44 protein-coding genes, 1 pseudogene and 2 other annotated features (2 of these 47 running past the window's edge) are annotated in these 57,671 nt (G+C 29.0%); of the genes and pseudogenes, 11 read left to right on the forward strand and 34 right to left on the reverse strand.

Going from position 1 to position 57,671, the window contains the following annotated elements:
- On the reverse strand, positions 1-214 hold the 5' end (the start) of the coding sequence (locus tag JJC01_16730; protein ID UDN57795.1) for an endonuclease MutS2. The gene continues 2,165 nt to the left of window position 1, outside the view; only the first 214 of its 2,379 coding nucleotides appear in the window; the start codon lies at positions 212-214; its stop codon lies off the left edge, out of view.
- Positions 215-536: 322 nt separating this feature from the next.
- Between JJC01_16730 and JJC01_16735 the strand changes: the two genes are divergently transcribed.
- Entirely contained in the window at positions 537-1,988 is a 1,452-nt protein-coding gene (locus tag JJC01_16735; protein ID UDN57796.1) for an aminoacyl-histidine dipeptidase, read from the forward strand.
- 316 nt (positions 1,989-2,304) lie between these two features.
- On the opposite strand, the gene JJC01_16740 is transcribed toward JJC01_16735, so the two are convergent.
- From JJC01_16740 to JJC01_16795, 12 genes are all read right to left on the reverse strand, one after another.
- Positions 2,305-4,773 carry a transporter substrate-binding domain-containing protein gene (locus JJC01_16740; protein UDN57797.1) on the reverse strand — a complete coding sequence of 823 codons (2,469 nt, stop codon included), beginning with the start codon at positions 4,771-4,773 and terminating at the stop codon, positions 2,305-2,307.
- 238 nt (positions 4,774-5,011) lie between these two features.
- Positions 5,012-5,833: a nitroreductase family protein gene (locus JJC01_16745; protein UDN57798.1), complete on the reverse strand. Its 822-nt coding sequence runs from the start codon at positions 5,831-5,833 to the stop codon at positions 5,012-5,014.
- 104 nt (positions 5,834-5,937) lie between these two features.
- Entirely contained in the window at positions 5,938-6,414 is a 477-nt protein-coding gene (locus JJC01_16750; protein UDN57799.1) for an 8-oxo-dGTP diphosphatase, read from the reverse strand.
- 211 nt (positions 6,415-6,625) lie between these two features.
- Positions 6,626-7,204, reverse strand: coding sequence for an HD domain-containing protein (locus JJC01_16755; protein ID UDN57800.1), 579 nt, complete (start codon positions 7,202-7,204; stop codon positions 6,626-6,628).
- Positions 7,205-7,307: 103 nt separating this feature from the next.
- Positions 7,308-9,833, reverse strand: a complete 2,526-nt coding sequence (locus tag JJC01_16760) for a U32 family peptidase (GenBank protein ID UDN57801.1) — start codon at positions 9,831-9,833, stop codon at positions 7,308-7,310.
- Positions 9,834-9,958: 125 nt separating this feature from the next.
- Entirely contained in the window at positions 9,959-10,642 is a 684-nt protein-coding gene (locus JJC01_16765) for a DUF1275 domain-containing protein (protein UDN57802.1), read from the reverse strand.
- 203 nt (positions 10,643-10,845) lie between these two features.
- Entirely contained in the window at positions 10,846-11,436 is a 591-nt protein-coding gene (zapA, locus tag JJC01_16770; GenBank protein ID UDN57803.1) for a cell division protein ZapA, read from the reverse strand.
- 23 nt (positions 11,437-11,459) lie between these two features.
- The gene (locus JJC01_16775; GenBank protein ID UDN57804.1) at positions 11,460-13,853 is read right to left on the reverse strand and encodes a phenylalanine--tRNA ligase subunit beta; all 2,394 of its coding nucleotides are present in this window, start codon (positions 13,851-13,853) and stop codon (positions 11,460-11,462) included.
- Positions 13,854-13,869: 16 nt separating this feature from the next.
- Positions 13,870-14,889 (reverse strand): phenylalanine--tRNA ligase subunit alpha, encoded by a 1,020-nt coding sequence (gene pheS, locus JJC01_16780; GenBank protein ID UDN57805.1) that lies wholly within the window; start codon positions 14,887-14,889, stop codon positions 13,870-13,872.
- A 49-nt stretch (positions 14,890-14,938) separates the two neighbouring features.
- Positions 14,939-15,173: a binding site (T-box leader), on the reverse strand.
- Between the two features lie 198 nt (positions 15,174-15,371).
- Positions 15,372-16,169 (reverse strand): RNA methyltransferase, encoded by a 798-nt coding sequence (locus tag JJC01_16785; protein ID UDN57806.1) that lies wholly within the window; start codon positions 16,167-16,169, stop codon positions 15,372-15,374.
- 199 nt (positions 16,170-16,368) lie between these two features.
- A complete protein-coding gene (locus tag JJC01_16790) occupies positions 16,369-17,040 on the reverse strand; it encodes a TrkA family potassium uptake protein (GenBank protein UDN57807.1) in 672 nt (223 codons plus the stop codon).
- Between the two features lie 216 nt (positions 17,041-17,256).
- Entirely contained in the window at positions 17,257-18,633 is a 1,377-nt protein-coding gene (locus JJC01_16795) for a Trk family potassium uptake protein (GenBank protein ID UDN57808.1), read from the reverse strand.
- A gap of 427 nt (positions 18,634-19,060) precedes the next feature.
- On the opposite strand from JJC01_16795, the gene JJC01_16800 reads away from it, so the two are divergent.
- A complete protein-coding gene (locus JJC01_16800; protein ID UDN57809.1) occupies positions 19,061-20,803 on the forward strand; it encodes a peptidase M3 in 1,743 nt (580 codons plus the stop codon).
- 261 nt (positions 20,804-21,064) lie between these two features.
- On the opposite strand, the pseudogene JJC01_16805 reads toward JJC01_16800, so the two are convergent.
- Positions 21,065-21,334 (reverse strand): annotated as a pseudogene (locus JJC01_16805) (TetR/AcrR family transcriptional regulator).
- Between the two features lie 160 nt (positions 21,335-21,494).
- Here JJC01_16805 and JJC01_16810 point away from each other — a divergent pair.
- On the forward strand, positions 21,495-22,322 hold the full coding sequence (locus JJC01_16810; GenBank protein ID UDN57810.1) for a MerR family transcriptional regulator: 828 nt from the start codon (positions 21,495-21,497) through the stop codon (positions 22,320-22,322).
- 366 nt (positions 22,323-22,688) lie between these two features.
- Here the strand turns inward: JJC01_16810 and JJC01_16815 are convergent, their stop codons facing one another.
- Positions 22,689-23,252: a GNAT family N-acetyltransferase gene (locus tag JJC01_16815; GenBank protein ID UDN57811.1), complete on the reverse strand. Its 564-nt coding sequence runs from the start codon at positions 23,250-23,252 to the stop codon at positions 22,689-22,691.
- A gap of 51 nt (positions 23,253-23,303) precedes the next feature.
- A complete protein-coding gene (locus JJC01_16820) occupies positions 23,304-24,197 on the reverse strand; it encodes a LysR family transcriptional regulator (protein ID UDN57812.1) in 894 nt (297 codons plus the stop codon).
- Between the two features lie 168 nt (positions 24,198-24,365).
- Between JJC01_16820 and JJC01_16825 the strand changes: the two genes are divergently transcribed.
- From JJC01_16825 to JJC01_16840, 4 genes are all read left to right on the forward strand, one after another.
- Positions 24,366-25,538, forward strand: coding sequence for an iron-containing alcohol dehydrogenase (locus tag JJC01_16825; protein ID UDN57813.1), 1,173 nt, complete (start codon positions 24,366-24,368; stop codon positions 25,536-25,538).
- Positions 25,539-25,562: 24 nt separating this feature from the next.
- On the forward strand, positions 25,563-26,135 hold the full coding sequence (locus JJC01_16830) for a sugar O-acetyltransferase (GenBank protein UDN60199.1): 573 nt from the start codon (positions 25,563-25,565) through the stop codon (positions 26,133-26,135).
- Positions 26,136-26,139: 4 nt separating this feature from the next.
- A complete protein-coding gene (locus tag JJC01_16835) occupies positions 26,140-26,688 on the forward strand; it encodes a flavodoxin family protein (protein UDN57814.1) in 549 nt (182 codons plus the stop codon).
- 211 nt (positions 26,689-26,899) lie between these two features.
- Positions 26,900-27,253 (forward strand): hypothetical protein, encoded by a 354-nt coding sequence (locus tag JJC01_16840; GenBank protein ID UDN60200.1) that lies wholly within the window; start codon positions 26,900-26,902, stop codon positions 27,251-27,253.
- A gap of 61 nt (positions 27,254-27,314) precedes the next feature.
- On the opposite strand, the gene JJC01_16845 is transcribed toward JJC01_16840, so the two are convergent.
- The 8 genes from JJC01_16845 to JJC01_16880 form a co-directional block, all read right to left on the reverse strand.
- Positions 27,315-28,400 carry a diguanylate cyclase gene (locus tag JJC01_16845; GenBank protein ID UDN57815.1) on the reverse strand — a complete coding sequence of 362 codons (1,086 nt, stop codon included), beginning with the start codon at positions 28,398-28,400 and terminating at the stop codon, positions 27,315-27,317.
- Positions 28,401-29,056: 656 nt separating this feature from the next.
- The gene (locus JJC01_16850; GenBank protein UDN57816.1) at positions 29,057-30,946 is read right to left on the reverse strand and encodes a metallophosphoesterase; all 1,890 of its coding nucleotides are present in this window, start codon (positions 30,944-30,946) and stop codon (positions 29,057-29,059) included.
- Between the two features lie 184 nt (positions 30,947-31,130).
- Positions 31,131-33,077 carry a metallophosphoesterase gene (locus JJC01_16855; protein ID UDN57817.1) on the reverse strand — a complete coding sequence of 649 codons (1,947 nt, stop codon included), beginning with the start codon at positions 33,075-33,077 and terminating at the stop codon, positions 31,131-31,133.
- 576 nt (positions 33,078-33,653) lie between these two features.
- Positions 33,654-34,571 (reverse strand): exopolyphosphatase, encoded by a 918-nt coding sequence (locus JJC01_16860; GenBank protein ID UDN57818.1) that lies wholly within the window; start codon positions 34,569-34,571, stop codon positions 33,654-33,656.
- A gap of 557 nt (positions 34,572-35,128) precedes the next feature.
- Positions 35,129-35,665: a helix-turn-helix domain-containing protein gene (locus tag JJC01_16865; protein UDN57819.1), complete on the reverse strand. Its 537-nt coding sequence runs from the start codon at positions 35,663-35,665 to the stop codon at positions 35,129-35,131.
- A 163-nt stretch (positions 35,666-35,828) separates the two neighbouring features.
- Positions 35,829-36,185 carry a 50S ribosomal protein L20 gene (rplT, locus tag JJC01_16870; GenBank protein ID UDN57820.1) on the reverse strand — a complete coding sequence of 119 codons (357 nt, stop codon included), beginning with the start codon at positions 36,183-36,185 and terminating at the stop codon, positions 35,829-35,831.
- A gap of 60 nt (positions 36,186-36,245) precedes the next feature.
- On the reverse strand, positions 36,246-36,440 hold the full coding sequence (gene rpmI / locus JJC01_16875) for a 50S ribosomal protein L35 (GenBank protein UDN57821.1): 195 nt from the start codon (positions 36,438-36,440) through the stop codon (positions 36,246-36,248).
- A 27-nt stretch (positions 36,441-36,467) separates the two neighbouring features.
- On the reverse strand, positions 36,468-36,977 hold the full coding sequence (locus JJC01_16880) for a translation initiation factor IF-3 (GenBank protein ID UDN60201.1): 510 nt from the start codon (positions 36,975-36,977) through the stop codon (positions 36,468-36,470).
- 28 nt (positions 36,978-37,005) lie between these two features.
- Positions 37,006-37,148 (reverse strand) — a sequence feature (ribosomal protein L20 leader region).
- 558 nt (positions 37,149-37,706) lie between these two features.
- Here JJC01_16880 and JJC01_16885 point away from each other — a divergent pair.
- On the forward strand, positions 37,707-39,110 hold the full coding sequence (locus JJC01_16885) for an AAA family ATPase (protein UDN57822.1): 1,404 nt from the start codon (positions 37,707-37,709) through the stop codon (positions 39,108-39,110).
- Between the two features lie 524 nt (positions 39,111-39,634).
- On the forward strand, positions 39,635-42,961 hold the full coding sequence (locus JJC01_16890) for a cell wall-binding repeat-containing protein (GenBank protein UDN57823.1): 3,327 nt from the start codon (positions 39,635-39,637) through the stop codon (positions 42,959-42,961).
- 140 nt (positions 42,962-43,101) lie between these two features.
- Here the strand turns inward: JJC01_16890 and JJC01_16895 are convergent, their stop codons facing one another.
- From JJC01_16895 to JJC01_16920, 6 genes are all read right to left on the reverse strand, one after another.
- Positions 43,102-44,124 (reverse strand): LacI family DNA-binding transcriptional regulator, encoded by a 1,023-nt coding sequence (locus JJC01_16895; GenBank protein UDN57824.1) that lies wholly within the window; start codon positions 44,122-44,124, stop codon positions 43,102-43,104.
- A gap of 96 nt (positions 44,125-44,220) precedes the next feature.
- The gene (locus tag JJC01_16900; protein ID UDN57825.1) at positions 44,221-45,819 is read right to left on the reverse strand and encodes a sodium:solute symporter; all 1,599 of its coding nucleotides are present in this window, start codon (positions 45,817-45,819) and stop codon (positions 44,221-44,223) included.
- 40 nt (positions 45,820-45,859) lie between these two features.
- Positions 45,860-47,125 carry an MFS transporter gene (locus JJC01_16905; GenBank protein UDN60202.1) on the reverse strand — a complete coding sequence of 422 codons (1,266 nt, stop codon included), beginning with the start codon at positions 47,123-47,125 and terminating at the stop codon, positions 45,860-45,862.
- 146 nt (positions 47,126-47,271) lie between these two features.
- The gene (locus JJC01_16910; protein ID UDN60203.1) at positions 47,272-48,363 is read right to left on the reverse strand and encodes an ester cyclase; all 1,092 of its coding nucleotides are present in this window, start codon (positions 48,361-48,363) and stop codon (positions 47,272-47,274) included.
- A gap of 257 nt (positions 48,364-48,620) precedes the next feature.
- Complete coding sequence (locus tag JJC01_16915; GenBank protein ID UDN57826.1) at positions 48,621-49,628, reverse strand: nuclear transport factor 2 family protein; 1,008 nt, start codon at positions 49,626-49,628, stop codon at positions 48,621-48,623.
- 414 nt (positions 49,629-50,042) lie between these two features.
- Positions 50,043-50,657, reverse strand: coding sequence for a hypothetical protein (locus JJC01_16920; protein UDN57827.1), 615 nt, complete (start codon positions 50,655-50,657; stop codon positions 50,043-50,045).
- 300 nt (positions 50,658-50,957) lie between these two features.
- On the opposite strand from JJC01_16920, the gene JJC01_16925 reads away from it, so the two are divergent.
- Together JJC01_16925 and JJC01_16930 are read left to right on the forward strand one after the other, a co-directional pair.
- A complete protein-coding gene (locus JJC01_16925; GenBank protein ID UDN57828.1) occupies positions 50,958-51,455 on the forward strand; it encodes an RNA polymerase sigma factor in 498 nt (165 codons plus the stop codon).
- Positions 51,433-52,212, forward strand: a complete 780-nt coding sequence (locus JJC01_16930; protein UDN57829.1) for a hypothetical protein — start codon at positions 51,433-51,435, stop codon at positions 52,210-52,212. Before JJC01_16925 ends, JJC01_16930 begins: the two co-directional genes overlap by 23 nt.
- Before the next feature lie 397 nt (positions 52,213-52,609).
- Here the strand turns inward: JJC01_16930 and JJC01_16935 are convergent, their stop codons facing one another.
- From JJC01_16935 to JJC01_16950, 4 genes are all read right to left on the reverse strand, one after another.
- A complete protein-coding gene (locus JJC01_16935; protein UDN57830.1) occupies positions 52,610-54,853 on the reverse strand; it encodes a UvrD-helicase domain-containing protein in 2,244 nt (747 codons plus the stop codon).
- 130 nt (positions 54,854-54,983) lie between these two features.
- A complete protein-coding gene (locus JJC01_16940) occupies positions 54,984-55,793 on the reverse strand; it encodes a winged helix-turn-helix transcriptional regulator (protein ID UDN57831.1) in 810 nt (269 codons plus the stop codon).
- 226 nt (positions 55,794-56,019) lie between these two features.
- Positions 56,020-56,706: a DUF2461 domain-containing protein gene (locus JJC01_16945; GenBank protein ID UDN57832.1), complete on the reverse strand. Its 687-nt coding sequence runs from the start codon at positions 56,704-56,706 to the stop codon at positions 56,020-56,022.
- Positions 56,707-56,904: 198 nt separating this feature from the next.
- Positions 56,905-57,671, reverse strand: partial view of an RNA polymerase sigma factor gene (locus tag JJC01_16950; protein ID UDN57833.1) — the 3' portion only. Its footprint extends 100 nt past the window's final position; 767 of the gene's 867 nt are visible here — the last part of the coding sequence; the start codon falls outside the window, past its right edge — the gene reads right to left on this strand; it ends in the stop codon at positions 56,905-56,907.

A 57,671-nucleotide genomic window follows, 5' to 3' on the forward strand; every position in this document is an offset into this window, starting at 1 on the left:
CTATATCATGAATACCATCCAAACCTACTGAACCTCTCTTTATAATAATTGATTGAGCTTCACTAGTTTCTTCTAGCATGGACTTTACTTCTACAAAATCAGTATTTGGAACTAAACTTTCTATATATTTTAGACCTAAAGAAGATGAGGCTTTCTTCTTTAATAAATCTATTATTTTATTGTATTCTAGAACTCTTAACGATTTCTCATTCATTTTTCTATATTCACCATCCTCAATATTTTAACTTTTTTCTTTAATATTTAAAATGTATGCTTTCCAAGCATTTTCAATAAAAACTGCAAGTTTTATTTCTTTTTTATTTCTAAATTTATTATATTTTTTCTCTTTTAGATATATTTTAAACATATTTTGTATTATACTATGTATGTAGCTATCTATATATTATACATAAACATGCTTTATTTGTAATATAATCTGTTAAAAAATCTTCTTTAATATTTTTTAAAGGAGTTTATTTTAGCTTATTTTATAAAAATAGCTACTTATATAGATAAATTAAGGAGGAACACAAGTCATGGGAAACGTATTAGAAGGATTAAAACCAGAAAATGTTTTTAAAAACTTTGAGAAAATATCTCAAATTCCTAGAGGTTCTGGAAACGAGAAAGGCATAAGTGATTATTTACTTAGCTTTGGTAAAAATTTAGGGCTTGAAACTATCCAGGATGAAAGTTTAAACATAATAATAAGAAAGCCTGCTACAAAAGGATATGAAAATTGTCCAGGAGTAGTTCTTCAAGGACATATGGATATGGTTTGTGAAAAAGAAAAGAATGTTGAACATGATTTTCTTAAAGACCCTATAAAATTAAGAATTAATGGTGATATGATATACGCTACTGGAACTACTCTTGGAGCTGACAATGGTATCGCTGTTGCTATGGGTATGGCTATATTAGAAGATAATACTTTAGAGCATCCAGCATTAGAAGTTTTAGTTACTGTTAATGAAGAAGATGGTATGAATGGTGCTGATGCATTAGACCCAAGCTTAATCAAAGGTCAATATATCCTAAACATGGACTCCGAGGAAGAAGGATATCTATTAGTTAGTTGTGCTGGTGGTAAAACTTGTGTTGTTAGTCTACCTGTTGAGTACAAAGAAGTTGGAGCTGACAAGCAAGCTTTATTAGTTGAAGTTACTGGATTATTAGGTGGACATTCTGGTATGGAAATTGTTTTACAAAGAGCAAATGCTAACAAAGCAATAGCTAGAGTATTAAGCGTACTAGATGTTGATTACGAATTAGTTTCAGTTGATGGTGGTACTAAGCATAATGCTATACCTCGTGAAGCTAAATGTATAATAGCTGTTGATAAAGCTGATGTTGAATCTGCTAAAAAACAAATAAATGATATTTTAACTGCATTTAAACATGAGTTTACTACTTCTGACCCTGATATGGCTTATTCAGTAGTTGAAACTTCTGCAACTAAAGCTCTTACTAAAGACTGCAAAGAAAAAGTTATTCAAATGTCAAGCTTAACTCCTCATGGTGTTCAATCTGTAAGTCTTGATATAGAAGGATTAGTTGAAAGTTCTACTAACTTTGCTATAATTGAAACTAAAGAATCAACTATTGAATTCTTAACTTCTGTTAGAAGTTCTGTTATGTCTATTAGAGATGAGATAGCTGATAGAATAAGACTTTTAGCTCAAGCTTTAGGTGCTGACTATGGTCTTACATCTCAATATCCAGCTTGGGAATTTAAAAAAGGTTCTAAATTAGAAAAAATATGTAGTGAAACTTATGAGAAATTAACTGGTAAAGTTCCTACTGTTATGGCTCTACATGCTGGTCTTGAGTGTGGATTATTACTTGATAAACTTCCTCATGCTGAAGCTATCTCTATAGGACCAGATATGTTTGATGTTCATACTCCAAAAGAACACGTTAGTATACCTTCTATTGCTAATGTTTGGGATTATGTTATTGAAATATTAAAATCTATGAACCAATATTAAGACTAAGTTTTAAGAAGCAGATTTTAATTCTAAGTAAATCCATATAAAATTAACCTGTAAATTAATACTAATGTTAGCATCAAGTTTAATTTTAGTATTAATTCATAGAAATAAAGCCTAATGATGATAATAACATACGTCATTGGGCTTTATTATTTTTACTTTAAAAAGATTTATTAGATACTTTTTATTTAAAAATTTATTATATTTTTATACTGAATCTTATATAAATTAATACATCTCTTTTATGTACAATTATACAAAACTCGTTCAATTGTATCTTATTTACAATTTTTATAGTAAATCTTACTAAAAATTATACTCCTACTATTTTAAATTTATTTCTTCCTTGCTTCTTAGAATCATAAAGAGCATCATCTGCCATTTGATATAATTCGTCATATTTCTGTCCATATTTTGTTATTACTACACCCATACTTATAGATATGCTTTTTCCACTTGGCAGTTTTATGAGGTGAATTTGTTTATATACTTCATTACATTTATTGACAAGTTCTTCCTTATTTATTATATCTTTAATATAGATACTAAACTCGTCTCCACCCAATCGACCAACAATATCATTTTTTTCAAAACTTCTAGCAAGTACTTTTGCAACATCAATTAATATTTTATCTCCAATTAAATGCCCATAAGTATCATTAATAGACTTAAAATAATCAATATCTAAAATTAACAAAGCTCCATTTTTGTTAGGAGATAAATTAGATAAACTTTCTGTAGTTAACTTTCTAATATATGCTGAATTAAGAATATTTGTTAAGCCATCTTTTTGAACCTTATCCAGTAACTTATCTTTTTCCTCTTTTTCAGAATCAATATTAGATATTTTTCCAATTACATACACTGGTACACTTTTTTCATTATAAATTATTTTTGAAGTAATTCTAATCCAGTGACAACTACCATCAGCGCATATAGAATACATTTCAGTCGTCCCATTCTCCTGTGACTTGATTACATCAAAAAACTTTTTATTATGTTCTATTTCAATCTCACTCATAGCACTCTTACTTATACCATAATAAGTACTAATTCCTTTCCCTTTCATAGAAACTATCAATTTATCTCGTTTATAATCATATTCAAAAAAGTATTCACTTGCCATTTCATAAACTTCAGCATGCTTTTTAAGTTCCAAAGATATTTTCTGATTCATACTTTTACGTGTATGCAGGCTCCATGCCATACCTCCAATAATGCAAAGTAATAAACTAGCAACTATTAAAATAGTTTCAATTGGATTTTGTTGCATAATATAAAGTAGTGAAAAGTCTTGTCTATATGTAGTGTTTTGATAGATAATTGATTGCATCTTTTCTGATGGAATGCTTATAATAGCTTTATTAAATATACCCAATAATTCCTGCTTACTTGGTTTAACTATTCCAAAGCAAATACTCTGTGATTCATAAGTCTGTGGAACTAAACGTACGTTTTTGTACTTAGGTTGATTAATATAGTACTGTATAGAATATCCTTCTCCATAAGTATAATCTGCAAACCCTTTGTTAACAGCTTCTATACACTCTTCCAAAGTATCATACCATATGACATCCCCATTAAAATAATTATCATAACCAGTCCCTTTAGGTAGAGCTAGACGTTTTCCATCTAAACTATTTTCATTTAATTTGTTATTAATCATCATAATATATTGGGTGGAAACAAATGGTCGAGACATAGTCACATTGTGTTTACGAGAATCTTCATAATCATAAATCATTCCTGCTACAATATCAATTTCATGATTTTTAGTCATTTTATCCAAATCTTTTTGGGACTTTACAGGCACCAGTTCAAACTTCAATCTAGTTTTATCAGATATGTGATTTAATAAATCTATTGATATACCCTTTAATTCGCCCGTTTTTTTATCTATGTTTTGAAATGGTGGCTTATTTAAAAGTACTCCAACTTTTAATGTATCTATATCTTTAATATATGTAGTTTCATCATCAGACAAAATCATCTTACTATTTTCTGGTGTAAAATATTTTTCATACAAAGCAGTCGAAAAATATGGGTCTGTCTGTTCGATATTATTAATTGCTGAATTGAGTCTTTGAGTTAAGTCTGTACTTCCTTTAGGTGTAATAAAATAGAATGGCTTTGGTGAGAATTTAGCTATAGTACGCACACCTTCCATTGGACTCACACTCACATTAAGCAGTGCATCTGCTTCACCAACCTTTAGTGCTTGTAATTGTTCTTCTTGTGACTTACAATATACCAATTTAGGTGATATTAAATTCATCTTGCAATATTCATTTAATTCTTTAAGCCTAGTATTAGAATTCTCTATTACAGCAATACGAATTTCTTTCATAGCTTCTAAACTTATACTATCAATAGCTGTATTTTCATATAATACTTGTAATACTGTATTTACTACTCCATAACTATTACCTGCATAATTATACAATTTTTCCATCTGCTCATTGTATAACATGCTTCCCATTATATCAATCTCACCTTTTTCTAACATTTTCATTAGTTTTGTAAGAACTTCATTTTCATCACCAGATACTTGAACAAATTCATAATTCCATCCAGTATATTGTGCAATTTCTAACAGATATTCGTATGTATATCCAGAGTACTTACCTTGTTTATCTAGTTCAGTTAACCCTTTTTGAATAGGATAAGCAACCCGAATAGTACGATTATCACTACCTAGAGCATTGACATTAAAAGGAAATATGCAAGAAGTGAATATGGATGCAATTACAATAATTAATAAAAGTAATTTTTTTGAATTCACTACACCAATCCTCCATATAATTAAGATTTACAATGCAAATTACTACTTAAACTTTTAGATATGAAAAAGTAGATTAGCATAAAAAAGGATATAAAAATTTACTTAAAAATTTAAATATCCTCACCATATACAATATACCTAGATTATAACTGATTTATTTGATTATTACAACAAATTTACTATATTAAATGTATACATTATCTTGTGCTAATCTTGAGTATATAATACATTCTAAGTTCTATCTTATTTCAAATTTAGCACTATTTCTATTTACAGTTCTCTTATATTTTACACTTGGGTATCCCAATATAAATGAAGTTATAACTGCTTCATTATCATTCATTCCCAATAATTCCTTTAACTTTGGCTCTACATTTGATGCCATAACAAAGAATCCATTGTAGCACATTCCTAATCCTTGAGAATAAGCCATAAGCTCCATATTAGACGCAGCTAATCCACCATCTACATATACACTTCCTCCTAAAGAAGTATCACCAACAACTACCATAAGTAATGGTGCATCATAGAATAGAGAATCATATCCTTCTTCTTTATATCTTTTGTACATTCTCTTAAATGTATTTTTATATATAGAACGTACAGGGTCTTCATCATCAGTATTTAATGCCAAGTTATAAAGCCCTTCTATTGCTAATTCTTTTACTTCTTTTAGTTTTTCTTTTACTAATATGTATCTTATTGGTTGTCTATTTCCACCTGTTGGTGTGTATCTTCCTGCTTCTACTATGTTTTTTATTTTTTCTTCTTCTACCTCTATGTCTTTATAGCTTCTTATACTTCTTCTAAATTTGATAAAGTTTAGTAATTTTTCAGGCTCTAGTTCAAAATTTTCATGATTGAATTCTAATACTTCATTTTTATCAAATCCCTGCATTTCTATTGCATCTGTTGGACATATAGCCATACAGTGACCACAATTAATACAGAGAATATTTTTCACCTTTGCTTTATCTTCTTTAACCCTTATTGCATTTACAAGGCAGTCTGACTCACACATACCACATCCTACACATTTGTCTAAATTTATGTCTATCATTCCAGATTATTCCTCCATTTTAAAATTTTTACTCTAGTATAAATCAAATAGTTGTCCTAGTCAATTTTTATTTTTTTAACAATACATAGGCTTTAATTTTTTAATTAATCTAAAAAATTTACACTGTAATCTTTCAATTTACCATTATCATATGTTATCTTTGCACTAAAAATTTTGCCTTTTTTAGCCCAATCTAAAAATAATCTGTCGCCTTCCCACATATTTAAGTCAAATATTTTATCATTATCAACCCAAAGTAACTTGCCTTCTTTACAATTATCTAAATCTTTGTTAGATAAAGTTCCTTCAAATTCATCTGAAAAATACAAAAACATATACCAATCTTCTTCATCTTTAAATTTTGGAAAAGTTATCAATCCTTTGTATGTTAATGACTTAAGAGTAAGACCTGTTTCTTCTTTAACTTCTCTAACTATACATTCTTCTGGTGTTTCTCCCTGCTCAAATTTGCCACCAACACCTACATACTTACCTTCATGTACATCATCTTTCTTCTTATTTCTATACAACATTAAAGTCTTACTATCTTTTTCTATATAACAAATAGTCGTAAGTTTCATATACTTCGCCTTACTTTCTCTTTTCTATTTTTCATTTACTTATTTTATATATTTAAGTTTATTACTATAATTACTGATGCAAAGAATCACTATAATTACTCATTGCAGTCAATTATTAACAAGTTGACCTTAAGTTTATATTAATTATAGTCATTTATTTAAACTAATTATTGTCAATTCACATTTTTAAATTTATTGTTATTTTCCTTATTTACTCATTTTCATTGTTTTCAAGTACATCACTAATATTTTTCATTGCATTAAGAGAAAGCTCTGCAAATTCATCAAATGGAATCCCTATATCTTCTATACTTCTCATTGCATCTCTATTTACATTTGAAGCAAATCTTGTTTCTTTCATTCTTTTAATTACAGATTTTGTCTTTACACTCGTAAGTTTTTTATCTGGATAAACTAAAGCTATTGCAGTTATAAATCCAGTTATAGGGTCTGCTGCATATATAGCTTTTTCCATTAAACTAGTTCTTGTAACCCCCATACCATCATGATGACCAAGTATTGCTCTATACATTTCTTCATCACCAAAATTTTCTTTTTTGAGAAGTTCTACAGTTGTTGTTGCATGACCTTCACAGATTTCTCCTGGCTTTCTTCCAACTATATCTGAATCCAAATCATGTAAAAGACCTGCAACCGCCCATTTTTCTTCTTTCTCTGGCTCTAGTCTTTTGGCTAAATCTTTCATAACTGCTTCAACTGCATAGCAATGTTTTCTCATTCTATCAGTTTCTAAATACTTAAATAAAATGTCTAAAGCTTCTTCTCTCATTTTCAGTAATCCCCCTGTTTTTTCATAGATATGATATTTTTATATATTAATACACATAAATTCAAGAGTTTTTATATATTTATGTATATTTTTCATGTTATATCTATTCTACACCTTTATAGTAGTGTCCTGCAACTGTTCCAATTTCATCCAATTGCTTATATAAGTTAGTAGCTTTTTCTCCAAGTTTATAATTATTGTTTAAAACCTCAATATGAGCTTCAATAACTTTCTCTACCATTTCACTATTTTCCACTGTAAAATCTATTCTAAATACATCTACTCCAATCTCATCTAATTCATAAAGATTATCCAACATACATGTTACCTTTGAATTGTAAATAGTGCTTCTACAGAATATATCTTGTGTTATCCTATAACTTGCATCTGTAAAATCTCTTAGAGCATAACTGCTCTCCTTACATTTAGCTACTCTCTTATCTTTTTTACAATCTCTAACAACAACCCCCATAGGGCAGTATTCTGTGACCATCATAGGCGTATATCCATATATCACTGCTTCAATTTCTGCATCTGTATATTTTAATGTTTGTTCAATTTCACTTAAATTTAACTCCTGTGATAAACAAACCGTACTTGCTCCTGTATCCCTAAAGTGATTTATACTTTCACTATTAAAAGTATTCAAATAGCAATCTATATTTAGATTTTTATCTTTAAAATAATCCATAGAACCCCAATTACCAATTTGAATTTTATTAAGCCCTTTTATATTATCTAATACTTCAAACTGTTTGTATTCTCTATTTCTAATAATTCTTGGTGCTGAATAGATTAATCTATCTTCAAAGCTAGATGTTCTTTCACTTGAAACATTTACATCATCTATATTTAATGAAGAATTTACACTATCTATATTTGAACTTAAATTAACTGATTCTTTAGAAATACTTGAAGCTATTTCCAAAGCTTCAAATAGCGTATTTATATCTTCATAATAAATTAAATCTACATTATATTTTAGTACTGCTTCTAATTGCTCTAAATTCTTAACTTTAACTCTAAGTTTAGGAGTTGTATTAAATTCTTTATGTCGATTTATTTTAGCTGGTTTATATTTTAATTTACTTTCCTTAAATCTTCTCTCTTTTATCCTTATTCTTTCCTCATCCAAAAGCTCAATACAATCTCTTCTCATTTGATTTAATATACTTATAGGTATACTTACACCTTCGTCTAAATCAATGTCTATATCTTTTAATTTATAAGGCGTATTTCCAAGTTTTTGAATCTGTGTTTCGATTTTTTCTTCACTTAAAGCAACTTTTATAGCTTTTTCAGCTACCTTTTCACCCTCTACAACTGCTTTATTACCACAAAAATCACTTATAGAGAGTACTGGCTTTTCACCCAGTTTAATACTTACTTTTGCATTTATGTTAGTTTTTATAAGTTCTTTATCTTGCTGAAATGTAGACTGTACTTTGTCCATTAATTCACTGTCTGAAGTCTTGAATATAAGTTGATTTCTCTTTGCTTCCCCAATAAAATCTAATTCGATTAAATCTCCTTTGTGTGCTATTGTAGTTATCTCTCCATCTTTTATAATTCTTCCAATAGTTCCTCCACCTAAGTTGATTCCATCTCCTTTTTTAAGGGTATTCTCTAGTATCACTCTAAGTCTCTTTGTTTTTCTATTATGGTCTAAGACTTTTCCAACATATAGACCTTGATTGTTAGGTCTATCAGAATTCATTATATCCTTACCAACTTCACCTAATATATATCCTTTAGTAAACTTTCTATTGAAGATAGTATACAAATTATTTATTATTTCCTCAGAAATATTTATTTTATTCTCACTTATAAACTCATTAATCGCTTCTCTATATCCTGAAACTACAGTAGCTACATATTCTGGCTTTTTCATTCTTCCTTCAATTTTTAGAGATAATACCCCTGCTTCGATTATTTTGTCTAAATCTTCTATAGTACTTAAATCTCTAGGGCTTAATAAGTAATCTCCATTACTATTTACAACTTCACCTGTATTTATATCTATTAACTCATATTTTTGTCTACATGGTTGTGCACATCTTCCTCTGTTTCCAGACCTGTTTCCTATCATACTACTCATAAGACATTGACCTGAATAACATACACATAAAGCCCCATGCACAAATACTTCTACATCTACAGTTGTATTTTCACAAATCCATTTTATCTCATCAACATTTAATTCTCTTGCCAAAACTACTCTATCAAATCCTACGCTTTGAAGGTATTTTACATCTTCTAGCGAATGAGCTACCATCTGAGTACTTGCATGTAATTCAAAATCAGGTAGTAATTTTTTTATAAGCCTTGCCATACCTATATCTTGAACTATTAATGCATCAATATCTATATCATATAAAAATTTTACATACTCGACAAAATCTTCTATCTCATACTGTTTTATCAATGTATTTACAGTGACAAATACTTGTACTCCTCTTATATGACAATATTTAACAGCTTCAATCAACTCATTTCTATCAAAGTTATTTGCAGATGCTCTCGCACTAAAGTCTTTTCCACCTAAGTACACAGCATTTGCCCCATTTTGTACTGCTGCTTTCAAGGAATCAAAAGAGCCAACTGGTGCAAGTAATTCTATTTTTTTCATATTTTTCTCCTCTATATATACTTGTTAAACTTAATGTTATCATGTCTATAATTTACACATTTACACTAAATTTATATACTACTTACTATATTTAAAGTATATCAAATAATGACTCTATTGTTTTGTTAATTTAAATTAAAAGAATCATCTTTATTGATAAACATAACTATAAAGACTACTGATAAAATAAGGAAACATATTAATATAGATTTTTCCACAAAAATCTTTGTAAAAACAGTTCCCAAAATAGCTCCCAAAATAAAGAATATAATAATAGCATAATACTGCAAACTCTTCTTTATCATAAAAATATTTTTAGTTTGCACATAATGAAATAGTGTTTCTGTAGCACTTCTTAAATTACCAGTACACATTGTTGTTGCAAATGTGTTGCCATTTACCTTTCTAAAACTCTCAACTTGCATTGAACAAATGAAAGATATAGCAACATTTACAAACATATTAAATTTTCCTTGAGGAATAAAAGAAACAATAAGTATAGTAATCATTTCAATTCCAATGATAACTTGTCGCCAATGAATCTTTTTATTATTATTTTTAAAATGATTTCTTATTTTTTCTGCTATCAACACCCCTAAAATAAAAGCCAAAATAGGAATAAAATAATAAAAAGATTTCCTGACATTACCTTCTGCTATGTTAAGACCAAATAAAACTATATTTCCAGTCTGTGCATTAGCAAATACTTTTCCTCTTACTACATAAGTATAAATATCTAAAAATCCTCCTGTTATTGCCAATAAAGCGCATAAGAAGAATGATTCAGACATCTGGCTCTGTTTTGTCATATATGAACATCTCACTTTCTATTGATAGATACCAAATCAAAATTCTTTTAGATATTATTTTTTATTTTAATATTTTAAAAAAATTTTATATTTACATATTATTTATACACTAGTTATATGTATACATTACATGTTATTTATATTTATTATTTATAAATTAAAAGAAGCTGTCTCAAAAAACAAGAGACAGCAAATCTTTTAATTTATTCCACGTTTTTTACATCATTATTTAACCCTGTACATTTTAGCTGTAAATCATAAGCCTTGTTTTGAAACTCAGAAGCTAAATTTTCAGCTATAGTAGCTCTTTCATTTGATTCTTCAAGCTGAGCAGTTAACTCTTCTATCTTGTTTTTATAAGCATCTAACTCGGCTTTAGAGCCTTCTGTTGTATTACTAAGTTCAAATATTTCTTGCTTTTTATTTTCTATAATCTCAATTAACTCTTTCATTTTAGCTTCAGTTTCACGATTTTCTGCTTCTTTTTCTGCTATTGTAAGTTTTAAAGATTTGATTTCTAATTGAAGTTCTTCGTTGGATGAACCAACCTTCTTGCTCAATTCTTCATTAGCTTTAATCAACCTCTCATTTTCATCTGAACATTCAAATAAAAGGTCTGATATATTTAATGCAGTTAATATTGCAGCAACTGATAAGCTTAGCTTCGGGTTTTGACGTGTTATCTTATCCATTTCTTTGTCAACAAAATCAGCAATACTAATCATAAATTTCTCTGACTTGTCTCCAACCATTGGATACTCAGCGCCATGGATTTTTACCATTACTTTGTTCATCCTAACCTCCCCGACATTAGTTGTTAATTTGATCTTAAGTTAGCATTCAATTTTTTGCTTAATTCACTTAATATCTTATCATGCACCTTAGCTACTTCTTCATCTGTTAGAGTTTTATCTTTACTTCTATAAGTTATTGAATATGCAATTGATTTATATCCAGCTTCTATTTGAGAACCTTTGTAAACATCAAATAATTTGTAGCTTTCTACTAATCCTTGACCATTTTCCTTTATTATATCTTCTATTTGTTTTACAAATACATCATCCTTAACAATAAGAGCTATATCTCTAGATGTAGATGGATATTTTGGTAATGGTACATAATTCTTTGTTCTATCAGAATTATCAAATACAAAATCAATATCTATTTCAGCAACATAAACTCTTTGCCCTAGATTGTAGTTTTCTATAACATCTGGATGCAATTCACCTAATGTACCTACATATTTATTATTATACACTATTTTAGCACATCTACCAGGGTGGAAGGTAGTATTATTATCTTGAGGTTCAATTTCATAATCTTTAAATCCTACATTTACAAGTACAGTTTCTATAGCTCCCTTTAATGCAAAGAAATCTACATCTTTACCATACATACCTACACACATTCTATTTGCTTCCATAGGAAGTTCTGAATCTTGTGGTGTGAATATATGTCCACACTCAAATGCTGATACTTCTTCTATCTTATGAGATATATTAGTTGATAAAACATCTAACATATTTGGTATTAAAGTAGTTCTCATTACAGAAGTTTCTTCTCCTAATGGGTTCATCAACTTAACAAAGTTTCTCTTTATATTACCTTCTGGTACTCTTATCTTGTCAACTCCCTTAGGGCTTACAAATGAATATGTTAATATTTCATTTAATCCTACAGCAGTTGAATTATTTTTTAGCGCTTCCATGAATTTTTGTTTTGGAGTTTTAACCCCTGCAGTTGTATTTCCTTCTAATTGTACAGAAGGTATATTTTCAAATCCATAAATTCTAGCTATTTCTTCCCATACATCAGCTTCTTGCTCCATATCTGTTCTGAAACTTGGTACATCTACTTCTAGCTTATCATCAGCAATTAAATTGCATTTAAATTCTAATGATTCTAAAATTCCTACAAATTGTTCCATTGGTACATCTACACCTAAAAGATGGTTGATTCTTTGAGGATTTACTACTAATTTTTTAGGTTCTGGTTTATTTGGATATACATCAACAGTTCCTTTTAATACTTTTCCAGCACCTAACATTTCAACAAGTTGTACAGCTCTATTTGCTGCTATTTCTGCAAGATTAGGGTCTAAGGCTTTTTCATTTCTTGAAGATGCTTCTGACCTAATTCCCACTTTTTTAGCTGTCATTCTTATGTTTTCTGGCTTGAAATTGGCACTTTCGAAAAGTACAGTCTTTGTCTTGTCAGTTATTTCTGAGTTTGCACCACCCATTACACCAGCTAGACCAAGTGATTTTTCTCCATTTGTTATAACTAACATATCTTTGTCTAATGTTCTTTCAACATCATCTAGTGTTACAAGCTTTTCTCCATCTTTAGCAGTTCTTACTACTATTCTTCCTGTTTCTACTTGATTTATATCAAAAGCATGAAGTGGTTGACCAAGCTCTAACATTACAAAGTTTGTTATATCAACTATGTTACTTATAGGTCTTACACCTGCTTCTGTAAGTCTTCTTTGCATCCAGTATGGAGAAGGTTCTATTTTTACATCAGTTACCATTCTAGCAACATATCTTCTACATAAATCTGGATTATCTATCTCAACTTTGAAGTCTATTTCCTCGTCACTTTCTTTTACTTCTATTTCAGGATATTTTACTTTTGTTCCTATAGTTGCAGCTGCTTCTCTAGCTATCCCCATCATACATTTGCAGTCAGGTCTGTTTGAAGTTAATTCAAAATCTATTAAAGCATCATTTAATCCTAAAACATCTTTTACATCTTTTCCTAATTCATAAGAGTCTTCGTGGTCTAAAATATATATACCACCTCTTTTGTATTCTTCAATATAATGTTCATCTATACCTAATTCAGCTGCTGAACACATCATACCATCTGATAATTCACCTCTGAAGTCAGTCTGTTTAATTTCAACTCCTCCAGGTAATTTAGAACCATTTACAGCTACTGGAATATAATCTCCTTCTGATATATTTGTAGCTCCTGTAACTATTTGAACAACTTTATCTCCAACATCTACTTTAGTTACAACTAACTTATCAGCATTTGGATGTTGTTTTATTTCTAAAATCTTTCCAACTAATATATTTTCTACTTCTTCACCATAATAATCTATTGTTTCAACTTTAGTTCCTGTCATTGTCATTTTATCAGCGAACTCTTTTACATCCATGTCTATATCGACATAGTCTCTAAGCCATTTTAAAGATACTAACATCTACACACCCTCCTAATTAAAATTGATTTAAGAATCTCATATCATTTTCGAATAATAATCTAATATCATCTATTTCATATTTAAGCATTGCAAGTCTTTCAACCCCAACTCCAAATGCAAATCCACTGTAAACTTCTGGGTCTATTCCACAATTTCTAAGTACATTTGGATGAACCATACCTGAACCTAATATTTCTATCCAACCTTCATACTTACACATTGGGCAACCTTTACCACCACATTTGAAACAAGTAACATCAACCTCTGCACTTGGTTCTGTAAATGGGAAGTTATGAGGTCTAAACTTAGTTTTGATATCAGAACCAAACAATTTTTCAACGAAGATATCCATAGTTCCTTTAAATTCTGCCATAGTAACATCTTTTCCAACAACAAGTCCTTCTATTTGATGGAACATTGGTGAATGTGTCGCATCTGGTGAATCAAATCTAAAGCATCTACCTGGTGCTATTACTTTAATTGGTAACTCTTGGCTTCTCATAGATCTTACTTGAACTGGAGACGTTTGAGTTCTAAGTAATACACCATCATTGATATAGAATGTATCACTCATATCTCTTGATGGATGGTCTTTAGGAGCATTTAATGCATCAAAGTTATTTTCAACTGTTTCAACTTCTGGACCTTCTGCTATAGAGAATCCCATTCCGATAAATATATCTGTTACTTCATCTATAATTTGAGTTATTGGATGTTTCTTTCCAACTTTCAATACTTTTCCAGGTTGAGTAACATCTATTACTTCTTCTCTTAACTTTCTTTCTTTTTCAATAGCATTTATTTCTTCTTTTTTAGAATTTATGCTAAGTTCAATATTCTCTCTTACATCATTGGCAACTTTTCCAACTACTGGTCTTTCTTCAGCAGATAATTTACCCATCTCTTTAAGTATGGCAGTTATCTCACCTTTTTTTCCTAAATACTTAACTCTTAAACTTTCTACATTTTCTATGCTTTGTGCCTCTTTTATTTCAGCTAAAGCTGCTTCACGTAAAGCAAGTAATTTTTCTTGCACACATATCACCCTTTCGTTTTTTTGTATAAAAAAAGCCCCTCAATCCCTGTCTAGGGACGAAAGGCTATAGTTTCGCGGTACCACCCTAGTAGTTTAACAATCTAAAAATCATCAAACCACCTCTAACAAACTTAACGCGTTTTTCACGTCAAAGCCTACTATCAAATTTCAGCTTTGTTACTCTAGAGGGAACTTCTCCTGACCTCTTAGAAAACACTCCCAGCCTAGGTGTTTATCTCTTTACTAAGTTTAATCAAAATACTTTCCTCTTTCATTGCATTTACAATATTATATTGTTTATTTTAGTATTATATCATTTATATCTACATTTTGTGATTATCTATATGATTATTTTATTGTGACTATTTTAAAATACAATCATATAATATTTTTATCAATCATGCTTAAAATATATTGACTATTTTTGATACTCTACTATTTAATTCAAGATTATAACACGACATTATATTTATTACAATACATTAAATTAAGTATTTTTTTATTTCATACATCAATATAGCAGAACTTATTGCTGCATTTAACGACTCAGATTTGCCATATATAGGTATTTTAACCAAAATATCAGATTCTGATACAAGCTCTTCATTTATCCCATTTGCTTCGTTTCCTATCACCAAAGCTACTTTTGAACCGTAGTCTATTTTGTCATAAAAATTATCTGTATTTAAATAACTTGAAACTATATTAAATCCTTGTGATTTAAGTATATCCACAGTTTCATCTTGTATGGCATTGATTATATTCATATCGAAAATAGAGCCCATAGTTGACCTAATTACTTTTGGATTGTATATATCGACGCATCCCTTTAGTGCTATTATTGCATCTACTCCAGCAGAGTCAGCAGTCCTTATTATTGTTCCCATATTTCCCGGGTCTTGTATTCTGTCTAAAATTAATACAAACTTATCTTTTTCATTTATACTTTCTTTTAAATTTTTTTCCTTAAATGAAACTACACCTATTATACCTTGAGTATTTTCTGTGTCTACAAGTTCCTTAAAGTTTTTATTAGTAGTCTTATATATATTTGTGTTTTTTTTATCTAAGTTTTCTAATAATTCCATGTGTTCCTTTTTATTTTCAAAATCCTCATTGATAAATACATAATCAAGATTTGCATTACATTCAAGTGCAAGCACTACTATTCTGTACCCTTCTATTATGAACTTTGATTCTTTTGTTCTATTTTTTGACTTTAATAATGCTTTAGTATATTTTAATCTTTCATTATCCTTACTGCTTATAGTTGTAATCATTTTATATAAATGCTAACTTGATATTAGCACAACCTCCTTATTATTCTTTATCCTACTTCTAAAATCTTTATTTCTATTAAAATTCTATTCTCGATTGAAACTCTATTCTCGATTAAAATAAAAATAGTATCATATAACTATTCATAATTATATGATACTATCTACTTTCATTGCAATCAAATATATCTTAAATAATAAACTATCTTCTTCTAATTATACCCTTATTTCCAGATGTAATAGCTGTTATGCTAGTGTTTTGACCAATTATAACCAATATACTTCCAGCTGTAAGTTCCTCATCAGGAGAAGGTGTCACATTTATATTTTTACCAGTCTTGATGGCAAGCACAGTTATCTCATATCTAGCTCTAAGCTCAAGTTCTACAAGTGTTTTACCAACCCAACCATTTGGAGTTACGATTTCAACAATTGAATATTCTGGGTCAAGTTCAATATGGTCTAATATATTGTCAGAAACTAAATTATGTGCAACTCTTACTCCCATATCTCTTTCTGGAAATACAACTCTATCTGCACCAATCTTATAAAGAACTTTGGCTTGCAATTCATCTTTTGCCTTACATATTATTAACTCTACACCCATTTCTTTGGCTATAAGAGTCGCCATTATAGATGCTCTTATATCAGAACCTATTGCAACTACTGCTACATCAAAGTTACCTAAACCCAATGATCTTAATGCTTGTTCCTCAGTAACATCCACTATAAGTGAATGAGTTACTTTATCAGATATACTTTGAACTGAATCTTCATTTTTGTCTATTGCCATTACTTGATGTCCTAAAAGATGCATAGTAGATGCAACTGAACTTCCGAATCTCCCACATCCAATGACTATATATTGCTTCATCTCGAAACTTCCTCCCTAATACACAATTTGTATAATATCTATTAAATTAACTTTTATATAGATAAATTAATTTTAATATTTTTATTTTATTAATCATAGCTAAATTTATTTGCTAGATTATTTCTATCATTAATTGATTTATTTAATTGATTATATCTAAGTTCATTTTCCTAGATTATATATCATTATTAATAGATTTATCTAATAAATGGTACTCTAACCAACCATAATCTTGCCTTCTGCGTATCTAACTGGCTGACTCTTTCTTCTACCTCCAGAAAGTATAGCCATAAATAAAGTAAGAGAACCAACTCTCCCCATAAACATAAAGATTATTATTATAACCTTACCTAAAGCATTTAGATTTGCACTTCCAGCTAAACTTGAACCAACTGTAGCTAGTGCTGATGTAACCTCAAATGCTGATTGAACTAGTGTAAACTTAGGTTGAGTTATTGAAATAATCAAAGTTCCAAAAATAACTGCGGATATACTAATTACAAATATCCCTAGAGATTTTTTTATAGTTGTTGGAGCCAGTCTTCTCTCAAAAGTTTCTATATCAGATTTTCCTGATAAAAAACTTCTAACTGTAATTATTAAAACTGCTAATGTTGTTGTTTTGATACCTCCACCAGTAGATGCAGGTGATGCTCCAATAAACATCAAAATTATCATTATAAATACACTACTTTCTTGTAAAGTAGCTAAATCAAGTGTATTAAAACCAGCAGTTCTTGCTGTTACTGATTGAAATATCGCTGATAATATTTTCCCTTTTACAGGTAAATCTGCCATAGTGGCCTTTTGGTTAAACTCTATAAGAAAAATAAATATTGCACCTACTAAAATAAGTATTGCAGTTGAAAATAAAACAACTTTAGAATGCACATTTAATTTTGAAAATCTTCTTTTTCTTACAATATCAAGAACAACTGGAAATCCTAATCCACCTAACACTATAAGTGCACAAATAGTCATTGATACTATAAAATTGTTTACATAAGAATTTAGCGATGTAAATGGCCCACTTACACTACCCATTAAGTCAAATCCGGCATTACAAAACCCTGATATTGCGTGAAATACGCTATACCATATCCCTCTAGATAAACCAAATTGTGGAATAAAGACAGTTGATAAGACTAGTGCTCCTATTCCCTCTATGGTTATAGTTATTATTAATACAAACCTTGTAAGTTTTACTAGCCCTGATAAGTCTGCTTGGTTTAATGATTCTTGTATCAATAATCTTTCTCTTAGTTGTATTTTTTTTCGTGCCATAAGTGAAAACATTGTAGCTACGGTCATAAATCCAAGACCACCAATTTGTATCAATGTTATTATTACTATCTGTCCAAATAAACTCCAATAAGTTGCTGTATCTACCATAACTAGACCAGTAACACAAACCGCTGAAGTAGCTGTAAATAGAGCATTTAATAAACCTATACTCTCTCTACTCTGTGACGATATCGGGAGTGTTAACAATATTGCTCCAATTAAAATAGTTGCTGCAAACCCAGATACTATTATTTGAGTAGGTCGCATTCCATCTGCGTAGAGAATAAGTCTTCTAACTATTGTTTTCAACTTTCTTTATACCTCCTTAACATAAAATCATTACTGTTAAGACCTTTAATTTGTTTATTTTTAGAGTTTTCCTCTAAATTATTACTCTATTATAGTATAAATATTGTATAAAGACAATGATATGAATTTTTATAAATTTTGTTTAGAATATTGCAAATTTTTATATATGTCTTTTAATTTCAATTACATCAAAAATTTCTATATTTTTTGCATATAATAAGTCTAATAGTAGAATAGTTTTTCGTATTTTATACTTAAAATTTATTTATCATTTTACCAATACAATTTTCATATATTTTCTTGAAGTTAAATTTTTATATTATCTATAATCTTGTCCATATTTTTATATTAAATTTTCTTAATATGCATTTTTTATATTTAATATAGTAAAATAACTAATAACTATATCCATGATTGGAGGATTTCTATGATTAAATCCAAGAAAAGATTATTTATTTCTCTAATTTTAATTGTAATTTTTATTATATTTGCATTATACATAAAAAATTATACTAATGATTCAAAAAAAGATTCAGTTAGAGGAACTATTCCTTTTGAAAAAATGGAATATAAGCGTCCTGACATAAAGTCAGTATGCGAAAATATTAACACATATAACGATAAACTTTTAACATGTAAAAATGCCAAAGAGCAATTGAACGTATTTAGTAATGTCGATAAGATTTACCAAGACTTTTATAGTACACTTACTATAGCAAAACTTAGAAATAATATTGATTCATCAGATGAATTTTACTCTAAAGAATACAAATACCTTATGAGTAAATCTGTGGATGTCGATATGGCATACAAAGATTTTCAGGATACATTTGTAAATTCTAAGTTTTCTAAAGAACTAAAAAAAGAAATTGGAAAAGATGGATTTAATTATTTAAAAAACATTGGAAAGCTTAATTCAGAAGAAGTAGAAAGCCTACTTAAAAAAGAGCAAGACTTAGTTGTTAAATATGAAGACTTATTATCTAAGTCTACTGTATCAGTAGATGGAATGGAAATAGACTTTGAAGAAGCCATGTCAAAACCCAATCTCACTTATGAAGAATATGTAAAAATCTATTCAGATTACTTAAAAAAATACAACCCTATATTTGGTAATATTTTTTTAGAACTTGTACAGACGAGAACTGAAATAGCAACTAAGCTAGGCTTTAAGAATTATACAGATTATGCTTATTTAAATTTAAATAAAGATTACTCCCAAGAGGATGCAAGAAAATTTAGAAGTGAAGTAAAAGAGTACATAGTTCCATTATATAGGAAAGTTACATCACAACCTTCTGACTCTTCTATTTATATTAAGGCATATAAGAATCGTTCATTTAGAAAATTTGATAAAGTACTTGAAGATATATCTCCAAAATTAAAAGAGTGTTTTAACTACATGAAAAAGTATGACTTATACGATTATTCCTCTGGGAAAAATAAATCACCTGGAGGTTATACTACTTATATAACCAAGTACAAAGCACCCTTTTTATTTAATACATGGGACAATTCTTTTTTAGGTGTTACTAGCTTTGCTCATGAGTTTGGTCATTTTTTTAATTACTACAACAGTATTAACTCAAATAATACAATACAGCCAAGTATTGATATATGCGAAGTTCATTCAACATCTTTAGAAATTTTATTTTACAAGTATTTTGATGAATTCTTTGGAAAACAATCTGAAGCAATAAAAAAAGAACACTTATCGATTGTTTTAAACACAATTATTGATGCTTGTCTTTACGATGAGTTTCAAGAAATTATATATAAAAACCCATATATGAGCTTAAATGATATAAATAAACTATTTTTTGATTTAGAAGAAGAATATGGAGTATCTAATAAGATACTTAAAGATAAAAATGCTCCATTTTGGATACTTGTATCTCATAATTTCCAAGTTCCTTTTTACTATTTAAGTTATGGTCTTGCATCTGATGTATCTCTTCAAATATGGGAGTTATCACAAGGTGACTATAGAAAAGCTGTTGATGTATATATGGATTTTTTAAATCAAAATACAGATGCAGGATTTAAAGATGTAGTAGAAAAAGTTAATCTACAATCTCCTTTTGAAAGTGGAAACTTAGAGGAAATAAGCTCAGCTTTATATGATTATTTTGGTATAGAGAACCCTCTCAAACTAGAAAATGCTTCTTAGTATTTAATAACTTATGATATATCTAATAAATATTTATTAATACTTATTAACTCATGTTATGTCTAGTACGTACTTATTAATACTTATTAACTTATGTTATATCTAGTAAATATTTTCCATACTTAGTAACATATAATAAAACCGTCAGAAATTTTATAAACCTTTACCTTTATTACTTCTGGCGGTTTCATATGTTTGACTGATTAGATTAATATTTAATAACACTTGCACCAATAGTTATAAGTTTCATTTCACATCATCTCATTTGATAATATTTTCTATTAAAATATCAATAAATTTATCTCTCTGATGTTTAACTTTTATATTTGTACCACTATATAATTGAAATGATTCTGGTGATAAAGCCGCCATTTGTATAGGTAAAATAATTTGTAAGGCAATAGTTCTTAAACTCATTTCGTCTTTTTCGTCCCCAAATATATTACGAAGCATAGAAATGATAGCAAGTTGTGCCTGCATATTTCCATTGATTATACATTGATTCAATATAAAAGATAGTACCTTATCATAACCTACCTCCAAAACATTTACATTTTTCGTTCTAAACATGTTCAGTATAATATTTTTTTATTATTTGTCAATATATAATTTTTAGTTGACTCTACCACTATGATATGGTTTATATTGATATTGAGCTCAAAAATAACACCTTTATAAAGGAGATGTAAATATGTTTAAGATAGGCGATTTTTCAAAACTTAGTAAAATTAGTATTCGCATGCTACGTCACTATGATGAAATTGGACTTTTAACACCAACTCATATAAATAAAATTAATGGTTATAGATACTACAGTGCAAATCAACTTTCCACTACAAATAGAATCCATGCCTTAAAAGATATGGGATTTAGCTTATCTTCTATCAAAGAAATTTTGACGGAATACAATGATAGAGAAAGCTTGATAAGGTATTTAAATATTCACTATTCTCAAGTAAGAGAACATCTAGAAGACACGCAAAAAAAACTATTAAAAATAGAAACTACTATGGAGAGAATTGGAAGGACTGATATTATGAAAAATTATGATGTAACTATAAAAGACTTTGCTCCAAAATATATGATGACTTTAAGAAAAACTATACCTACTTATCAAGATGAAGGAATGCTATGGCATCAATTATTCTCAGAAACAAAAGGGCATAATGTACAAGTTGATGTTCCTAACTATTCTAAAGCAGTCTTTTATGATGTTGGGTATAAAGAAAATTATGTTGATGTTGAAATACAACTTGCTGTATCTGGAAATTATAAAGATACTGAAAATGTTAAGTTTAGAACTGTTCCAAGTGTAACTGCTGCAACTGCTATTGTAAAAGGAAACTTCAATCAACTTACAGATGCTTGTGAAGCTATTGGTAATTGGATATCTGACAATAACTATGATGTAGACGGCCCTATGTTTAATATTTATCATATAGGACCTGGTCAAGACAGTAATTCTGATAATTGGGTAACAGAAGTATGCTTTCCAGTTAGAAAAAATAAGTTTCAATGATGTTTTATTTATATAATATTTGTATTCTAGCTCTTGTTGTACTTTTTTATAAGTCTTTTAAACATAGATTCATACTTTAAGTACTACTTTTGAATAAACATCCCAATTAATGACTAAGAAATTGCTATAACCATAAATTACAATAGGCTTTAGATTCTTTAGGTTTTTCAAACTTTGCTAGAATGTCTGACAAGCTTCCTAACTAATAGGAACTTGTTGGACCTCACATTTTATTTCTTTACTGAGTATAAATATCCTTTGCTAAACTTACAACCTAGGGAATAATATTTATTTTTATTCTAATCTCTTATTTTCCAGACATCGAACTACTAATAGCAAAAGTATATTTTTTCATAGCATTGTTAGCTACTCTATTGAAAGTATCATATTCACATTCTCACCTTCTGGATAATCACCTTGACCCCATTTATCGAAGTATTTCCCATAATACTCTTTAGGATTAAAACAATCACTTACCACAAAACCACATTTTTCATAGGCCTTTATAGCACGAGAATTTTTAATCCATGGTCGAATAATAAATGTGCCTACCTCATAGTCTCTAGTCAAGCTGTCAATTAACAACTTCATAGCTTTTGAACCAATCCCCTTCCCAGTATATTTCATTGAACGCAACCACATATCTAGCTCCATATTAGGTATCTTACCATCATTGTATGCATGAGAAATGGTACCCACAATTTGATTATCATATTCTATAAGCAAGTATTTATTAATACCAGGATTACTACTAAAAAAGTAAGATTCTTCATCATGAATGTCAGACCAGTCAAAATCCTCTTTATTGTCAAACATTGACTTCCATATCTCATCTTCCTCAAATGCCATATCATATATTAGTTTTCTATCATAATCTTCAGCATAAAAAAGTTTTATTTTATCTCTCATTACATATAAATCTCGCTTCATAAAAATCACTACCTTCATATAAACAATATTATAAATTAAATAGCTGTCTCTCTATTCTGATACAAAATTATTAATTTCGCTTTGCAATTTACTTAAGAACATTTTAGTTGCCTTAGAAAAAACCTGATACTTTTTCCAGACAATATTTAAGTGTGCTTCTAATCTCGGTTCTAAAGGTCTAAAACAAAGATTGCTATTACCTGTTGTATTGATTAGCTTATCCAAGCAAAGAGCATACCCAACCCCTTCATCTACCATAAGAGAAGCATTGTAGACAAGATTATAAGTTGCCACTATATTAAATGCTTGAAAATCTTGCCCAGACCAACCAGAAATTACATTTTGAACCAATGTTTGACGTGAAGTTAAGATAGGAATTTCCTTCAAATCATCTGGACATACCGTTTTCTTTTGAGCAAGCTCACAATCTTTTTTCATAAGCAATCCCCATACATCATTAACAGGAAGTTTGATATAATCATACTTTTCCATGTTGGCAGGTTCGATTAAAATTCCAAAATCTAAAAGCCCTTTATCTAGTCTTTCCGTTACATCATCAGCATTTCCACTAAATAGATGATAACGGATATGAGGGTATTCTTTCTTCAATTCTTTCGCAGTTTTGGCAATAAAACGCATAGCATCTGTTTCTCCCCCACCAATATAAACATTTCCTCGTATATCATCACAATCATTGTTAAAATCTGAAGTAGTTTTATCTGTTAAGTCAATTATTTCCTGTGCACGTTTACGTAAAAATAAGCCATCCTCTGTAAGTGTGATTTTTCTGTTACCACGCAAAAACAACTTTTTCCCAAGTTCATCTTCAAGTTCCATAAGTTGTTTTGAAAGCGTAGGTTGTGTCACATTAAGTGATTGAGCTGCACTTGTAATACTTTCCTCTTTTGCAACTGCCAAGAAATATCTCAATACTCTAAGTTCCATTATCTATACCTCCTATTTATAGTGTACTTTTCCCTACTATGCCTGTCAACTATGGGAAGGCATTCTTTATAAGTATTTGCTATTATATTGTTTCGTTAATATAATAAACGTATAGAAACTATGATATAAATTTTAATAAAAACAATAACATAAAAAGGAGAAAAAAATATGAATTTTAATATGTATATACCAACTCGTTTTATCTTTGGAAATGGACGCTTAGATGAATTACATCAACAAAAACTACCTGGAAAGAAAGCCTTGCTTGTTATTTCAAGTGGAAAATCAACTAAAGAAAATGGTGCACTTGCCCGAACAGAAAAACAGTTAAAAATGGCAGGAGTAGAATTTGTGTTATTCAATGAAATAGACGCAAATCCTAATAAAAATTCTATCATGAACGGGGCTTTCTGTGCTCGTAAAACAGAATGCGATTTTATCATTGCCTTAGGTGGTGGAAGTGTCATGGACGCTTCAAAGGCAATTGCAATGATGGTGACAAATGATGGTGACTTATGGGATTATGTAAATGGAGGTACTGGAAAGGCTCAACCATTACAAAGTGAACCACTACCAGTTGTTTGTATTACAACCACTGCTGGAACAGGTAGTGAAGCTGACCAATGGGGAGTTGTTACAAATGAAGAAACCCATGAGAAAATTGGTGTTGGTGGTTATGACTCTTTATTCCCTGTTTTGTCCATAATTGACCCAGAATTAATGAAATCTGTACCACCTGAATTTACTGCTTATCAAGGATTTGATACTTTATTCCATGCCGTGGAAAGCTATATATCTTCTTTTTCCAGTGTTATGAGCGATATGTATGCTTTAACTGCTATCGAAAATGTAGGCAACTATCTTGCACATGCAGTAAAAAATGGTAATGATATGAAAGCAAGAGAACACATGGCTTTTGCAAATACAATTGCAGGAATTGTCATGACAATCAGTGTCACTACAGCACAGCATTCTTTAGAACAAGCTATGTCTGGTTATTACCCAAGACTTCCTCATGGTGCAGGTTTGATTATGATTTCTAAAGCTTTCTTTGGATTTTTTATAGAAAAACATGCTTGTGATGAACGCTTTGTACGCATGGCACAGGCATTGGGAATGAAAGATGCTAACAAAGCAGAAGATTTTATTACGGCTCTTAGCAAATTACAAGAAGCTTGTGGGGTTGCAGATTTAAAAATGTCCGATTATGGAATTACACCAGGAGATTTTAATCTAATAGCAAAAAGTGCACGAGAAACAATGGGAGGTTTATTTGCAGCAAATCCTTGTGAAATGACACATGAGGATTGTGTAGAAGTATTGAAAAAATCTTACAGTTAATCAGAAAGGATGTGCAAAATGAACTTGAACTTAAATACATTTTTAGAACACCTTAATCAAGGACTTACTGTTGTTGGAGGTTCAAAGTTACATCAGTTTATGAGTGAACTTAGCAATGAAGCCATGAAAATTACATCTAAATTAAACAATCATTATCATGAGCCGGAAGAAATTAGAACATTATTTTCAGAGTTAATTGGAAAACAGGTAGATGAAACATTTAACATGTTCCCTCCATTTTATACTGACTGTGGAAAAAATATAACAATAGGTAGAAATGTTTTTATAAATTCAGGATGTCGATTTCAAGACCAAGGTGGTATTACTATAGGAGACAATTCGTTAATTGGTCATAATGTAGTATTGGCAACTTTGAATCATGATTTTGCTCCAAGCAAACGAAGCACTATGCACCCAAAACCTATTAAAATAGGGAAAAGTGTCTGGGTTGGTGCTAATGTCACAATAACTCCTGGTGTAATAGTAGGAGATGGGGCAATTATAGCAGCTGGAGCTGTTGTAACAAAAGATGTGACACCTAATACATTGGTGGGAGGTGTACCAGCAAAGTTTATAAAAAAAATTGAGGAGGAATAAATAAATGAACAAAAAAGTCTTAATTATATCTACAAGCTTTCGCAAAGACGGAAATTCTGAAATGTTAGCAGATATGTTTTTAAAAGGAGCAAAAGAATCAGGAAATATTGTTGAAAAAATCTGTTTGTATGATAAAACTATTCACTTTTGTAAAGGATGTCTTGCTTGTCAGAATACAAAAACAGGACATTGTATAATGCAAGATGATGCCGATATGATTGTACAAAAGATGATGACTGCTGATGTAATTGTTTTTTCAACTCCAATCTATTTTTATGAAATGAGTGGACAGATGAAAACATTACTTGATCGTTCTAATCCACTATTTCCCTTAGAGTATTCTTTTAGAGATATTTATCTTCTAGCAACTGCTGCTGATAAAGAGGAACATGCAATGGATGGTGCAGTGAAAGGATTGCAGGGCTGGATTGATTGTTTTGAAAATGCAACACTTAAAGATGTTTTGCGCGGTACAGGTGCAGATGAATATGGTTCTATCTCTGCTTTACCTAATCTATTAAGTAAAGCATATCAAATGGGAAAGGTAGTATAATCATATGAAGCAATGTAATCATATAAAAAAGATTATAACCCTCATGTTAACTGCACTCTGTAGCTTTGCACTATTAGGTTGTACAAGTATTCCAGCCTCAAAACAAACAGTAAAACAAGAATCTAAAAATAATACTTTGACTGCAACTCCTATTTCTTATAAAGAAAAAGAAGTAATAACACCAACTGAAAATAAACCAATTAAAAATAACATTATAACTGCCAATCTTAAAATTGGAGATAAAGACTTTGTATTGAAACTTTATAATAATTCCTCTGTACAGGCATTAATAAAAAAAATGCCACTTACAATAGATATGAAAGATTTAAATAAAAACGAAAAATACAATTACTTTATAAAAGATTTGCCATCAAATGCAGAATCCGTAAAAAATATTAAAACTGGTGATTTTATGCTCTACGGCTCTGATTGTTTGGTTCTATTTTATAAAGATTTTCAAACCTCATATAACTACACTAAACTGGGGTATATTGAAGATACCAGTAAGCTTGCTGAAATATTAGGAAGTGGAAACATACAAATAGTACTTAGTATTATTGATTAAAATAATAGTGTCATCATGGCAAATGCATCTACTATGATGACACTATTAAACCAAACGTTCTCTAACTTACAATTCTATTTTTCCCATTATTTTTAGCTATGTAAAGTTTTGTATCAGCTCCTTTTACTATCTTCTCCATAGTCATATTTTCAACATACTCCTCTACACCACCGCTGACTGTAATTTTGTCCACTAAATCAAATAATTTTTTGTCACTAGAAACATGTATGCGAATACGCTCTGCTACCTCAACCGCTTTAGATTTAGTAAAGCTAGGCATTACCACTATAAACTCTTCTCCTCCATATCTTGAAACAATTCCATCATTTCCAACCTCTTCAATTAAAATCTCACTAAATCGAATTAATACATTATTTCCACATAGATGACCATATTTATCATTTATTTTTTTAAAATCATCTATATCAAATAACACAATGGACATAATTCTTTCTTCCAATGGTTTTTTTAATATATCGGACATATATTGTATTAAATATCTTCTATTATATAACTTTGTCAAATCATCTATAATTGCCTGCTTTTCAAGTCTTTGGTTCAATTTATATACTTTATCACGCTCATGAGAATACTCTTGTAAAACCACAATCATTACTATACATAAAAACAATGAAACTATAATAAAATTACTTATCGTATCTGATGCACGAGATTCACCTATAGACACAATTAAGTTTGGGTAATTAAATGCCAAAAATATACATATACTATACACAAGTGTAGATACAAATATTATAACTATTCTCTTAAGACCATTAAGAGTCAATGATATAACACATATTCCCAACAAGAAATAAAACATCATACCACTATCCACTCCACCACTTATAAAAAAGAGTACTGGAAATAAGAATATATTAAGTCCTATATTAATTACTAGGCACCCTCTATCAATATCTTGTGTTTTAAGAGAATAGATTGCCAATATTGACATGATACAAAAACAAGAAAAACTCCCCCATACAGATATACTAGGAAGATTACTAAAAAGAGCTGCAACAAAGGCTAAAAAGGAACAAACAACTCCAGCAAAACAAAAAAGATAAAAAAGTCTTTCTTGTAAGTTTAATTTTTTATTGAAATACTTCTCCATATAATCTTTAATAGACTGTTGTATAGATGCCAAATATTTAATCTCCTCCTTTATTAAGATATTTTAATTTAATTATACTTATAATATTATATCATATAATAAGTATGTTTAAATAATAGCTTGTATATCCAATATATGGAATTAAATTTATCTAATAAGTATATATAATAATAAAAGTATGTAGAAAAATATTAAAAGTAAAACTTATAAAAAATAACAGACAATTACATGTATAAAATAACAAAGCAAAGCACTCATATTATATTAAAGTGTCTTGCTTTGTTTATATATTCTATAAAAATTTATAACCTATAATTTTTATTCCAACTCAAATGCCTCTGTATAAAGACTATAATAAACAAAAAATGTAAAGGAAAAATATATTCGATTCTTTATAGATAAATTTACTGGTTTGTAAATAGAAAAAAGGGGTTTAAATAGAAAAAAAGAAGAACATCAAATATAAAGGTTCTTCTCTTTCATCTTAGTATACTATTTTTTAGTGTTTTAACTATATTCAAATATATTTTTTATATAAATATATTCTTACTAATAAATCTAATATTACATTGTACCTAATTGTATAATTATGGTATAAATTTGCTTTGTTTTTATTGATTTACTGCTTTATCAATTTACTTATTTATTGTATTAATTCATCTTTATTGTCTCACTTAATATTTATTGTTCTACTTCATTTTTATCGCCTTACTATATTTATTGATAATATTCCATGTCCCATTTTCTTTTCTTAATTCAAGACTTATTTTTGAATAATACTCTCCATCTTCACTAGATTGTGTCACTATAACTTTATTTCCAGACTTATTCTTATAGGTACGTTCTTTTATCTTATTTTTGGTATGCCCAACTACAATAGCATCTATTCCATCTACTGTAGTAGCAAGTTTTTTTATCTCGCTACTTGGATTTTTTAAATTTATATTATCACTATCTGAATGTACAACTGTGACAATTACATCTGGATTTTCTTTTTGCATAACCTTTACCCACTCATTTGCATCCTTCACTAAGTCATTAGTATATAATCTATTTGTTTTTTTAGAATTTTTTTCTGAACTCGAATCATTGGTATTTTTTTCATCTTTATCTATAGTAAGCCCCAATATTCCAACCTTTATATCACCTTCCTTAGTCTCAACTTTATGCATTATATAAGGTTTTACATAATTTTCTCCAGACTCATCATATATATTAGCTGATAAAACAGGAATTTTCATTTCCTCAAAGTTTTCTATAATAGAATCCAATGTAGACTTTTTTTCTTCAAAATCATTTTTTTCAGATAGAAGTTCATGACTACCAAGTACTACAGCATCATAGCCGAGATAAACAATAGGCCATTCGTTTATTCTTTTATGAATACCTTTTTTTGTATTATACTGCCACTCTTTAGACCATCTAGTCATTTCTTTTGTATTAGCATCAAAAAAATCTCCAGTATCAATAAAGATTGGCTGTACAGCTCTATATCTTTCATTAAATAAACTAACTGCCATTTCATCTGAAAAATTTGAATGTAAACCAGATGTCGTAATTATATTTACTTCTTTTCCAAATACCTTTAATTCACTATGCTTATCTTTTATAAACCACTTATCATTCTTCTTATCCAACTTAAAATTAATCTTTGATACACTATCACCATGAGCTCCAGGCTGTGTCACTATCACTTCTTCACCAGATTTATTCTTAAATGTATGTTGCTCTATCTTTTCATGTGTATGACCAGCTACAATAGCATCTATTCCTTCTACTGTTGTTGCCAGCTCCTTTATTCTATTTCCTGGGTTTTTAGGATTTTTAGGCTCTTCACCTGAATGTACAATGGCAACGATTATATCTGGACTTTCTTTTTTCATGATTTTTACCCATTTTTGGGCATCTTCCACCAAATCATTTGCATATAATTTACCTTTATATTGTGCTTGTTCTTCAAGTGCTCTAGCTTTTTTATCTTGCTCAAAGCTTTTAAATCTTGAACGTTCTCCTACTTCTTTTATAGTAAGCCCTAGTATTCCTACCTTTATATTCCCTTTTTCTGTTTTGACATCTTTCATTATGTACGGTTTTACATAGTTTTTTCCAGATTGTTCATATATATTTGCAGACACCAATGGTATGTTATTATTTTTAAAATCAGAAACTAACCTATCAAGACCTTGCTTATCATTGGAAACGAACTCATGATTTCCAAATGTAACTGCATCATATTTTAATTTTGCCATTTCTTTAGCTATAGGAACTTCTCCTTCACGTGGCTCAGCTATTTTTTTAAATTCCGGCATACCATCATTAAATCGTACTAGTTTTTGACCAGTAAACCATCCATTCATATCAATACTTTGTATGTCAAAAAAATCGCCTGCATCAACCATTAGCAAGTTTTCATCGTATTTTCTCTCTTCTTGCACATAAGAAACTAGGTTTTCTGGGACTATTGAATGTAAGTCGCTTGTACCAAGTATATTGATTTCTATATCTTTAGTACTTTCACAGCCCACTAATAATATTATTAGAAATATTATTGATGTAACTATAATAAATTTTATTTTCATAAAAGCCTCCCCCTTAATTTTTTTGATGATAATAAAATTTACTCTTATACCTTATCTTTACTATATAAGTTTGTACTGTTTATTATACTAAAAAAACTATATGTAAATTCCTTTTTAAATAAATCTACATATAGTTCTTGATATTTTTCAGTTACAAAACAAGGCTTACTCTAGTATACTAAAATTATTCAACCTCAATTGTTTTACTAGATTTATCATTAATAACCCATGAACCCTTTTCTTTTTTCACTTTAAAAGTAATTTTAGAATAATATTTACCATGTTCACCTGGTTGTGTCACTATAACTTTACCTCCAGACTTATTCTTATAGTCATGTTCATCTATCTTTTCATGAGTATGACTAGCAACAATAGCATCAATCCCATCTACTGTAGTTGCTAGTTCTTTTACTCTATTTCCTGGATGCTTGGGATTTTTAGGCTCTTCTCCTGAATGTACAACTGCAACTATTATATCTGGATTTTCTTCTTTCATCACTTTTACCCACTTCTTTGCATCTTCTACTAAATCATTTGCATATAATTTACCTTTATATTGAAATTGCTCTTGTAAATTTACATTTTTAAGACCTTTACCTACCTCTTTTATCGTAAGACCCAATATTCCTACTTTTACATTTCCTTCATTTGTCTCCACATCTTGTATGACATATGGTTTAACATAGTTTTGTCCAGATTGTTTATATATGTTTGCTGATAATACAGAAATTGTTGTCTGTTCAAAATCCTCTACAACGGCATCTAAAAGACGCTCATCTGCCCAAAATTCATCATTTTCGGATACAAACTCATGATTGCCAAGTACTACTGCATCATACATGCCCTTATGCATAGCTATTGCCATTGGACATCTACTAATTACTGTATCAGTATTATTATCCCTTATAGCTTTCCACTCTTTATACCATTCAATCATTTCATCTGTCTGAGAATCTAAAAAGTCTCCTGCATCTACTGCAACAGGTTCAATTGGGTTACTTCGTTCATTAACAAGACTGACTAATAATTTGTCAGAAAAATGTGAATGTAAATCTGCAGTAGCAACTATATTTATTTCTTTATCAACTATTTTTAATTTGCTAGCCTTTTCCTTTATACCCCATTTACCATTCTTCTTATTTAATTTAAAACTAATCTCTGACACACTATCTGCATGCGAACCTGGTTGTGTAACAATTACTTCTTTCCCAGATTTATTTTTATATGTATGTTGCTTTATTTTCTTATGAGTATGACCTGCTACTATTGCATCTATTCCATCTACTGTGGTTGCTAGTTCCTTTATTCTATTTCCTGTATTATCAGAACTCTTAGATTCTTCCCCTGAATGTACAACTGCAACTACTATATCTGGATTTTCTTTCTTCATCACTTTTATCCATTTCTTTGCATCTTCCACTAAATCATTTGCATATAATTTACCTTTATACTCAGCTTGCTCTCCAAGTTCTCTTGATTTAGTTTCTTTTTCAATATCTTCAAATCCTGAACTTTTCCCCACTTCTTTTATAGTAAGACCTAGTATTCCTACTTTTACATCACCTTTATCTGTCTTAACATTTTTCATCACATATGGTTGTATGTAGTTTTTTCCAGATTGTTCATATATATTTGCTGATACTACTGGTATATTATTATTTTTAAAATCAGAAACTAATTTATCAAGACCTTGCTTATCATTTGAAATAAATTCATTATCACCAAGTACTACAGCATCATATCTCAATGGTATCATGTCTTTAACTATAGGTACTTCATCTTGACTATTCTTAACTATGTCTTCATATTCTGCTGTACCACTCTCTCTAATATTAACTAGTTTTTTCCCAGAGGTCCATTCCCACATTTCTTTACTTTGTTCACCAAAAAAATCTCCTGCATCTACCATAAGTATATTTTCATTCTTTGCTCTTTCTTCATTTACATATGAAACTAGAGAATCTGTCACAACTGAATGCAAATCACCTGTTCCTAATATTTTTACTTCTGTATCTGATACATTAACTTTTGTATCTTCTATTTTAGTTTCTTTATTTTTAGTACTTTGACATGCCACAAGCAATCCCACTAAAAACGCTATCAATACCATTATAATAAATTTTATTTTCATAAAAGCCCCCCTCATAAATTTTTAGATTATAATAAAATTTAATATCATGCTTTATTTTAAACTATAGCAGGTTATAGGATTATGAGCAACATTCATTGGACTAGTAGATTATTACCTGTAAATATATCTATAATTTAAAGATATACATTTCATTTCTTATGTCATGGTATTTAAACATACTTAATAATATATTTAAATATACTATTAGAAAACTTTAAATAGATACTTCAAATAACAAACTTTTATTTAACACAGATAGCTATGATGAGATTGTAGCGATATTAAAATATATAGAGAAAATCGAGTATAAAATATTATTTGAACAGTTAAGTAACCAGAATGGTTGTAAAATTGATAAAGGGACTTGTGTATTTTTGACTGTATTACCTATATTTTATCTGATATTCAAAATATAGAAATACAAAGTAATTTTATATCCTCAGATATGATTGTTGCATATGTAAGCATCCTCAATATGCATGCTTATAGGAACTTCATTGTACCACTTCACTTTCTTATGTTAAAAGGTACAATGAAATTCTATTTTATTTATACTATCCTTTATAAATTAGAGCATTACTTCTTAGGATTTATAAGTTCATCAAGCAACATTGGAAGTAACTCGTCTATTTGTTCATCATTAAATTGGCAAGTCCCAACAGCTTTGTGACCTCCACCGCCATACTTAAGCATTAGACTACCAACATCAACATTTGAAGTTCTATTTAAAATACTATATCCTACAGCTACAGAACACCCTTTCCCACCTTTTCCATTTACAATCCAAGCAGAAATATTTTGTTCTGAATACATACTGTAAATCATGAAACGATTACCTGTATAAATTGGCTCTACTCCACGTAAATCAGAAATAATAACATCTCCTTCTGTACGTGTGTATTTAGCAACCATTTCTTTAAATTTATCTGTTTGCTCAAAATAAACTTCTATACGTTCCTTTACATCTGACAGATTTAAAATTTCTTCTGTATCTAAAGTTCTACATGCATCAATTAACTTTTCCATCAATTGATAGTTAGATATAGTAAAGTTTCTCCAACGCCCCAACCCTGTTCTTGGGTCCATAAGATAACCAATTAAAATCCATCCAGTTGGATTTTGTACCTCTTCTATAGTAAGATTTCCAGAATCAACTTTGTCTACTGCTTCTAACATTTCATTAAAATGAGAAAATTTTTCATTTCCACCATAATACTCATAAATAATTCTTGCACAAGAAGGAGCAATGCGACTTTCGCCTCTATACCTTCCTTTAAGCTCATTTCGCTCAAATTCACTAGAATGATGGTCAAACCAAAGACCACACCCTTCTACAAATGGTACATTGGCAAGACAATCATTTTCTGTCACCTCAACCAACCCATCTTGTAAATCCTTAGGATGAGCAAATTTCCAATCATCAATAATACCTGCTTCTTTTAATAATGCACCACAAACTAATCCATCAAAATCAGAACGTGTAATCAATCTCATATGTTTCAACCCCTTTGCTTTAAATATATGCCTATAGATATTGTAATTTTTTCCTTAAATATATAATATCACTTTACATGTCAGCTTGATATACATTTCAATATATACTAACAAAACTTATTTTTTGTACTATAATTTATTATCTAAAGTACAACGTTGTCTTTTACTAAGAATATAGTTATAACTTGCCTAACAACCAAAATTTGATTAAAATAAAATACTTATATTACTATGAATATACTTATATTTTGTTGTAGTCTTAAATATAACCTATATCACGTTATATCAATTCATCATATAAATTTTATAAATTAACATAAAAATATCACTTATCACTTATCACTTATCACTTATCACTTATCACTTATCACTTATCACTTATCACTTATCACTTATCACTTATCACTTATCACTTATGTAAAGTTTAACATGCTAAAATAAAGATAGCAATTTGATATAGAAATCAAACTGCTATCTTTATTTTAAAACTACCCTCAATATTTTATTTAATCATACTAGCTTATATATTGTTTACACTGCACTTCAACAATTTTACTTTATTCTTCTTTAGGAGGTGCAATTATTAATCCTATAGAGTGCATTTTGCGTCCTTCTCCTGATGAGTTATTTCTTAAAGGTTCTAGTATATCACCAATCTTTCTAGCTGCTTCAGTTATTTCTTCTAGATTCGCATATATTGGACAGACAGAAAAAACAGAGCCATCTTTTAAAATATCTTTTTCTTCTCTTTTAGCATAATCATAAAACTCCTTCATAAATGCCATCATATATTGAGTAAACAGCTGTACATATGCTTCTGCTGAGTTTTCATTTATCATTTTTTTTGCATCATCATCAATATCTGACTTAACAGCATATACCTTTTCAACAGTTCCTCGTATTTTATTTTCTTCAACTACCTTTAGAATATTATCCTTTAACATTTTATCAAGATAACGATAAAGTGTAGCTTGTGATATATCCTTAAACTTCTCTGCTAATTGCTTTGCTGTAGTTTGCTTATTTGAATAAATCTCAAGTAACAACTTGCATTTAACTGGATTTATGAAGCAATCCATAAGTTTATCATTCATATTATACTACCTCCTCATTATTATTAATAAGATAATATTATTATATTGATAATATTTAATCAAGTTTATTAAAAATTTTATATAAACAAATAATATTCAAAAAATAAAAAAAGCCCTTGAATTATTTAAATAATTCAAGGACTTTTTTTATCATGATTTAATACTAAGCTAATTTTGCTTTAGCAACTTCTGCTAATTTAGCAAATCCATCTGGATCTTGTATAGCCATTTCAGATAACATTTTTCTGTTAACTTCAATACCAGATAATTTTAATCCATTCATTAATCTTGAATAAGATATTCCATTCATTCTAGCTGCTGCATTTATTCTTTGTATCCAAAGTTTTCTGAAGTCTCTTTTCTTTAACTTTCTTCCTATATAAGCATTTTTTAATGCCTTCATTACGAATGTATTTGCTGGTCTATATAATTTGCTTCTAGATCCTCTGAATCCTTTTGCAAGTTTTAATATTTTTTTATGCTTCTTACGAGCGTTCATAGCTTTTTTAACTCTTGCCATCGTTATGACCTCCTTTTATATCCCTCTTCTATAGTTATTGTTTATAATCCGTATCCTATCCTAGTATGGTAATAATTGTGCTATTCTCTTAGCATCTCCATCACTTACTAGAGTTGATTTTCTTAAGTTCATCTTAGTTTTTGCAGATTTTTTAGTTAATATATGTTTTTTATAAGCTTTAGCTCTCTTTAACTTTCCTGTTCCTGTTTTCTTTAATCTCTTTGCTGCACCTCTATGAGTTTTCATTTTAGGCATGACAAATTCCTCCTCTCAGTTAATCATCTATTTTTTTGGATCTATAATTACAACCATATTATTACCCTCAAATGCAGGGGCTTTTGTTGGTTCTCCAAACTCTTTTATTATCTCTAAAAACTTTAACATAACTTCTCTACCTATATCTTTATGTCCTAGTTCTCTACCTCTAAATCTAAGTTCAACTTTGACTTTATCCCCTTTTTTAAGGAATTTTATAGCATTATTAGCTTTCGTATTTAAATCATTTTGTTCAATACCTGGTCTAAGTCTTACTTCTTTTACAACTATAGTCTTTTGTTTTTTCTTAGCTTCTTTATCTTTTCTCGCTTGCTCATATCTAAACTTTCCATAATCCATTATCTTACACACTGGTGGATTTGCATTTGGCGAGATTTGAACTAAATCTAAGTTTTTACTAGTAGCCATTGCTTGAGCTTCTTTAGTAGGCATTACTCCAAGTTGTTCACCTGTAGGTGAAAGGACTCTTATTTCCTTGTCTTTTATTTGTTCATTGATTGCTAATTCTTTGCTAATTGTAGGACACCTCCAAAATTTTTATAAAATATAAAATAAAAAGCGGATGACATAATCATCCGCAATATAAGTTACCAAATTTAAACAAGCTTAAATTACTATTAAGCTTTAACTTATATTTACCTTACTAACCATCGGCGTAAGGTGAGAAGCGGACTTCTTCTTTGTTTTATTCTTACCCTATCTACTATATCATTTTATCAAATTTTTTGCAACTATTTTTTTAAGTTTAATAAATTTTTACTAAATTAACTGCTTTTTTATTTAAACCTACATATATTTATTATAAGGTACATAGTATTTGCATTTAATTATTTCTTCCTAATACTTATTATATGCTTGTACTATTTATTTTGCTCTTATTTTTCAAAATTTAATTAAAAAAATTCAAACTTCAACTTTAAAATCTTTTATTATCCTACTACTCTATATAGTAAATACCTAAAAACACTTCTTTAGCCAATTTTATACTGAATACTTTACTTTACATCCTTTAATATCTATATTATGGTTTTTTCATCATTTCAATTTTATCTTGATTTGTCGTATTTTTTTAGTATATAAAGTTAATTTGCACATATTTATAAATGACTTTTTTCAGTTAAATTTATGAATTTATTTTTATTTAGATTGCATGTATATTTTTTCCATAAAAAATAAATAATAAAAAATAGTAAATATGGAAAATATAAAATTGATTAACAATAATTAATTACCTGAGGTGTGAATATGAAAATGCTAAACAACTTTTTTAAAAAAATTAACAATCCAGTTCCTGTCTTTGCACAGACAAAAATGGAAAGAGAAAATCAAACAGATGATTCACTTTCTACAAAACCAAAAACTACATTTAGAGATGTAGCTGGATTAGACGAAGTAAAAGAAGAACTATTTGAAATAGTTGATTTTATGAAGTCTCCACAAAAGTATCAAAAAATGGGTGCAAAAATACCTAAAGGGGTATTATTTTATGGTCCTCCAGGAACAGGAAAAACATTACTTGCATCTGCTGTAGCTGGTGAAACAAACTCATCATTTTTCAATGTTACAGGTTCTGAGTTCGTTGAAAAATACGTAGGTGTAGGAGCAAAAAGGGTAAGAACTCTATTTGAAAAAGCTAGAAAAGAAGCTCCAAGTATAATATTTATAGACGAAATAGATGCTGTAGGAGCAAAAAGACATCTTGAAAGTAACAATGAGAAAGACCAAACGTTAAACCAACTTTTAGTTGAAATGGATGGATTTAATAAAGACTCCAATGTATTAATAATAGGTGCTACCAATAGACTTGACTTATTAGATGAAGCTTTACTTAGACCAGGAAGATTTGACAGACACATTCATATAGGTGCACCAAATTATCACACTAGATTTGAAATTCTAAAGGTACATACAGATGACAAGCCTATAGACAAATCTGTAAATCTAGAACTTTTAGCTAAAAAAACTCACGGTTTCAACGGAGCCCATCTTTCAAATATAGCAAATGAAGCAGCTATATTTGCAGTTAGAGATGACAGTGAATATATTACAGCAGAACACTTCGACAAAGCACTTGAAAGAGTTATTGCAGGATTAGAATCTAAAAACTCTTCATTAGTTGAAAAAGAGAAAAAGATAGTAGCTTATCATGAGGCTGGACATGCTCTTGTAAGTGATATCGTTGGAATTTGTCCTATACAAAAAATATCTATAGTACCTAGAGGACAAGCATTAGGTTATGTTCTTCAATTACCTGATGAAGATAGATATATTTATACTAGAGATGAACTGATTGGAAAAATAAAAATATTACTTGCTGGAAAAGCATCAGAAGAATTAATATTCAATCATAAATCTACGGGAGCAAAGGATGACTTAAAGAAAGTTACTGAGATAGCTAACCAAATGGTTTGTGAGTATGGTATGAGTAACTTAGGATTTATGACTATTGATGGAAATGATAAGACTTTCTTATGTGATAAAATTCAAAAAGAAGCTAATCGTATAGTTGAAAGTTGTTATAAGGAAACTTTAGAGATGTTAAAGGATAATCTTGAAGATTTACATTCTGTTTCTAAATTCCTATTTGAAAAAGAAACTATGACTCATGAAGAATTAAAAGATTTAATAGGAAAAGAAGCTGTAAATTAATTTGATAGTATTTTAAATAATTCTTACATTAAAATTAATAATTAATCTTAAAAAGAATTTCAATATTTAAAATGTACCAAAATACTTTAAGATGATATGTCTTGAGGCTGTAGATAGATTTGTGTAAAAACAAATTTACCTACAGCCTCTTCATTAATTTTATAGCCTCTGACTACTCTATCCTTTCTTCAAAATCCTATATTTGTGATTTGTCTTTATCAGTTACATCTATAGCAATTAGATTTTTGTATATTAAAACTACACAACTTTATCCTTATGTAAATATGATAATCTCTTAATGTAAACATGACAATCTCTTATCTGATTTTAAGAATCATTTAGAGATTGTCTCTTTTTATTTATATGCTTAATAATAAATGCTATCTTCCTGTAAACATAAGATTAACATTACTATGATATTGTTTTGTATATAAATACCAATAGACTAATATATAAGACACTAATAAAAAGTAAATTTTAAATGTTAAACACATAAATAATACATATAAAAAGGGGAAAATATCATGAATAAAAAATTAAATGCAAAAATTATATCTACAGGAATGGTTATGACTACACTAGTTACAGGAGTTGCTCAGGCACAAGAAACTGCTCAAGGTAATACTAATATAGAAAAGTCAGAAAAAACAACACAATCTAAAAGTAGAAAAGAAATTAAAACTAGTAGTACTACATATAGTCAACTAGCTGATTTTCTTTTACAATCAGCTAAATCATATAATTCTAATATAGATAAAAAGAAAATCCTGTCTGGATACGAAAAGAAAGAAAATCAAAAAGTTAATAGACTAGATGGTCTTATCATGATAAGTAGAGCTTTTGGAACTTTATCAGCTCCAAAAGGTCAAAATGAAAGAGTGGCAGATAAAAATGTAAGTTTTACAGATATCCCTGTTTCTGCTAAGTCTCATATAGATAACTTAATAAAGGGTGGAGTTATGGTTAACACTAAAGACAAAAAACTTCATGGTAGTGATGTTATTACTGTAGGAGAAGTTGATACTATGGTTAGACGTATCTGGGCATTTAAAGGTAGCAATCCAAAAGATGATTTTTATAATTTTGTAAATAAAAAGTCTTTGGAAGAATCAAAGCTTCCAAGTGACGAAGCAGTATCTGGTGGTTATGTTGATATTGAAAATGAGAACACAAAAAAAATTAATTCTATTATTAAAAAGATAGTAGAAGGGAATCATAAAAAAGGTAGTGAAGAGCAAAAGATTAAAGATTTCTATCTTAATATACTAGACATGAAAAGCAGAAATGAACTTGGAAATAAACCAATAAAAAAATATCTTGATGCTATAGATAAAGCAAAGAATGTAAAAGAACTTAGCGATATTCAAAAAAAATCACTTGAAGAAATAGGAACTGGTGGTTTGATTACTCTTTCTTTAATGCAAGACAATGTAGGTGAAGCAAAATATGCTTTATATATAGGAACAATAGCTGATACACATTTATTTAGCTCCTATTCAAATGATGAAGTAATAGAAAATAGTAAAACATTTTTTAAAAAACTGTTAATTTTAAGTGGAGAAAGTGAAGCACAAGCTAGTAAGCATGTTGATGAGTATATAAACTTTGTAAAAAAAGTATCTGGAGGTGAAGAAAATATTGATAAGAGGATGACTTTAAAAGAGATGGAAGAAAAAATTCCAAACTTAGAGTTGTCTAAAATGCTTACTGCTGCTGGATATACTAATCTTCCTAAAGAAATCAAGCTAATGAATCCAAAAGATTTAGAACTATTTAATAAGGCATATACTAATAATAATTTAGAAGTTTTAAAAACACTTTTTAAAATAAAACTTTCTGAAGAAAATGCGCAATTTTTAGACCAAAAATATCTAAATGTTTGGGCTGAAAATTTTAATCCTGGTGCAGATGCTTCACAAAGTAAAATAACTGAAAAAGATGCATCAGTATTAACATCAGAAAGGTTCAATTCATATCTTGGAAAATTATTTGTAGAGAAATATTTTCCTGAAAAATCAAAGAAAGATATTGAAGATATGATTAAATCTTTTGTAGAATTATATAAAGAAAGAATTAAAAAACTTGACTGGATGAGTGAATCTACCAAAAAAGAAGCTATAAAAAAACTTGATAAAATGACATTTGTAGTTGGCTATCCTGATAAATGGGAATCTGATACAGAAAATGTAGACATTAAAGGTAAAGAAAATGGTGGAAATTATTTTGATAATATAACTGCTTTTAAACTTGCACGTCTAAAAAAGGATGCTGAAGATACAGGTAAGGTAGTACCAAAAGATAGATTTAATTTAGCAACATTTACTGTAAATGCAGTGTATGGAATGTATGATAATGCAATGACTTTCCCAGCAGGTATTTTACAAGCACCTTTATATGACCCAAATGCATCAAGAGAAGAAAATCTAGGTGCAATAGGTGCAATAATAGGTCATGAAATTTCTCATGCATTTGACAACAGTGGAGCCAAATATGATTCAAGTGGGAAAGAACATGATTGGTGGACTAAGGATGATTACAGAGAATTTCAAGAACGTTGTAATGATGTAGTTAATTTCTATGATGGATGGGAAATAGCTCCAGGTGTAAAAGCAAATGGTAAGATAAGTTTAGGTGAAAATATTGCAGATATAGGTGGTGTAGGAGCAGCCTTGGGAATTTTATCAAAGATGGAAAATCCAAATTATGATAAGTTCTTCAAGAGTTATGCAAAGTCATATATTAGATTATACACAAGAGAATATGCAAAGAACTCTACAGGAGATGAGCATAGTCCAAATACTTTAAGAGTAAATCGTGTCTTATCAAATTTCGAAGAATTCTATAAAACGTATAATATAACAAAGAATGATGGTATGTATGTAGCTCCTGAGGATAGAGTAAATTTATGGGATAATCTAGACACTAATGTAAAATCTAAAAAAATGACTGGAGATGACAGATTCGAAACAGCAGTAAAAGTATCTAAAGAAGGCTGGAAAACTTCAAATACTGTAATACTTGTAAACGGTACTGATAAGCACTTAGTAGATGGATTATCGTCTACTCCACTTGCAAATACAAAAAATGCACCAATGTTACTTTCTAATGGAAATAATGTAGATAAATCAACAATGGATGAAATTAAAAGATTAAAAGCATCTAATGTAATAGTTGTAGGTGGTGAAGCTTCAATATCCAATTCAGTTGTTAACCAACTAAAAGGTGTTAATAAATCTATGAATGTAAAAAGAATAGGTGGGAAATCAAGATATGAAACGTCTTTAAATATAGCTAAAGAAATGTCTGGTAATAACAATATTGATACAATATATGTAAGTGCTGGAGATGGAGAAGCTGATGCACTCTCTATTTCATCAGTAGCAGGAAAAAATAACTCTCCTATAATACTTACACAAAAAGATGGTTTAGATAAAGATACATATGATTATATTAAATCTAAAAAAATAAAAACTTCTTACTTTATAGGTGGGGAAACTAAAATCTCTCAAAAAGCTATTGAACAAATTAATAATGTAACTTCAAATGATGTATCAAAAAATAGAATTGCTGGAAATGACAGACAAGAAACTAATGCTCGTGTTATTGAACATTTCTATAAAGATAATAGCATAAATGGGGTGATATTAGCTAAGGAAAATAATCTGATTGATGCTTTATCAGTAGGTCCATTTGCCTCAAAGGAAAATATGCCAGTTGTAATAGCCACAAGTAGTTTAAATAAAGAGCAAGAAAATATATTAGATAAAAAAAACTCAGAAAAAGTATATCAAGTAGGTGGTGGCATAAAATTATCTGTACTTAATAAATTGAGACTTTTATTAAACAAATAATATAAATAAAAAAATATACTATAAATATAGGTTTACTAAATTAATCACAAGTATTCAAGAAAGTATTCTTCATTTTGAATTTGAAGAATACTTTTCTTGTTTATACAGTATTATTAGTATATTTTTAATATAATTTTATCCTAAATGGTAGAATCTCTTTTAATTAATTCAGGCTTAAGCATTTCAACTACTGGCTCACAATCATCTTCTTCTAATAAGATTTTAAGTATATTAATCGTTTTTCCAATTAATAAGTCTAATGGTTGTCTAATCGTTGTTAAACTATAACTTTTCCATGAAGCCATCTGAATATCATCATATCCCATTACTGATAAATCCTCTGGTATCTTCAATTTATACTCAAATCTTGCGGCATCCATTACACCCATAGCTATCAAATCACTTGTACAAAAAATTGCTGTTGGAGGATTTGATAATGCTAACATTCTCTTTCCAGCTTCATATCCAGAATCATAATCATAATTTGCAGATTCTTCTTTAAGGTTGTGAATTCCGTTTTGTCTTAATTTAGAATAAAATCCAATTTTCTTTTCCATTTCCTCACTTGTTTCTCTTGTAAATTGAATGTATCCTATATTTTTATGTCCCCTATCAATTAGGTATTCAGCAGCCATTCCTCCACCTTCAATTGGGTCTACATAAACTGTACTTATTTTTATACCTGGTATAAAACGATTAAAAAGAATCACAGGAATATTATTTTCTTCACATGTCTCAGCCATTACCTTATTCATAGCTGAAGCTGTAATAATCACAGCTTCCACTTGAAACTGAATTACTCTTGAAATTATATTATCTATTCTTTCTTGTCTAGGAACCTTAAAAACAAGACACTGTTTACCTATTTCTTGAATCTTTTCCACGAATAAGTTAATAATTCTGTTGTAAAACGGACCTAGATTATCACCAACTATCAATCCTATAACATTTGTTTTGCCACTAATCATTCCTCTTGCAACTAAATTAGGAACATATCCAATTTCATCTGCTACACGGAAAATTTTTTCTCTTACTTCAGGTTTTACACCTTTTCCATTTGCACTACCAAATGCCCTTGAAACTGATGACTGCGATACTCCTGCTAATTTTGCAACATCTTTTGAAGTAGCCGATTTATTATAATGAACTTTCTTTTGATTCATTTAGTATTTCTCCTTAAACATCTTGTATTTCTTTTTAAACATCTTGCATTTCTTTTTAACGCCCTTTACTTCTTATTAAACATCTTGCATTTCTCATTAAAATTGTATTAAAAATAAGATTATATATTGGACAACGAAAAAAACTAACACAATTAACTCTTGTTTACCTAAAGAAAATGGCAATACAGACACTCCATCTACTTTATCTATTCCTTGTGAAATAAGTTCTTTTCTCATACCAAATACAGTATATTTTTTAATATCTTCTATATTATGATTATTCTTTAAAATGATACTAAAAATATATCCAAATATTAATGTTATTGTAGCACCTATTGCTGGATTCCACAACCAACTCACATTATATTTATTAGAAATAAAAAATCCTAAAACTAATCCTATGATAAAACCAATAGATACCCCTTTATCATGAGTTTTGTATGTAAACATAGCCAATATAAATGCACCCGTAGCTGGACCAGCAAAATATGAAATATAGTTACCAACAAGGTCAAGAATTGATTTGATGCTTCCTCCAAATCCCATAATAATAAAACATGTCATAACAATACCTATAATCATTGTTATAATCATCGTGACTTTTAATGACGATTCCTCATTATCTTTTTTAAAATAAAACTCATAAATATCCTTTGTAAAAACAGTTGTCATACTATTTAATATAGAATCAATACTAGACATCGCCGCTGCAAATACACCAGCAATAATAATTCCAATTGCCCCTACTGGAAGTTCATTCAAAATAAAAGTAATCATTATTTCATTTGAAGTTTCAAATGTCCTTCCCTTATAATAAACAAATAAAATCACTCCTACTAATAACATAAAATAGTAAGCTAAATTCATAACAAATGCACTAACTACAAAAGAATTTTTGGCTCCTTTTAAAGATTTAGATGTCAAAACTCTTTGAACTTGAGATTGGTCAAAGCAGAAATATCTTATCCACATTACAGTTCCGCCAATCAGAGTAGCCCAAAAAGTATTTGTAATTGAAACATCCATATTAAAATCAAATGTATTTAATTTACCACTCTGTTGTGCAATTTGCAATGTATCAAAAAAGCCAAGATTCATTCCTTTTAGTGCTGTCATACTTACTATAAATACAGCACCTATTACTACTAACATTTGAATACTATCAGTCCATATAACTGCTTTAATTCCCCCTAGTAGTGTATATATAATTGCTACACATACAACTATTGGAACCAAAATATAAAGTGACCAACCAGTGATTATTTGAATAATAAGTACTGGTATATACACCATAGAACTCGCTTGAATCAATGAATTGATAAAAAATTGAATAATAGTTAAGCCCCTTGAATAATTGCCTAAACGAAGTCCCATATATTCATATACAGATGTTATTTTTAATCTATAAATAACTGGGGTGGTAATGCTCAGTGCAAAAAATATTGCTAAAGGGACTGTAATGTTAACCATTACTGGATACATTCCATCCATATATGCCCATCCAGGCCCCCCTATAAATCCATTAGCACTAATCATAGTAGCAGCAACTGACAAAGCGATTGGAATCCATGGCATTGACCTACCTGCTAAGAAATAATCTTCTTGATTTTTATTATCTTTTCCTGAATAATAACCAATAACCAACATTAACAGCAAATATCCTACTATAATACACACATCGATTACTGAAATCATAAGCCACCCCTTTCTAACCAACAAAATAGTTCTTAGAATTCTACTCTTTCTTGTTTAATGTTTCTGGTAAGAACAGCCATACAATAGCACCTGCTACAAATACTGCTGTTGATATATAAAAAATAGTTGTCATACCTAAAGCACCAGAAGCTGTACCAGCTATTGCAGGAATTGCAAATGTAGATATAATTCTTCCTCCATTAAATGACATTCCAGAGGACAATGAACGATATTTACTTGGGAATAATTCTGTATAGTATGCTCCCCATGCTCCAGAATACCCAACAGCAATTCCTAATAATACTGATATCATATAAAATGCTGTTGTATTATTTCCTCCTAGTTTTGTATATATAAATACAAATACTGCTGCTAATGCCATCCCTATAAAAGGTACTTTTCTTCCAAATTTATCTGCTATTGAACCCCAAAATAAATATCCTACTAACTGCCCAATTCCTTGTAAACTATATATAGAACCTGCTACTGCTGCTGTCATTCCTATCCCTGTTACCAAATATGTAGTTGCATTGTTTGAAAATGCTGAGTATGCTGTGAAGTTAGCACCTGATAAAATAATTGTTCCTAGTCCAATCCACAAATATTTCCCCTTATACATACTTACATAGCTAATTTTTTCACCTGTTTCTTTTCCTTTTTTAACTAATTCTCTTGTATACTCTGAATCATCTGGTACAAAGAAAAATGCCAAAATAGCTCCAACTATAGGTGGTATAATCGCAGTATACATTAATATTTGCCAATTTGCATCACCTAAAAATCCATACACTTTCCCACCAAAAATCATAGCTAGTGAAAATAATGCAGTTAATACAGCAGCTAACTTACCACGATATTTGCTTGGAAACATATCTGCAACTAGAGGCATAGCTGTTCCAAATACACCACCCAATACTACCCCTGTGCATAAACGTGCAATTTTCCACAATATAATATTTGTAGGAGATAACATTGGAATAAAAGTCGTCAACCCAATTAATAAAGCTACACTAATTAAAGTTTTCTTTTTACCAAGCTTTGTAGAAATTACTCCAAAAATGAATGTACCTGGAATTGTACCAAAGGACATGACAGCAAATATTTCTTCTGTCTGTTTTAATGAAAACCCAAATCCACCTTCTGCCAAAGTATAAATCATTGTTGGTTTAATAAAGGTACCTACCATAAAGTTATAGCAATAGAAAAAGTATATTAAAGCAATCGAAAAAAATGCAATTCCCCTTTTTAGATTTGAATAATCTTTTCCTAGTATAATATCATTTTCTATCACATCTGTTGTTTTCATATTATTCATAATTACCCCTCCCTTACTATTAAGCATACTATTGCTAAAACTTTAAATTTTTACTTTTCATACATATTTCTTGCTTAAATTATATAACAAGAATACTTATTATATAATTTCTAAAAATATTTATACTCTAAACTATCTTACTCTTCTACACCCATGTACATCTGCTTCAAAACATCCATACCATCAAAAGTCATCCATTCTTCCTTTACCTTACCTTGTAGTACATGATAATGATTAATTCCCATTACCTCTACATGCTTACCAGAAGGTTGTCCAAAAAATCCAATGCCTTCATTTATTCCACGTAGTCTCCATCTAACAGATACATCATATCCTTCATTTTTTTCCTTTTGATTACAAGTTACTCTTTCTACTTCATAACTGCCATTTGGAATTGAAGCAAGTAAACTTACAATCATTCCTTGAATCTCATCATACCCATTTAAATCTTTATCACATATGAAATGTACTACTGCATTATCGTGATAGTACTTTTTAACTTCATTTATATATTTATAATTGTAAATACGACTTGTCATCTCAAGCATCATTTCACCAACAGAATCATCTTTAGCTTGATACTTTGCTGGCATAAATTGACCATCCATAGACTCACAAATACCATAAGTTGATTGTAAACTCAATACTTTAGATGCACTTGCCTTTGCCATATTTTTTGCCACTTCTTGAGGATTTAATCCTAACTGAGTAACAATCCATAGATTATCTCTAACTAGCCATTCTTCATGGATTCTATTGTTCGTAGTAGCACAATCAATTACAGTTCTAAAATTTATCTTTTTTCCAGTTGCTGGAGCAAAATTACTGTCACCTAAATTAGTTGCTGTCGACAAAACACGATGAGAAGACAAAAAACCATCAGCACCAAAATTAGACCATATTACATTTTGACCAATCAGCCTTCTATCTGGAAACGCATGTAAAGTTTGAAGAGTATTTGAGATAACATCTTTTATACCAACTAAATTAGAAGAACCACAGTGCATTGTTACATTATTGTGATATGTATCATAAATAACTCCAATACCTTTTTCTTCCCAAATATTATGTGTAATTTTCATAATATAGTCTACAAAATCTCTATATTTGGAATCAAATCCAGGTAACTTCTGCTCCCTTTTTGTTTGATTTGAAAAATCATTATAATCCATTACTCCAACAGGTGTTACTTCTAGTGAATCTCCATAGTAAATTTTTGTAGACTCCATATTTGTTTCTCCCTTCAATGTAATTTCTTCAGCTTTTTTAATAGTATTATTCTCATTGATTTTATCTATATTAGCTTTATTTACTTCAACATTATTAGCTTTATTTACTCCAACATTACTTAATTTAATCTCATTTATATCAACTTCTTTTGCTTTTGCTTTTTCTTTATCTTTTTCTCTTACATCATTTTTATCAATATACTTCAATTTACATTATCTCCTTTCTTGAATACGTATTCAAAATTAATTATTAAAAATTAAACATTAAAAATACTTTTAGTTCTTTCAAGAATATCAAGACCTTGTTGTTTTAACCAGTATGGAATATCAATCAACACCCAATTTTCTTTAAGTTTATCTCCTTTACGATAGTAAACATCAACGACTTGCATATCTGCCTTAACCTCTCCACCTGGCAATCCTAAAAATCCTCCACATGGGATATTGCTTAAGTTAGGCCATCCAAAGAAACAAGCAAAATTACCTTCTGCGAATCTACATACATGTCCATTAAAAGTCTTTCCTTTTAAATTATTTCTAAATGGCAATTGATGTTGTTCTTGATATCTAGGTATAGTATAAGAAGCTCCAATCCCCCCTGGTCCATACCAAATCATATCTTTAGCCCATGATTTTTCAAGTATCTCTGGTGGGCATCCCATAGAACCACTGTCATTTAGTTCAGACAAATCATCTACCATTTTATTGACTAATGCTAAAGTCTTAACCCCCTCTACTTCATCTGCATCTTCAAAAAGTAATCCATTATGGTCAATTGGTCCTGGATATACAAAATATGAACCTGTTTGTGGTGGCAATGGATTGACACCTGCCTGAATCATAAATCCAATTATATCTACAAATAATCCAGTTTTGGAAATTCTACCATCCTTCACACAGTTAAATTCCGCATATCTTAAGCTAATCATCTTGCGAGTATGCTTAATCCCAAGCCAATCATTATCAAAAAGTCCCATAAAATGACCCATACTCATTACCCACTCACTGTTATCAATTTCATTAGTACCTGCAATGAAGATATCTTGTCGTCTTTGCATATTACTCAATGAATGCTTTAAAGGCTTCCAAAATATATCTGCTACATTTTCAACTCCTTTTTGTTCACGAAATGGATATACGCCTCTCCAGTCATAATCTGACTTCATGTGCTGTTTTAAAATTTTTTTAATTTCATCTCCATTGGCATTTTCTAATGCTTCAAAGTAATTTCTTACAACTCTTTTTGATTCTTGATATTTTCCCATGATTATATCCTCCCAAATTTATAAAGTATAATCTAACTTTATTGACTTGTCATTGCATACGTTTTCTTTTTTGCAACCTTTTTATCTATTTTTAGGCTATTTTATGAATACATATGCATTTTTCTAAATATTAACATATATCTAAAAAATTGTAAAGAAAATGTTATCATAAAAATGTAAATTGTAACTTATATCTACTCAAATTTATATGTTTTTAATCATTCCTAATAAAACTAATCTTTATCTCCCATATTTATTGAAATACTTGCACCAATAAACAACTATAAAAAAATAAAGGTGACAGTCTTTTAAAGCTATCACCTTTTTGATTTAGTCAATAATATGTTTTTATTTGTATTCTGATATTTATTTTTTAACCTTTAATTTAATTGTTTATTTATTGAATTTCTAACCCTATTTTTTATCAGTATCTTTTTTTTCACCTTTAATTTCTTCTTTAGTATTATTTTTCTTAACCTCTTCTACTTGTTCATCAGTTACTGTTTTAGATTCATAAATTTTTTCATATTCTTTTATATTATTTTTCTCAGTATCTGATTTATTTTCAGACACTATTTTTTCATCTACATTTTGATTTTCAAATCTTCCACATTTCTGATATTCATTGTTTTCTTGATAATTTTTAGCATCAAACTCTTCATTTTCTTTAAATTCTCTGTAAGTTCTTTCATGACCACTTGGTGCAAATCCTTCATGACTTCTACATTCTCTATTGCCATAACCTCCTTCGTATCCTCTTGGCGCAAATCCTTCATGACTTCTACACTCTCTATTGCCATGACCTCCTTCGTATCCTCTTGACGCAAATCCTTCATGACCTCTATATTCTCTATTGTCATGACTTCTACATTCTCTATTGCCATGACCTCCTTCGTATCCTCTTGGTGCAAATCCTTCATGACACATCATTTCAAATATTTTGCACCCTTCACATACATGATTCCATGGATGTCTATGAGGACCTCCATATCCTCTAAATCCTTCTCTTTTATCTTTGTAATAATTCATATTAACTCCTCCTAATTAACTCGATTTTTTCTATTAATTTATTTTTTCAGTTTTATTAAGGTACCTTATCTATTTTTAATTATAAAGGTACCTTATAATTTTGTCAACACTATTTTTAAGGTACCTTTGTATTTTCTTCAATTTCTTTTATTTTCTATTTTCAAAATGAAAAAAATTAGGGATACTCCTACTAATAAAATAATTATTTAAAAAAAGTGAACCATTTATAGTAAAATTTTATCTAATAAGTGTAAGGCAAAAAAGTAGCGCTACGATTTGCATAGAAAGGTAGGAGTACAATTGGATAAAACTACATTTATTAATAATATTCTTGAGTCAGAACAGACTTTGTATCGCATATCTAAGTCTATTTTAGGAAATGACCAAGATTGTGAGGATGCTGTCAACAATGCTATTTTAAAGGCATATGAAAAATTAGACTCACTAAAAGAACAACAATATTTTAAGACTTGGTTGATTAGAATAGTCATAAATGAATGTAATTCATTAAGACGTAAACAGTTTAACCTTCTACCCTTTGAAGAAATTCTCAAGAACAAAAAAGTAGAAGAAGATGATGATTACAGTGATTTATATATTGCTATTCAAGGTTTATCTAAAAAAATTAAGATTCCAATAGTTCTTTATTATATCGAGGGATATTCAATAGATGAGATTAAAGAAATATTAGATATACCTCAAGGAACTGTAAAAAGCAGATTATCAAGAGGTCGAAAATTATTAAAAACTAAATTAGAAAATATGGAGGTAATGTATGAACAAAAACAAATTAAATAATTCATTTCCGAAAGCTCCAGAAAGCTTTCATAATAGATTAAATAAAACATTAAATAGTCTACCAGAAAGAGGGGAAAATTATAAAATGATTAATAATAAAAAACATAAATTACCATTTAATTTATCATTCAAAAAAGGATTAATTGCAACTTTTGCTGTTACTCTACTTTTGGGTACAACAGTTCTTGCTACAGGAGAGATATCTAGTATAATTGGAAAATCAAGTGCTAGAGCTACCTATACATCTATCCCAACTACAGAACAAGTAAAAAAAGACTTTAAATTTGCCCCTAATATTGTTTCTGAATTTAGTAATGGATATAAATTTAAAGGAGCTTATACTATAAATGAAAAAGGACTTGATAAGGAAGATAACATTTTAGGCGAATTAAAAGCACTTGATTTTACCTATGAAAATGGTAATGATGAAATATCTCTTAAAACATCAAATAATGTACTTGGAAAAGATTCTGAGAATATAAAAGTTGTAGATACATACAAAGATGTAAATATTTCTTATGAGGAATTCAAGCAAAAGTATGTACCAGAAGGTTATAAAATGACAGAACAGGATAAACTTGATGAAAAATCAGGTAAATATGTATTTAGTGAGTGGTCAGGTGATGTGGAAGTTAATGAATATAAATATTTGAGCTGGAAACAAAATGGAGTTTATTACTCATTTATAGTTCAGGACTCAGATTTATCTATGAATAATTTAGTAGAGATGGCTCATGAAGTAATAGATACAAAATAAAGATAAGTAACATAAAACATATCTAACAATTGAATTATTTATGAGTCTATTATTTGTTACTTTAATTTATTTATTAGTAAACATAACCATCTCTTTTATATTAATATTTTTTTTAGAATTTATATATCAGATTTTAACTATTTAACTGCTATACAAATTCTAGCTAAATAATACTACTAAAAAAGCCCTTAAAAACCATCTATTTTGAATTTTAAGGGCTTTAACTTTATCATAAAATACTCATATAAATATTCATTACAAGTACATAATAAATATATAATAATCCTAAAAAATTAGAAAAGAATTAAAATTTCATTATTTTAATATTACTTCAATATTACTTCAATATTATTTTAATATTGTTTTAATATCGTTTTAGTATTACTTTAATCTTACTTTAATATTGTTTTAATAAAGAACTTATCTCATCTAAATAATATATGTTTAGTACATGAAGAGCTCTTGTACAACAAGTATAAAGGAGCAACCTTTCATCTTCATTATTATAATTTTTATTGCTTGCATTATATATAATAACCACATCAAATTCAAGCCCTTTAGATAGGTATGAAGGCATTATTAACACGCCATTTATATACTCATCATCATCTTTTGTTATACACTGTACATCAACATCATTCTCTTTTAAGAACTCGTATACTTCTCTAGCTTCACGAACTGTTTTTGTTATGATACCAACAGAGTTATAATTTTTCTTTTTATAACCTTTTATATCTTCAATAAGTTTTTTATTCAGTTGATTTTTATCTTTAAAACCGATTATCTTAGGCTCATCACCATGTCTTTCAACATATTCATCATTTATAGATTCAGTAAGAAGTTTTCTTGAAAATCTAGTAATTTCCATTGTTGAACGATAGGTTTTACTTAGATTTATTATACAAGTATCATTCTTTAATATATCATGAATATTATTGTAATCTCCAACATTCATAAATGGATTGATTGATTGGTTGATATCTCCTAATATAGTCATATTGGCAGAATTAAAGAGTTTATAAAATATTTCATATTGTAATGGACTGTAATCCTGTGCTTCATCTATGATTACATATTTAATTTGTGATGTATTTGGGATACCTCCAAGAACCCCTTTTAAATATAAAAGAGCAATTTGGTCCTCATAATAAAGGCTCTTTACACTCAAATTATCCATTGTATAAGTTCTTATATTATCTATAAGATTTTTATCATACTCAATATTCGTTTTATCTAAAAACAGCTCCAAATTCTCAAATAGATTTTTATAAGTGTCTATCAAGTCTAGCTCTGTCATTTTTAAAACTTTAGAATAGATTTCTTTCAAATTTTCTTTTACAATAAGAGTACTTTTTTCTATCATTTCTTCTTTTTCTATATAATTTCCAGATTCTTCAAGTTCTTTAAATATTTCATCAACCCAAATTTTTTCATATGGTTCAATTAGAAACATTATTCTTGATTTTATCTTTTCTAATCTTTTCTTGATTGGTAGATTTGAATAATCATTGGAAAACAAATCTTGCAAATCCTTAGATGAAATTATCAACTTGCCTCTCACAATAATATCTTCAAAGCATCTATCCTCTGTCTCTAGATGAGTTATATATTTTTTTAATATATCCACAAACTCTGAAGATGTTTTAAATTCTATATTTTCTATCCTATCTCTATATGTTATTTTTTGATTATTATCAAATATATACTCCATCATTTCTGATGGACTTTCTTTTTTAAAATCATTTCCTAATTCTTGATGCATATAGTCTTTAAATGTGGTCTGGCAAATATTATCTTCACCAAGTTGTGGTAATACATTTGATATATAATCGTTAAATATGTTATTTGGAGAAAATATTATTATATTTTTAGATGTTATTTTATCCTTATGTCTATATAGTAAATATGCAATTCTATGAAGTGCTATAGATGTTTTTCCACTTCCAGCGGCCCCTTGTACAATTAAGTTTTTATAATCTTCATTACGAATCACTTGATTTTGCTCTCTTTGAATAGTTGTAACTATAGTTTTCATTTTCTCATCAGAGTTTTTGCCTAAAAGCTCTTGTAAGACATCATCATCAATATTTAGATTGCTGTCAAACATATACTCAATTTTTCCATCTTTTATTTTATATTGTCTTTTCTTAGTTATTGCTCCAGAGATTAATCCTTCTGGGCAATCATAACTTGCTTGTCCAATCTCATAGTCGTAAAACATACTTGAAATAGGAGCTCGCCAATCATATACAAGAAAATCATAATCATCATCAATGAGATTTGATAGCCCAATATAACACTTTTGAGTATCAACTTCATTATCTTCAGTAAAGTCAATTCGTCCGAAATAAGGAGATTCAATCATTTTTTCGTATTTATCTTTGAGCTTTTCAGTAAATTCATGGCTCCTTTTTTGATGCTTCATAACATCCATAAATGACATAAACTCAGAAAGTTGTTCTAATCCATTTTCAATAGAAATAGCCCCCAAATCACTCCATAATTCCCTTTGAGTTTCTATAGCATCTTTTTTTAGTTTATCCTTTTCTCTACGTTTTTCCTCAAGCTGTCTGTTAGCTTCTTTAAGAACTTTTTGGAGCCATTCATTTTCAAGATTCAATTCAAAATCATTTAGATTCATATTATAATCCTCCTCAAGTGAAATTAACGTTTAATCCGCTATATCAAATTATATAGAAATGAGGATATATTCATAGTCTTAAAAAAACTTTTTATTTATGATATAATTATAGTGGGAAGATAGATAGTTTCTAATCTTCATTAACATCCTTTTCGCGATACTTTTCATCCTTAGATACATTCTGCTCATCAAATTCCTTATTCTTGAAAAACTCTGGATGTTCTTTTACTATCTGTTCAAAAAATCCTGGATGCTGTTTCGTCATTTGTTCAAAGAATTCTTCTCTATTAAAAAAAGCTTGAAATGCTTCCATACGTGGATTGTAAAACTCTTTTTCTTCTTGAGAACTTGGATGTGGTTCCTCATGTGGATTTGGATGTGAACCCATATGCCCCATTCCAAAACCTTCTCTTCCATTAAAACTTAAGCGTTGACCAGGATATGGTCTTGAGTGTGCTCCCATATGCGCCCCATCAAAATTAATATTATCATCATTTTTTATAGTTCTCTCCAACTCATTAGTAATCTTAGTAAGAATATCACTTAGAATACTTTTTTCTTCTTTTTCTAAAATATCGAATATTTTATTAGTTGGGTCTTCTTCCTGCTCAATTTTATTAATTTCATCCATACCCTTTGATGTCAGTCTTACTACCATTACTCTACGGTCTTTTTCTGAAGGTGTACGAGTAATAAATCCTTGATTTTCTAGTTTTGAAAGCAACTCGCCTAAAGATTGAGGTCTCATATCAAGCAAATAAGATAGTTCTTTTTGAGTAATTTCTGGTTTTATTTTTAGCATAGATAATACTCTTCCTTGACCTCTATGCGTTCCTCTAAAAAAACCATGTGATTTATGATTTTGAAGGTGAAATTTATGTAGTAATGATTGTACTTTAAAAAATTGCTCTAATAAATTTTCATCTTGAGTTTCATTCATGATTTTTACCTCCTAAATTAATTATTAATTTTGTAATCATACATTTTACTAATTATATGATTTTTTTCGAATAAGTCCTTTAAAAAGGTACCTTACTTGTATTGAGTATAAGAGCAAGCCTTCGATTTGTCAAATATTTTAACACTTTATTACACTTTAACTGTACTATATTTTAAACTTTTACTAATATTATGCCCCGATTATACTCTACTCATATTTCTTATGTTTAAGCTTTTCTCTCAGGCATTTTGTAGCCTTCTAAAGCTTTATTAATATAATCATTAAAAGGTTTCATAAGTAAGAATTTATCAGTAACCATTTTACAAAATTCATATAAATTGTCTAAGTCACTATCCTGTAAGTGATATTCAATATACCAGCTTTTGTGTTTTAAATACTCTCCTTTAGTAAAATCTTTTGGATATCCTCTTGGAATATTTTTTAGTTTTTCGCCATCTAAAGTAAAATTCTCTGAAAATTTATGATTATACAAAATAGATTCTAATTCATCTGAATGTTTAAGTATATAATCCCTCACTCTTGTTGTTGCATCTGAAAGCTGTGGTGTAAAAAGTCCTGCTCCTAAAAATATATTTTGTGGAGAAATATCTATGTAATACCCTACTGGAATTGGTACTCGTCCAGCAGATGAAATATGTGCTCTAAATGATGGGTTATAAGGTGATTTATCATTACTAAAACGAGTATCTCTATTCAACCTAAATATTAAATCTTTTGCATTTAGATGTGCAATAGATTTATCTTGATAAGCTAAAGCATTAATTATATCTTGTAACAACTGTTCAAATTGCAATGTAGCTTCTTTTTTCCATTCTTTATTTTCCATCATCCACTCTCTTGAATTATTGTTTTTCAGTGCATTTAAAAACTCTAATATACAATTTTTTTTCATAATTTTCTCTCCCTTTTATATTAATTTTATTAATATTTTTAAAAATTATTTAAATACTTGATTGATACTCAAATACCATATAGCTATTTTAAAATACTCATTAATTAATTTTTAAAATTACATATCTAAATAACTTCTAATATCCATACTTAATACTTATTAAAGTTTTGCATCATATTTCAAAAACTTTCTAAGTATTTATAAATTTTTAATTATTGAGTAGCAGTCTGACTGTAAAAAATCTATTAGAAATTTTTTTAATTTTTCACTAGAATAATATGATGGAAGTCTTGAAAATACTGTTGAAAAATTTTCAGCTTCTTCCATAGCAGATTTAAATTTAAATATAGTATTATCATCATCTTTTTCTAGACTAGAATACTCCAAGTTTTTAGGATTTATACGGTGATTAACTATTGCATAATTAATACGCTTCTTGCACTGACATACCCCTTTTCCACTTAATCCACAATACTCATCTAAAAATGAGGCCATTTTCTTCCTAATTCGTGATAGCCTCTGTCTATATGCTTCAGAAGATATATCCAAAATATCAGCAGCAACTTTACTATTTAGTTTAAACATTGTACCTAAAATAAAAATGCATCTACTCTCTACATCCAAGCATTGTAACATTACATTTGTACATGAATATTTTAGTTCTTCTTCAATAATAGAAGTTTCAACATTTTGAGATAAATCAGGTATATCTTTTGATTTGCCATTTTTGATATCAGCTCCATAATATTCAAAACTTAAATGCTGTTTAGAAAACATACTTTTTTTATAATTTTGTAAATGATTGTATGCTATTCTAAATACCCATGTAGAAAAAGAACTTTCTTTTCTAAATGTAGATAGATGAGTAATTACACGTATCATAATTTCTTGACTGGCATCCTCTGCATCCTGTACAGTACCTAACATTCTTAAGGATAAATTAAATACTAAATCCTGTACATCCA

The sequence above is a fragment of the Clostridioides sp. ES-S-0010-02 genome (assembly GCA_020641055.1).
GTDB lineage: Bacteria > Bacillota > Clostridia > Peptostreptococcales > Peptostreptococcaceae > Clostridioides.

Bases quoted from the DNA above. Each gene is read 5' to 3' on its own strand.
- JJC01_16735 (UDN57796.1), top strand. From the start codon at position 537: ATGGGAAACGTATTAGAAGGATTAAAACCAGAAAATGTTTTTAAAAAC.
- JJC01_16745 (UDN57798.1), bottom strand. From the start codon at position 5,833: ATGATAGACATAAATTTAGACAAATGTGTAGGATGTGGTATGTGTGAG.
- JJC01_16750 (UDN57799.1), bottom strand. From the start codon at position 6,414: ATGAAACTTACGACTATTTGTTATATAGAAAAAGATAGTAAGACTTTA.
- JJC01_16755 (UDN57800.1), bottom strand. From the start codon at position 7,204: ATGAGAGAAGAAGCTTTAGACATTTTATTTAAGTATTTAGAAACTGAT.
- JJC01_16760 (UDN57801.1), bottom strand. From the start codon at position 9,833: ATGAAAAAAATAGAATTACTTGCACCAGTTGGCTCTTTTGATTCCTTG.
- JJC01_16765 (UDN57802.1), bottom strand. From the start codon at position 10,642: ATGACAAAACAGAGCCAGATGTCTGAATCATTCTTCTTATGCGCTTTA.
- zapA (UDN57803.1), bottom strand. From the start codon at position 11,436: ATGAACAAAGTAATGGTAAAAATCCATGGCGCTGAGTATCCAATGGTT.
- JJC01_16775 (UDN57804.1), bottom strand. From the start codon at position 13,853: ATGTTAGTATCTTTAAAATGGCTTAGAGACTATGTCGATATAGACATG.
- JJC01_16785 (UDN57806.1), bottom strand. From the start codon at position 16,169: ATGATTACAACTATAAGCAGTAAGGATAATGAAAGATTAAAATATACT.
- JJC01_16790 (UDN57807.1), bottom strand. From the start codon at position 17,040: ATGAAGCAATATATAGTCATTGGATGTGGGAGATTCGGAAGTTCAGTT.
- JJC01_16800 (UDN57809.1), top strand. From the start codon at position 19,061: ATGATTAAATCCAAGAAAAGATTATTTATTTCTCTAATTTTAATTGTA.
- JJC01_16810 (UDN57810.1), top strand. From the start codon at position 21,495: ATGTTTAAGATAGGCGATTTTTCAAAACTTAGTAAAATTAGTATTCGC.
- JJC01_16815 (UDN57811.1), bottom strand. From the start codon at position 23,252: ATGAAGCGAGATTTATATGTAATGAGAGATAAAATAAAACTTTTTTAT.
- JJC01_16820 (UDN57812.1), bottom strand. From the start codon at position 24,197: ATGGAACTTAGAGTATTGAGATATTTCTTGGCAGTTGCAAAAGAGGAA.
- JJC01_16825 (UDN57813.1), top strand. From the start codon at position 24,366: ATGAATTTTAATATGTATATACCAACTCGTTTTATCTTTGGAAATGGA.
- JJC01_16835 (UDN57814.1), top strand. From the start codon at position 26,140: ATGAACAAAAAAGTCTTAATTATATCTACAAGCTTTCGCAAAGACGGA.
- JJC01_16850 (UDN57816.1), bottom strand. From the start codon at position 30,946: ATGAAAATAAAATTTATTATAGTTACATCAATAATATTTCTAATAATA.
- JJC01_16855 (UDN57817.1), bottom strand. From the start codon at position 33,077: ATGAAAATAAAATTTATTATAATGGTATTGATAGCGTTTTTAGTGGGA.
- JJC01_16860 (UDN57818.1), bottom strand. From the start codon at position 34,571: ATGAGATTGATTACACGTTCTGATTTTGATGGATTAGTTTGTGGTGCA.
- JJC01_16865 (UDN57819.1), bottom strand. From the start codon at position 35,665: ATGAATGATAAACTTATGGATTGCTTCATAAATCCAGTTAAATGCAAG.
- rplT (UDN57820.1), bottom strand. From the start codon at position 36,185: ATGGCAAGAGTTAAAAAAGCTATGAACGCTCGTAAGAAGCATAAAAAA.
- rpmI (UDN57821.1), bottom strand. From the start codon at position 36,440: ATGCCTAAAATGAAAACTCATAGAGGTGCAGCAAAGAGATTAAAGAAA.
- JJC01_16885 (UDN57822.1), top strand. From the start codon at position 37,707: ATGAAAATGCTAAACAACTTTTTTAAAAAAATTAACAATCCAGTTCCT.
- JJC01_16890 (UDN57823.1), top strand. From the start codon at position 39,635: ATGAATAAAAAATTAAATGCAAAAATTATATCTACAGGAATGGTTATG.
- JJC01_16895 (UDN57824.1), bottom strand. From the start codon at position 44,124: ATGAATCAAAAGAAAGTTCATTATAATAAATCGGCTACTTCAAAAGAT.
- JJC01_16900 (UDN57825.1), bottom strand. From the start codon at position 45,819: ATGATTTCAGTAATCGATGTGTGTATTATAGTAGGATATTTGCTGTTA.
- JJC01_16905 (UDN60202.1), bottom strand. From the start codon at position 47,125: ATGAAAACAACAGATGTGATAGAAAATGATATTATACTAGGAAAAGAT.
- JJC01_16910 (UDN60203.1), bottom strand. From the start codon at position 48,363: ATGGAGTCTACAAAAATTTACTATGGAGATTCACTAGAAGTAACACCT.
- JJC01_16915 (UDN57826.1), bottom strand. From the start codon at position 49,628: ATGGGAAAATATCAAGAATCAAAAAGAGTTGTAAGAAATTACTTTGAA.
- JJC01_16920 (UDN57827.1), bottom strand. From the start codon at position 50,657: ATGAATTATTACAAAGATAAAAGAGAAGGATTTAGAGGATATGGAGGT.
- JJC01_16930 (UDN57829.1), top strand. From the start codon at position 51,433: ATGAACAAAAACAAATTAAATAATTCATTTCCGAAAGCTCCAGAAAGC.
- JJC01_16935 (UDN57830.1), bottom strand. From the start codon at position 54,853: ATGAATCTAAATGATTTTGAATTGAATCTTGAAAATGAATGGCTCCAA.
- JJC01_16940 (UDN57831.1), bottom strand. From the start codon at position 55,793: ATGAATGAAACTCAAGATGAAAATTTATTAGAGCAATTTTTTAAAGTA.
- JJC01_16945 (UDN57832.1), bottom strand. From the start codon at position 56,706: ATGAAAAAAAATTGTATATTAGAGTTTTTAAATGCACTGAAAAACAAT.